This is a genomic window from Caldivirga sp. (genome assembly GCF_023256255.1).
In the GTDB taxonomy this organism is placed as follows: domain Archaea; phylum Thermoproteota; class Thermoprotei; order Thermoproteales; family Thermocladiaceae; genus Caldivirga.
Genome location: NZ_JAGDXD010000039.1, coordinates 1 through 47,043, shown reverse-complemented (window position 1 = coordinate 47,043; position 47,043 = coordinate 1). Strand labels below are relative to the sequence as shown.

Here is a 47,043-nt window from a genome sequence, read left to right as displayed (position 1 = left end):
AGAGGGAAAGCATAAAACACAAAATACAAACAACAGGAATATACATAGAATAGGCGCGTTGAGTTTAAGGTAAGGGTGGCCTAATGCTAAGCAGCATTGGCGCCGTTAAGGGTTTCCTTGGGTAACCCTTGGTCTCCGAGTCCAGCCTACTTAATAATTCCTCAATCCTCATCCCTACTTGACCCACACCCCTAATCCTCACGCTTAATACACCTGTCTTAGCCTCACGTTCACCAAAGACCACGATGTAAGGTACCCAGAGTGTTTCAGCGTCCCTAATCTTCCTGCCCACCGTCTCATCCCTATCATCAACCTCAACCCTGAAGCCAGCCTCCTCAATCCTCCTAGCCAACTCAACCGCAGCCTCATTATAACCACTGGATACTGGTATAACCCTAACTTGAACTGGGGCTATCCAGGTTGGTAGGCTGGGTACCTTGCCGTTAGCCTCATTAATAGCCGCGGTGTCCAGTAGGGCGAAAACATACCTCTCAATGCTCCCTAACACTGCAGTGTGTATTATTACCGGGTACTTGATGTTATTGCCCTCATCCCTGTACTTAATGCCGAACCTCTGGGCGTTACCAATGTCGAATTGGAAGGTGGCTATTTCCCTAGGTCTCTTGAGTTCATCAATTATGTGGTATTCAACGTTAAGCACCCAGTAGTACCTAGCCCCCTCAAGAACCCTAACCAGTATTGGCTTACCCTCCCTCTTAGCTAACTCCACTAAGTAATCCTTATTCTGGTCGAAGAATTCCTTACTAACATTATAGAGGCTAACGTAATCCCTCCCAATCTTCCTAATCTCCTCAAATATCTTGGCGTGGAGCCTTAACCCAACTTCCATAGCCTCCTTAAGGTCCTTAACGAATATGTGTAGGTCAGGCATGTAGAAGCGCCTAAGCCTAAAACACAGCACAGTCTCACCAGGCTGCTCATACCTGTAACTGTCCGCAACCTCAAGCATACCTAAGGGTAAGTTCCTGTAGCTTAACACCCAGTCCTTAATCATTGCGAACTGTTGGAAGCAGGCGGCGTACCTCATGACTAACTCCTCATCGGACTCAGTGATGTACATCCTCTCCCCAAATAACCCAGCGTGTTCACTAATAGCCTTATCTGAAAGCCTAAACATGTTTGTTCCCTTAACCTTAAAGACAGGTATACCCAGTGACTTAGCTACCTGGTATGAGTAATCATCAAGGAGCTCAATCATCACGGTGGCGTATGGCCCATACCTCATGTGGCCAACATCCGATAACGACTCCCACTCGAAACCAAACTTAACGCAGTAGTCAATGTACCTAGGCTGCTCCTTACCCTCAAGCTCCTTCTTAAAAACCTCCTTATCAACAAGAACCTTCAAGTCAGCATCCCTCTCACTGAAGCTGTAGCCGGCTGGGTCATAAGTTGAGCCATCTGGTGAAACAATCACGTAGTAATCCCTAGTGTACGGCTTCCTTTGGGGGGCAGGCTCCTGGGGTGTTATGGTTCTGCTCAACTCTGAGAGTGGATGACCAAGGCAGCTTATTGTGAATGCCTTATACCAGCCGAAGGGTGCCTTATGAACCGGTATATTGGCCTTAACCTTAAGCGTCTCATAGAGGGCGTTAAGAATGGCTATTGCCCTAGGTGGTGGAGCTAGGTTTGGGCTTAAGTGAGCGTAAGGGTAGAGGAAAACTGATGATGCCTTAACCTTACCGGCAACGTCAAGCACATCATTAGCCACCCTCTCCAGGAAGCTTGGCGAATCATTATCATTCTCCTCAACAGTAGTGAAAACAACAAGAGTATTCTCAGCACTCCCCTTCTTCAACTCTTCACTCAATGGTTCAGGGTTCTCAACAGCCTTATCCCTAACCTCAAATGAAAAGGACCCTGCATGTATCAAGAGCAGTCTCATAACAAACCCCCTGTGGATTACTTTTTAAATTAAATGCGCATCACGTAGCAATGAATCATGCGTACTTAACAGTAACTTAAGCATAATAGTAGCTAACAGCTGTTGATTCAATAGGTTAAGGCTTAGCTTAAGGAAAGCGGGCCCTGGTAAGTTAATGGTTAAACTTAATTCAACACCCTCATTAGCCTACTCCCTTAAGAAACCTTACCACTAGTATTACCCAAGCAGGGTAAGTAACTAGGCAGAACCGGTAAGTAAAGCGTGAAGTATACCTAACAGGGCTGGGTTAAGCCACCACACCCTCATGTTACGCTAAGAATACTTGCCGGGGAGTTAAAAGGCATGGATGAGGCACGTAACTTAACTTAGCCTAAAATTCACCTTAATTAAACTAAGTGGCTACATTAGAGGTTAATTATGATTCTAAGTAGCCTAAATAACCATGCATTAAGTAGGGGCTTAGGTATCATGACGCCATTAGGCTTATTAGGTGGTGACGCATCCAGTGCACCACCTATTACCAATGGCTTATTAACATTAACTGGATCATAAATGGGGACTAGGCAACTGGTGTAGTTAACGCCTTCGGATATTACACTGTTAAGTGGGGTAATGGTTAAGGTCGTTGAGTTGTAGAAGTCATAGCTAATCAGGAACCCACCCAGCAGTAATGAGTCATTGATTGTAATTAGGCTTGAGGCGTGTGAAAGCTCATTGAATAGTAAATATGGTGTGAAGCTACCGTAGGCTGGATTCTCGAATTGAAACACCACACTTAATTCGTAATAAATGGGGAGACAACTTGGGTTAGCTAAGGTGCCATTATTAAGCATTATTATGGGGGTGTAGTAGGCTAATGGGCCTAGTGGCGCTAATCTCACTATGTTAAATATGTAGTAGCCGTAGTCAGTCTCATTACCCAATGCATAATTAACGCTGGCTAATGATGAGTTAATAACCGTGGAGTTATAGTACTGCCTCAATGCTACCGTGAAATACCTTAAGTATGATGGGAAGGTGCCTTGATTATTAATGGTGGTGGGTAAGGGCATTAACTTACCTACGTAATTACCAAACCACGTGTAAAACACCACAATACCAGGTAAGGGGACAACATACCACAGCGTCCCATTGTAGAGGTAATGATGCCACAGGCTATACTTATAACCGCTAGGTTCCGTTAGGTAGCCACCAATGGTAGATAAGTTACCTAAAACATCACTCAGCATCTCGTAGCCTGTTTTAAAGGCGAAGACCGTTAAGTTAAGGCCATTGATGGATGCCGTGATTAATATGAACCACCTGGCCCTTAGGCTTAAGGGAGATTGAAGCGTGTTGAATGTTGAGGCCAGGTAAGTTACATTAATAATCCATCTTACGCCACCAGTACTATTACTTAAGGCGGCGTTGCTTAGAGCTATGGGGTATGGTGTAGGTGTGGCGTTGACTATTGTTAAGGTTAAAGTTAAGCCACTGGCCCCAATCCATGGTGCTGTAGCATTCTCTTCACTGGTTAGTTCACTGTAGGTTAATGGATGACCAGCCTTAATGGACTCAATGTAGCCCCATGGTGGCTCTGAATGGGATAGGTTCATGCTTATTACGTAAATCTTAGTGACAGTAACGTAAACTGGAGGGGAAGGAACGTAAGTAGCTAAGCTCACTAGTGAAATCGATAAGAGCATAAGGAGCAGTGCCACCATTCTCATAAACTACCTTATCCTAGAGACTTTAATATAAACTTTATTCAGGGTTGAATTTAAGCGTAATTTAGGGGTTAACCAATACTGCACTCTCAAGTAAGTATTATAACTGGTTAAGTTAATTACGTGAATAATGAGGCTTAGGCCTCTTGGGGTTACTGGTTTAAGGATTTCTGAGGTTGGGTTGGGTGCATGGTTCATTGGCGGCATGTACGGTGACGTTACTTTGGATGAAGCTAAGGCAATAATTAAGAAGGCCCTGGATCTTGGGGTAAACGTCTTTGATACTGCCGACGTGTATGGTAATGGATTAAGTGAGAAGCTTCTGGGTGAAGTGCTGAGGGGTCATGATGACGTCTACGTCTTCACTAAGGTGGGTTACAACATATATGAGGCATCAGGGGGTAAGTTAACTCAATCATTTGACCCGAGTTACATTAAGTATGCTGCACTTAAGTCAATTGAAAGACTGGGTAGGAGAGTGAACTTGCTTCAAATACATAATCCACCCCTTGAGGTTGTGAGAAGCAGGGAACTTTACGACACCCTCATGGGGCTGGTTAAGGATGGTTACATTGAGCATGTTGGTGTTGCCCTTGGTCCAGAAATCAATGTTCTTAATGAGGGTTTAGCAGCCATGGAAACAGGCTATGAGGCATTAATGTTCGTGTTTAACGTCCTTGAACAGGAGCCTGCTAGGACACTGATAAGGCTTGGTAATGGTAAGGTTGGGTTAATAACCAGGGTGCCGCATGCCTCAAACATACTAACCAGTAACTTCACGCTTAACTTTCAACCTGGGGATCATAGAAGGTTGAGGAACCGTGAATGGTTAATTAAGGCTAAGTCAATCGTGGATGAGTACATTAAGCCGATTAGCGATGAATTAGGGTTAACGCTAGGTCAATTAGCCTTAAAGTACGTTTTATCTTACCCAATATCCACAGTAATGGTTACGGTTACGTCTGTTAAGGAGCTTGAGGAGTACATTGATGCGGCAGATGGCGACTACCTAAGCCCAGGGGTTGTAAGTGAACTGGAGAAGCTTTACGATGAGGTAATTAAGGTTGAGTTAAGTTATGTTTAAGGCCTAAGGATTACTCATATCTTACCCTCAACGTAATCCCTACCCTTACCCAGTGCGTTAAGTACCCTAGCAACCATAACCTCATCAGCCCATTCCATTAGGTAGATGCTCCATTTATCTAGGGATAAATTATCATTAGCGCCCAAGTAACTATGCCACCATGATACGCTTTCACTGAGCAGGTTCCTAATGAACTCCTTATTGTACTGGTTGGTTTCAACATCATCACTGACCTTGAATACTATGACTATGTACTTCTTACCAGTGGTACCCCGCCTACTCAACCCCATAGTGGTTAGTTGCCTGGATTACGTTTAAAAAACATACTAAGTTGATTAAAGGGATAGGAGGATAATAGGGTCTAAAAGCCACTATGCATGATTAGGCGTAGGTGCGGCGAATGCATTTTAAGCAATGGCCATCGATTTTATTACTAAACCCAATGCAGCGCACCCATGGATTACATAGCCCTACTTCCAGCCGCTGGATCATTACTAATGGCTTACTACACGTACGCGAACTCAAGGAGGGTTAACGCATGCCTGCCTGGAGTCTTTAATTGCGAATTATTCAGCTTCCTAGTGCCTAGGCGAGTTAGGCTGTTAATGGCCGTGGGGGCTATGGTTACCTTAGCGTTAATGGCAGCCTTAGTTCTACTTAACCTATACCTATACGTAATGGTCCTCTCAGTAATTGGGTTAGTAATCGGTGCCTATGGATTATACCTACAGGTTCGCAAGGGTGCCTACTGCCTCTACTGCTTAACAACGGACGCCATATTAGTAATAATGTTCATCCTCTCCATTCTTAAGTTAACTTAAGTCACTGCCCCTTAACTTGAGTTGCAATTAACCAATTATGCCTCTCAACACTGCATGCGTCCCAATCCCCATGGTTAAGGTACTTCTCAATCCTGTAATCATCCATGGGTGCATTACCCTTAATTATTAATTCAGCCAACCTCCTCGCTAAGGCTGGGCCACTCATTGAACCGTAACCATCTAAGCCACCTATCACGTATAAATTATCCTTAACCATACCGTAGACTGGGCCACCGCTTGGTGAAACCTCACATGTACCTGACCTGGTGAATATTGGTAATGCCCAACCGAACCTAATTGAGATTAACCTAGCTATACGCCGACCGTAACCAGGGGGTACTCCCTCATTGGGTTTACCACACCCATCACCGGCTATGAATAGGCCTGGTATGAATGGCCTACTGTACCAGCCTAACACATCGTCACCAATGCTTAGGTTCATTACCTTAATTGGCCCAGTCATAACTGAGGCATAGCATTGGTAACTCTTCAGGGGTAGTTTAACGCCCACTTGCATGGCTAATTCAGTATTTCCAGGTCCAGCGGCCAGTACTATTGAGTCCCCTATGTATCTCTTACCATTAGCCACCACTGTTAATGATCCATTGATTAGCTTTAGGGATGCCTTAGCCTTAACCGCATTCATCCTTCTCCTTAACTCACTCACTATGTGCCTAATGGGTATCATGTAGTCCGTTGTCACAACAATGAACTCATCCCTACTTAACCTAACCCAATTAGCCTCCTCAATAATCCTGTAATCAACACCAGCGGTCTTAAGGGGATTTAGGTTAATCCATTTGGGCATAATGTCTATTGAGGTGACTGGCTTAGGTTCAGTGAATTGCCTATACACAGTGAGGCTTTCCTTGGCTAATAGAATATCATCAACATAGGGCATTGATTGAGTTAAGACAAGTGAAGCCAAGGGGTACTTAGGCTTCTCACCAATAACCACTACGTCAGCGCCCATGGACTTCAGGAAGTAGGCCGTGAATGAGGCCGCTATGCCGCCGCCTACTACTATTACTTTCATCGCATGGTTCCTGGACTTAACCCTAATAAGCTTTAATTCCAAGGTAGGGAATGCTTATTAATATGGTTGAATCTTAATAACTGTGCCTGATGAGGCTAAGATTGAGAGGGATAGGATTGAGAGGAGGAGGTTTAAGATAAAGGACATTGATCAGCTTAAGCTCGTTGATGATGTTTTTAACGAGTACACCCTGAAGGCCCTCTATGAATTAATGAATAGGAGGATTATTCTTGAGGTTTACGGACCCATTGCCCAGGGTAAGGAGGCTAAGGTAATATGGGGTAAGGATTACGAGGGTAAGGACCTGGCGCTTAAAGTCTACTACACGTTGGCTAATAGGTTCATTAACAGGAACCCCTACATTATGGGTGATAGGAGGTTTAGTGGGAAACCCAGTAATCCGTTTAAGTTAGCAAGCATGTGGTGTAGGAAGGAGTTCAGGAACATGAAGAGGGCCTATGAAGCTAAGGTACTTGTTCCCACGCCAATAGCCTTCTACAATAATATACTCGTAATGGAATTCATAGGTGAGGATGGTGCACCAGCACCATTACTGAAGGATGTACCTCCAAGTGACGTGCAGTCCGCCTACATTGACGTAATCCTAAACGTGGAGAAGGCTCTTATTATTGGTAAGTTAATTCACGCTGACTTAAGTGAGTACAATATTTTGAACTGGAACGGTAAATTATACATAATTGACTGGGGTTCAGCAGTGGATTCATCCCACCCAAACTCCACCGATCTCCTATACAGGGATATTAGGAACATAAACAGGTTCTTCAGTAAACTGGGCGCATCAACGGTGGATGAGGGGAAGCTCACTGAGGCTTTAATTGAGAGGAGTAGGGGAAGCTACATTATAGATAACAATAGGGTTATTATTAATGGTAAGGACCTGTTAAGCTACTTGAACCTGAGTTAAGGCTAATACTCATGGTTCGGTAAGGACTAGCGCTTGGGTTAATGGGGACTTGGTAAGTTTAGCCTAAATCTAAGGTTATCCGTCAATAATCCACTCAGTATTTCACTTTAAGAAATACAATATGTAGTAGGTTTAAGTAAATTCACAGTATTGTAATAAATATACTATAATTACTTATGATAAGTACAAATTTTTAGGATATGTTTCTCTTTAAAGGAGTAATGTTTAAAAGGATTAAGTTAAGTGAGGCGTAATGGCTAGGAAGTACGTATTAACGTTTGAGGAGGCAAACCCTGATGATGTTAAGCTCCTTGGAGGTAAGGCAACAAGCCTCGTATTAATGACTAGACTAGGCCTACCAGTACCACCAGGCTTCACCATAACAACCGTGGCTTGTAAGGAGTACTACAAGAATGGGGAGAAGTTACCTGAGGGATTAATGGATGAGGTTATTGAGGGTGTAAGGTACCTTGAAGCCAAGACCGGTAGGAAATTCGGGGGAGACGGTACACCACTGCTGGTTAGTGTTAGGTCTGGTGCGGCAGTATCCATGCCCGGCATGATGGACACCGTGCTTAACGTAGGCCTCAACGATAAGACCCTTCAAGGCTTCATAAAGTTCATAGGCAGTGAACACGCGGCCTACGACGCCTACAGGAGGTTCCTGGCAATGTTCGGTAGAATAGTCTTAGGCATTCCTGAGGAGGAGTTCAATAAGCCGCTTGATGAGGTGAAGAAGAAGTACGGTGTTAAAGAGGACCCTGAAATACCCCTACAGGGCCTTAAGGAGTTGGTTGAATTATATAAGCAGGTCTACATAAGGAGGGTGGGTAAGGTTATTGATGACCCATGGGAGCAGTTGAGATTATCCATAGATGCAGTGTTTAAGTCCTGGAATTCACCTAGGGCTAAGTTCTACAGGGAGGCTAATAAGATAACCCCCGACATAGCTGACTGCACTGCGGCATCAGTGGTCACAATGGTGTTCGGTAACGCTGACTGGAGGTCAGCAACCGGTGTTGTGTTTTCAAGGAATCCAGCAACCGGTGAGGATGAGCTGTACGGTGAGTACTTACCGTACGCCCAGGGTGAGGACGTTGTTGCCGGTATTAGGACTCCTAAGCCTATTTCTGAGCTTAAGAAGGAGATGCCTGAGGTTTACGATCAATTATACAAGGGCGTTAAGCTAATTGAGAGGACTAAGAAGGCTGTTCAGGACGTTGAGTTCACTATTGAGAAGGGTAAGCTGTGGTTCCTTCAGACTAGGAACGCTAAGATGAATCCACTGGCCATGATTAAGGTTGCGGTCGACATGGTTAAGCAGAATTGGATGACTAAGGAGGAGGCGGTAATGATGATTAAGCCACAGCACATACTGCAGGTTCTCTACCCAAGGATTGATGAAGCCAAGGCACCTAAACCCATTGCTAAGGGTATTGCAGCATCACCTGGGGCGGTCAGCGGCCAGGCGGTTTTCGACCCAGACTCCGCCGTTGAGTGGGCTAAGGCTGGTAAGAGGGTTATACTGGTTAGGGAGGAGACTAAGCCTGATGACGTCCACGGATTCTACGCCTCAGTGGGCATATTAACCAGTAGGGGTGGTGCAACAAGCCATGCTGCGGTTGTGGCTAGGGCAATAGGTAGACCAGCGGTAGTGGGTGCTGAGGGGCTTAAGATCGACTACACCACTAGGACTGCTAAGGCCGGTGACGTAGTGATTAAGGAGGGGGACTGGTTAACCATAGATGGCTTCACGGGTAACGTATACGTTGGTCAAGTCCCAACCATTGAACCAAAGCTACCGCCTGAATTCTACGAGTTACTTAACATGGCTGATTCAGTATCAGTGTTCGGTGTTAAGGCTAACGCAGACACGCCTGAGGACGCTACAATAGCTAGGAGGTTTGGGGCTAAGGGAATAGGCTTACTTAGGACTGAGAGGATGTTTAGAGCCCCCGGTAGGCTTGAATTATTTAGAAGCGTAATACTGTCCACAAACGCCAATGAGAGGAGGGACGCCCTCAACAAGTTGGCTGAGTTAATGAGGAGGGACTTTGAGGAGATATTTGAAATAATGGAGGGTTACCCGGTGACGGTGAGGCTCTTTGATCCACCACTCCATGAGTTCCTACCCAACGTTGAGGAATTGGTTGCCGAGGTAACTAAGGCAAGGACGCTTGGTAGGCCTGACCCAGAGAAGGAAGCGTTGTTAGCTAGGGTTAGGGCTTTAATGGAGGCTAACCCAATGATGGGTCATAGGGGTGTTAGATTAGGCATAACGTTCCCAGACATATACATGGCGCAGGTTAAGGCGATTCTTGAGGCTGCCCTTGAACTCAAGAAGAGGGGTAAGAGTATACAGGTACAGATAATGATCCCACAGGTCTCTGAGTATAAGGAGCTTGAGTACGTGATAAATAATGTTGTTAAGCCAACCGCTGAGGAGGTGTTTAAGAATTACGGTGAACGCATTGACTTTAAGATAGGTACAATGATGGAGACCGTTAGGGCCAGTTTAACAGCCGATAAGATAGCGAAGATTGTTGACTTCATGAGCTTCGGCACTAATGACTTAACCCAAGCAGTGTTCAGCTTCAGTAGGGATGACGTGGAGAACAAGTTCATGAGCCAGTACCTGAACCTAGGCATACTGCCCTATGACCCATTCGTAACCATTGACCGTGATGGCGTGGCTAAGTTAATGAAGATAGCCGTTGACTTAGCTAGAAGCGTTAAGCCAGACATAGAGATAGGCATATGTGGTGAGCATGGTGGTGACGCGGATTCAATAAGGATACTTGCTGAGGTTGTTGGCAGGGGATTAGACTACTTCAGCGCATCACCATACAGGGTTCCAGTGGCTAGGCTTGTGTCTGCCCAGGAGTCACTTAAGATACTTGGTAAGGCACCTAAGGTTGCCGAGTACTAATTTACTTAAGGAATAGTTATTTCTTAAACCTACTTCTTACTACCCTCAATAAGCTTAGTTAAGGGGTCCTGTAGGAAATCAATGATGCTTATGAAGACCTCACCACCCCTTATTAATGCTGCTGTTGTCCTCGCCTCACTCATGTAGTTCATGAATAATCTGTAGGCCTCCTTAAGTGGGTCACTGAAGCCCTCTGCCTTCAATGCGTCAATCACATTAACGTCAACACTCCTTAGACCCCTTGGGTTATCCTTGTCAAGGTTCAAGTAATCTATCATATCATCCCTTATCTGGTAAGCGGCGCCAAGCTTCTCCCCAAGGGATCTAAGTAGGTTAATTGTATTGCTGTCGGCCTCAGCAACGTAGCCGCCTAACACTATTGAGGCTGATATTAGGGAGGCTGTCTTATTCTCAATAATCCTCATGTAAATATTCATATCCACTTTACCACTGAGCTTATACTCAAGCTCATAGGATTGCCCTATGGCCAGTCTCAGGGCAGCGTTAGTTAACTCCATGGTTATCCTCCTAGTCTTAGACTTCAGTGAATACTCAATGGCCTTAGCTATCAGTAGGTCGCTGGCTAATATAGTGTACTCCGTCCCATACTTCTTGAATGGGGTTTCAAAACCCCTCCTCATTAAGTGCCCATCAATTATGTCATCCTGAAGTAAAGTGGCAACGTGAACCAACTCCACTGCTACAGCTGGGTTAATTGCATCCATTAGTTTACCACCAAGTATGCGTGTTGTTATTAGGGTTAAGAGGGGCCTAATCATTTTACCCTTATTGTGGATATAATGCATTGCTGATTCTCTTAAGTTGGGAGGCATGTTAATCCCATTGAGTAGGTTACTAAGCTCATTAATGATGAGGCTCAACGCATCGTTTATCTCCTTAGGCAGCTCAAAAATGAAAGCCATAGTGAACTTCACTAATGCTGTGGGTAACCATTTTTATAGTTTTTCCACGCATCATTTTAACTAATTTAACCACTAATATACCCTGAAGCCTGATTTATAATTCCTAAGCAGGTACCTAACGTCATCCCAAGCGTAGTCCTTCAGTATTGGCCTTATTGACCTGTAGTTATCCACAAGGCTTGGGTCAATCTCAGCAACCACAGTGTCCTCCTCATAGTACTTCGCCTTAGCCACAACCTCCCCCAGTGGATCCACTATGAAACTTCCCCCAAAGAAGCCTAAGCCATCATACTGCCCAATAGTGTTTACGTATACTACGAAGGAAACGTTCTCCATTGCCCTAGCCCTAATGAATGTTTCAAAGTGGGGTCTAGACATATCTGGGGCGGCGCTTATGTATAATTGAACCTTAGCGCCCTTAAGCATTAGTGACCGGGAGACTTCAGGGTAGAAGGCGTCGTAGCATATTGCTAACCCAGCCTTAGTGCCGTTTATTGGGAAGACGGGGGCATCACCCCTACCTATCCCGAAGTACCTTGACTCATCGAAGACTCCGTAACTGGGTAGGTGCCTCTTCCTATAGAACGCTACTAAGCCATTCTCCCCAACGGCTACTGCAGAATTGTAAACAACCCCAGTGTCCTTATCCCTCTCAGCAATCCCAGTCACTATTGTGCATTTACCCTCCCTAGCTATCTCCGTTAATTCACTGATTGAATTCCCATCAAGTGGCTCAGCTATCTGGAGGAGGAGGTCCTTCGACATGTAGCCTGATACGTATAGTTCAGGGGTGATTAACACGTCGTTACCGTCACCTCTACAGTTCCTCTTCGCGTACTCCCTTAGCCTACTTATGTTGTACTCAGGATCACCTAACTTACTGGCGTACTGAATTAGGTGTATCCTCAGCATTGGAAGCCTAATGAGGGGAAGTTAATAAGCATTATTCAGAGTTGATTAACCCTGGCCGCCGCCCTCCCCTCCACCGCCAGCACCAGTGGGTGTTCTCCTACGTTGAACACCAGCCACTGGGCCAAGCCTACCCGTAGTCCTAGTCCTCTGGCCCCTAACCTTTAGGCCTAGGTTATGCCTAATTCCCCTCCAGGACAGTATACGCTTCTCCTTCTCTATGTCATTCCTGGCAGTTAGTATTAAGTCAGCGCCTATTAGGTGAATGTTCCTGCCTGTTTCAGGGTCCTTCGGCCTATTAACAAACCAGGCTGGGGCTGCTTGGTGAAGGTTCCTAACTGTCCAATCTATCTTCCTAATCATTTCCTCATTCAATTCCCCTAACTTAACCAGTGGATTAATGCCGAGGTTCCTACATATCGCCACGGCTGTTGATACACCAATACCCTTAATCCTAGCTAGAGCATACGCAACAGCCTTAGAGCCATCTAGGTCAGTGTCCCCAATACGCACAATCTGCCTACCTTGGCCAGCCTCAGACATCAGGAACCAGGCTAACCTCCCTTTATATGCATTTTCACTTCATTTAACCCTCTTCTCAGCCTCACTTAAGACAAGCCAAAGAACCAGCATAGTCACGATAGCTAACAGTAGCGTGGGCGGCTTCCTCAACACCAGGGTTATTAAACCCACGTACTGCATACTTAAGCACACTACCCCATACACTTGATTAATTGGTGTTTCCCATGGATCCGCCACCTGGTTTGCATCACCCTTAGTGACCACGTAGTAGGTGTTAGCTGACTGGTAAACGTCTATAACCCTATGTATTATGTACTCACCATAATGGTCATAAACAACCACGTGACCAAGGAGCGCAGTGGCGTTACTGGGTACTGGACACAGGACAACTAACGTACCGGACTCCAGCGTCGGCTCCATACTGAAGCCACCCACTGTGGCCCACGGTATCTTAACGATGCCGGCGATGCTTAACACGAGGTAAACCAGTATTACTGCTAATGCAACGTAACCAATTGCGTTCAGCACCTTACTAGTGTCCATACAGGACCCTGAGGTGGTGTATTATTAAGTGTTTTTCAAATAATAACCCCTGGGGTGAAGCTTAGTGAAGGCTATGAACACTATTATTGAGGCCACTGTTAGTGAAGTCTCAAGTATGAGCGATCCAGTTAGGTTAATGACCCTTATTAACTCAGCGAACATTACACTACCCATTAAGGCCGCGATGAATTTACCATTATAAAGTATGCCGAATAGGAACGTTGAATTAACTATACCGTATTCATCACCCACCAGGGACGCGAATAAGGTTATTAATGAACCCCCGAAAACCCCAGTGATTACTGTTGAGGCTATGTACGCGATGGGTGAGTGAATAAGCAGCGTAAGCATTGAGATTGTTAGCACTAGGCCCGTTATGATAATGGTCCTCCTTCTACTTAACTTATCGGAGATTGAACCCATTATTGGCCTACCAATCCCACTAAAGAGGGGTAGTAGCGATGCCGCTGCCGCCACGGTGACGTAGCCATAATCCCCACCAAGCACTGAGAGGCTGGATGAGAATAACTGAAGTGGAATACCCATAAGTGAGAATGAGGTGAAGGCAAGCCAGAAGCCTGGGGGTATTTTAGTAAGTTGCATGCCCTTAACCTGGCTTGTAGGATACTTTGCGGTTGCCATTAGGGGTATGACCACTGCCAGTATTAGGGCGCCTATCAGTATCATGGGGTACTTGTACTCACCCTTAATTATCAATAGTGATATTAGTGGGTTGAAGAACGTTGCCCCAAGTCCAAAGCCCATGTTTATTATACCGGTTGCTAACCCCCTAGTCCTACTAAACCACTTAACCCCCAGGTTTATTGATACCCCGTAGATTAAGCCAACGCCAATGCTCCCCATTGACCAAAGGATGTAGAATTGATTAATTCCATTAACCAGCGGTGACGCCATCATTCCTAAACCAGCCAATACACCCCCAGTCACGCCAACTAGCCTAGGCCCCCTCTTATCGGCAATGTAACCACCAAGCACTTGTGAAACAGTGGAGAATAGTACGAATAGGGAGTAGGCTACTTGAATCGCAGGTAAATCAACATTGAGGCTCCTCATTAATGGCGTTATGAGCAGATTCCAACTGTACTGGTAAGCAGATATGAGCATCATTGGTAGTAGTCCCTGAATCAGTATGAACCAGCTCTTCATCATTAATGCTCCTGCCTAATCCCTATTAAAGCAGTATCACTCAGCGGCTGGTATTAAGTGAACTAGGTTGGGTGGTATGGTTAAGTTCACTAACTCCCCCTTACCTGGCTTCGATTGGGTGATAGCCGTGAAGAGCACTCCATCTGCGTTAATAGTAACCCTGAAACCCATACTAGCCCTCTCAACCTCAACCACTGTACCCCTGATAACGTTACCATCATCCCCATTACCCTCCTTAAACCACTCCGGCCTAATGCAGGCGTAGACCCTACCCTCAACCTTCTCTGTTGAACGTAAGACGTGGCTACCAATGTGTACCATTGAGCCCTCAGGTGTCTTAACGGCTACTGCGGGTATTATATTACTGAAGCCCACGAACTGTGCAGTGAAGATGCTCCTAGGTCTCGTGAATATTACCTCAGGCTCATTCTCCTCAACTAACTGCCCATTATTAAGCACTAGTATTTTATCGGCTAGGGCGTAGGCTTCATTCCTATCATGAGTCACGTGCACCACCACGGTATTGTACTTGGTTGGTATACTCCTTAAGAGGGGTATTAGGCTTTCCCTGGTGCTGACGTCCATCATTGACATTGGTTCATCAAGCAGTAGGACCTTTGGCTTAATGACAAGAGCCCTAGCTAAGGCAACCTTCTGGCTCTCTCCACCGCTTAACCCATTAACCCTCCGGTTAAGTAGGTTAAGTATACCTAAGTCCTCAGCAATCCTACGCACCTCACTAGCCCTAATCCCCCTAGGCACCCCCCTGACCTTGAGACCATACTCAATGTTCTCGTAAACAGTCATGTGGTCGAAGAGGGCGTAACCCTGGGGAACATAGGCTATTCCCCTTAATTCAGGGGGCTTACCTGTAACGTCCTCTCCATTAATGATTACTGAACCTGAGGTGGGCCTATAGGCTCCCGCTATCACTTTAATTAACGTCGACTTACCGCTGCCTGTGGGCCCCATCACAACGTTGTATGTTCCGCCACTTACTGAGGTTGTTATTGGGCCTAGTTTAAAGGAACCAAGCCTTAATTCAACATTAATCAGTTTAAGGGTAGCCTCCACTTAACCACCCCTCCTAAGGCTTAAAACAACCCTATAGACTATGAATATTAGTAGCACAACCACGAGTAATGCAGCTGAGTACTTAACCGCGTCACTTAACCCAATTCCAACGTAACTCTCGTAAATGTAGACTGAGGCCGGGTAAACGTAATTACCGTTGAAGTACACGCTGTACGCTATTATGAATAATGCGCCAGCCTCAGACACTGAACGCGCCCATGATAGTAATGCGCCATTAGCCATAGCCCTCCACACCTTAGGTAACGTTATTGACGTGAAAACCCTACTTGGACTTGCACCAAGAGTCCTGGCAACTATCTCCATTTCGGGATTAACCATTACTATTGCTGCCTCAGTAACCCTAATGTAGTATGTTGATGATAGGAACGCAACAGCCGCAACAGCACCCCAAAGCGTATTTATGAATTTAATACCCACTATTGCTGATAAGGCGTATATTAACGCGTTAACCACTGGTGTGAGGAAGAAGTGTAGGATCCCATAGTGAAGTAGGTTTGAGTTAAAGACCCTTAAATGCAGTATGACTGCGTTGAGTGAATTAAATAGTACATTGTACTTTGATGCGAAGGCCAGAACTATCATTATCCCAACTATCACGTGAGGTATCATTATTGGTATGTCTATTATTGAGTCAAGCAACTGCTTAAAGTGGAACTCATACCTAGCCAGTAGGTAGGCTAGGGGGGTGCCCATTACTATTGCCACTAGGGCTGATAGCGTCGACATAATGACCGTGACCTCAATGGATTCTATGAAGCTGCCCATGGATAAGGCTGAGGTAAGCTGCGTTGACCCTAATGCTATAATTAATAGTAGTGGGTAAATTATCAGTATCACTAGTATGAGTAATGAAACCGCCAAAGCCACTTTAAGGGGAAGCCCACCTACGTAAACCATGTTAAAGACACCTAAAAGAGGGAGTTTAAAAAGGGTTTAAAGTAAATTTTAGGCTTAGGGGAATATTGGGGCATATTGTGGGTATTGACTGACAGGCGCTGTGAATGGCCTTAAGGGAGCTGGTACATTACTGTAATTGCCGTACACTATCCCTGGCACTATTGGTTGAATACCATTCTCCATAAGTATCTTCTGGCCTATTGGGCTGTAGAGTAGGGTTAGGAAGTATAATGCTGCCGTTGGGTTGGGGGCATTATTAGGTATTGTTATTGTGTAGACCACTGGATTACATATGAAAGTTTTAGTGACGCCGACCTCAGTCCAAGTTACGTTAACCTGGTGGTAATAGGGTACGTAGCTTAAGTTACCTAGATTAATCATGAAGGGTAAAGTTATGTAGGCTGTTCCCTTATACTCCTTGGTTTGCGGTATTGCATTACTCTTGTAGGCTGATAGTATGAATTGAATCTGCCCAGCATCCATTAGCGTGAATAAATCAACCTCAGTATTCCTCATGAAGTACTTGCTTGGGTTACCGTAAATTGCGTTGTATAGGTATGAGGCGTTGTTGAAGAATGTTAAACCAGCCAACTTAATCATGCACTGGGCCTGGTAACCAGATGGATCAGTGAATGGGTTTGAGACACCCACTACTGTGCTTGAGTTGAGCGCTATTATGGTGAATATTTCCCTCCAGGTGTTATTCCACTGGGCAGATAAGGGTGGGTAACTTTGCGCCTCCTGCCAAAGCCTATAAACCTCCTGTCCAGCTGTTGTGTTTAAGTCAACTATTATCACCATTTGCGTTACACCGAAGGCTATCTCGTAATCAGTGTAGTTATGCGTGAAGAGCACTGACGGTATGGTTGTTGTGTCTGCTGAAGCCATTATGCTGAGTTGATTGGTGCGAAGCTCATACTGAGCCACATCACCACTACCCTTGAAGTATGGTTGACCTATGTTCAAGTTAGGGTACATGCTCTTCATTATGTTTAGCAAATCAGTGAAGGCGAACTTTAATGTACCTGCGGCGCCAACTATGAATGGTTGAGTAGGCGATGGAGCGTACGTTACCGTAACGGTAACTGGTGAAGTAGTTGTAGTTGTAACTGTTGTTGTTGAGATCAACGTTGTTACACTGGTTACCTTACTTACATGGGTTGAGGCAACTCCGTAACCAGCAACCACACCCACTATTAAAGCAACCACAACAGCCGTGGCTAGTATGGAATTGGATGCCATGCGTTATCCATAAAATAATAACGCTTAAAAACTTTACTCTACGAAATCAGCAGTAGGTACATCCTTTCCCTAATGCCCCTTGGGGCATTACTCCACACGACGTTATATATTGATGACAGCACTTGAGCCTCAAGGTCCCTTAAGTGAACCATGGCTAACGCTGAGGCTGGGGAGAACTCGGTGCCCATGTTGAACACTGATGAGGCGAACCTCCTGTAGGCTGTGAAGTAAGACACGTGAAGGTACCTAACCACGTCGCTTAATTCATTGAACCCACTTGACAATATGCGTGATACTATTGGGTCACCGGCAAGGTACTCAAGTATCCTTGGCGCATCCTCCTGAAGCCTCTTCTCCAATTCAACCCCAATACCACTCGGTATCATTAAGGATCTACTCACTTGTACAGGTAGGTTCCAGAGCTTACTCCTTAAGGCAATGTTAATGTTGAAGAAGTCAACCATGAAGTCGGATACCTGCGGCATTGGCTCAACAGCCTTTAGGAGGGGCTCAAGCCAGGACCTATCCAGCATTGTTTCAAAGATAACCTCATCAAAGCCTGGATTGTTCCTAGCCATGTCTATCGCCTTAAGTAGATACTCATAAGACTGATGCCTCAAGGCGGCTAAACGACTGGCCAACTCATCCACATTACTTGCATTCAGTAAATCCACCACTATGAATCTCCGGCCCATTGCATCCTCGAAATACCACTTAATAATCTTCTCAGCCTTCTCACGGCTGAATTGGCCGGACAGCATTAACCTAACTATGGCCTTAATGTTATCTATCTCATACTTAAGTAAATAAATCCTCAAGGCATCCCTAATGCCGGTGGGCATTGTGGACACCATACTCCATAGTTCATTAACCACCAATCCCTGTATTAACTCGGAGGCTACTTCAGGTGGTGTATCCCTCGTTATCTTATCGGCAACCTCCCTGTAGGATGTTTGGGCAAGGAGGGATAGAAAATCATCAACACTGGTTGAGAACACCATGTTCCTTAATTGATCCATTGAAATCAACCTAGCCTTAACACCCCTCACCCTAGGTCCAATGTAGGGATTCCTTACAACCCACATCACCTACTCCACACCCTATTGATTATTAAGCATTAGTGCCTCAGTAACGATGCCCATTGAAGTAGGGCAATGGACTGGTTCATGATGGCGCCGCCTTCCTTCTAAAGACGAAGCCGCAGACTGGGCAGGTTATCTTACTGGTTGTTGATGAGGGCACTATGACTGCTCTACACTGGGGGCATTTGGTTTCAACAACCCCAAGTAATGGGCCTCTTAGACTTATGTGGTATGGGGGTTTACTTGATAAAACCCTCGCCTTAACTAAGTCCCCTAAACCCACGGCATCGTATATTGTGCCTAACCTCTCCTCCGAGGCGTAGGTTACGTAAAGTATCCCTGTCTCAGCCTGAATCCTCCTGACCCCATCCTGCTGTTGAACAGCGAAGATCCTAACCATGGCGACCTTATCGTTTGGGAAGTAGTAGACCTTACCGTACACTATCTGCCCAGGTCTAATTAGGCTTAGTTTAAGTGGCTTAACGTTAACCACATGGTTAAGCCTATCCCATTCAGCAATTCCAAGAACCATTGACTTAACGTAACCTGAATCAACGTAAGCATTATCACCGGGGAGATACTCCTCCTCAACACCCAACTCCTCACCAGGCGTGACTAAGGCTTTACTTATGGAAGTACCCTGCATCGTTCAGCTAAACTAAGCACTATTAATAACACTAACTCTAATGCCACATGCCATAGGTTTCAATATTGGTTACTTAGTGCATTAACCCTAGACTGCGTGGAAGCCTAGTTAAGGCTTACGGCAGTTAACCTAATGAAGCTCCATGACGCAGGTAACTAAGAACTAGCACTCGGCTTCAAATGCGGCTGAGGATGGTGAGGAATGCTTCAGGGGATCTTCACCTCCTCATTGTCCTCGTGGTTATGGTTACTGCCTCATCGAACTTCCTCGCTATGTAATCCCTCTTCTCCCCCTCGCTTGAGAAGCTTCCCCTAACTACGTGAGCCATGTTGGCTAATACCTCCTTCTTAAGGTCACTTAATGCCGGCTCCCTCCTCTCTATCCATGCCTTAGCCATAGTGTTGGCTAGGGCGTATATTGAAGCCCTTATGCTTGGTGAGACTTCAATTATACCGTCCTGGTTCATTAAGGTTATGAAGTTTGTTAAAACCTCAGTAAGCATGCTTGGTGTCTTAACCCCAATGTGGCTTAAGGTTAAGTTAGCCTTCCACTCCAATATAGCCTTAAGCAGTTCCTTATCAGGGTACTGAATCTCAACAACCTTCATCCTATCCGCCAACGCCTCACTAAGCTCATACACCCCAGAGTACTCAGCTGGGTTTGATGTAGCTATCATTAGGAAGTCACTCCTAATCCTAAAACCCCTAATGAAGACGTAGTGCTCTTGAAGAACCTGAAGCAGTGATGCTTGACTATATGGGTTAAGCCTATTTATCTCATCCATTATGAGAACTTTACCGTGGGAGAGGACCAGGGGGCCTGGTATGTAGGCTAGAGGGTGGTCTAGGCCTGCCTGAAGAGCAACCGCTATGTCAATATCCCCAGTGAGCTCAGTGGCCGTCATGTGGCTGTGGCAAGCCACCTCAATGTAGGGTGGATTATCTAAGGCAAGTATACCAGCTATCTCCTCCGCAAGGGTTGTCTTACCAACACCCACAGGGCCCATTATCATCACGTGCCTACCCACGGATAAACCACTTAACACGTCAAGCGTTGCCTCACCAAGCCCCCTGAGGCTTGATTCAAGTGACTTAAGTATATTATTAACGCCCTTCTCCCTAATAGCCTTAACCACCTTAGTCTCCATGCTTACTGGTTCACGTCTAAGTAAACTGGATAATGTTGGTAATGATCCTAGCAGGTCCTTGGAATCACTTTGCATTAGCATTCTCCTAAAACCACTGAATAAAAACCTCTCTCAGGGCTGTAACTAATTTCATGACCGTTCTCGGGCAAGCGGTAATTAGGTAAGTTTATATTTCAAGGGTAATGAGAGGCACGTGGTGAAGTATCACGGTGGGTTAGCTAAACGTGGTGAATTAGACTTCAGCTCCAACATTAACCCCCTTGCACCCCCAGGCTTCATTACTGGGTTGATTAAGGAGTGCGAGTACTCAACATACCCTGACTACACCTACGCTGACTTAAGGGGGGCCGTGGCTAGGTTTAATGGAGTGAGTGAGGATGAGGTCACTCCGGTTAACGGTGCCTCTGAGGGGCTTTACGCATCACTAATGGTTGCTAGGCTACTTGGTAAGAGAAGGTGCCTAATTATCTCACCAAACTACGGTGACCTTGAGTTTGAGGAGTACTGCAGGTTAATTGGGCTTAAGGTTAACCACCACATAATGCCCCACAGTGACTCATCCTACCTGCTTGGGGATGTTAAGGCGCAGGATGATGACGTCATCCTCCTAAGTAATCCAAGTAACCCAACGGGCACCCTGCACAGTAGGGGGGAGTTAATTAACCTAGTTAATGATGCTGGTTTAGTAATAGTGGATGAGGCCTACATTAACTTATCCGTGGACCCATCAATGAGCCTAATTGGCAGCAGGTACAGTAACCTGATTGTGGTAAGGTCCTTAACTAAGGAGATTGGGCTACCTGGGTTAAGGATAGGCTACGTCTACACTCCTAATACTCAAGTAATGGGGTTAATGAGGGCTGTGTTACCCTCATGGAACGTTAACAGCTGCGCAGATAAGGTTGCTAGGGAGGTTTACGGTAAGTATAGTGGAGAATACTCCTCATTCCTTGAGGAGTCGAGGATGGCGGTGAGTAGGCTGAGGGGGATTCTGGTTAATGGGCTTGTTGAATTAGGGTTCAGGGTTTATGAATCCGCAGTCAACTTCGTACTGGCTGAGGCACCCATTGAGGCTAGTAAGCTTTACGAAGCCCTACTCAATAAAGGGATAGTGGTGAGGATGCCTAAGGGCTTTGTGGGGCTTGGAGGCAAACACGTTAGAATAGCTGTAAGGGGGGTTAATGATGAGGAGAGGCTTATTGAGGAGATTAAGAGAATCCTTAATGGGGCTTAGGGGGTTAGTTTCCTTCCTAACAATAATACCGGCTGGGGGAAGCTTCGAGTATGCACCCAGGTACTTCTACCTTGCCCCCTTAATCGGATTACTCGAGGGACTCTTATCAGCATCACCATTACTGGTTAATAAGCCTATTGGGGCGGCATTAGCAACGGCCTTAACCTACTTAATCAATGGGTTTCAACACATGGATGGTTTCCTAGACTTCGGTGAAGCCCTATTAACCGGCAGAAGGGGTGAGGACGCCGTGAGGATACTTAAGGATCCCCATAGGGGGTCCTTCGCGTTAACACTAGGCTTAATCAACGTTATCCTAGTTTACTCATCACTGCTTTCAATGGGTAAGAACGCCCTGGTTACCTTACCCATTACCGAAGCCTCAGCAGCCTACGTAATGTTCATTACGGCATACTTGGGCAAGCCAAGTGAGGGTGGGTTAGGGAGAGTATTCGTAATTGAGGCTAAGGGGAGGGGTGGGTTAGCATTATCCACCCTAGTGTACGCAGTCATTGTAGTTACCGTACCGTTACTTTACCATTGGTGCATATGGACCATATCCATAACTATTACTGTTAGTGCACTGGTAAGTGTACTAATGGCCCTGCTTACGGTTAGGCTAAGCCACTCCAGGTTGGGGTTCGTTAACGGCGATGTACTGGGCTTCTCCTTCGAGTTAAGTAAGGTAACCTTACTTGTAGCCTACTCCACGCTGGGTTACTTACTGAGCGTTAATCCTCTTAATAAGCTTCTTAAGCCCCCTTGGTGTCATTAATACTACGCAGTCGTTTAACCAAACGTAGTACCTACACGACTTAACCGGTATAGTCAACACTCTCCCAGTCTCCGTGAGGAGGCTAATTGTGCCTTCAGTGTGCCCAATCACTAAACCCCTTAGCTTATTCATGTTACTGTTCCTGCAGTCAACAAGCTCAACCCTGAGGGGCATCTTGCTTAAGTCACTTACCCTTTAATATGCGTTAACTTACCTTGAATAATGTACCCCGCCCGGAGGGGCTGGGATCACGGGTGGGGTTACCCCAACTCACCCTTACCCACACCTACGGGGCACTCCTATTAATAAGCCTTAGCTTATAAACGTTCATGAAGCTCTAGTGTGTTTAATCAAAGATTAAGGATTTAGGTTGGGTAAAGGTTATAAAGGTAAGCCTATATTGGGTTAGTAATGTCTAAGAAGCCTGAAGGCAAGGTTGAGGCTAAGCCAACCGCTAAGGCAACTGAGGCTGCTGCAGCCGCACCTGCAGCGGCCGCTGGTGCTGAGGAGGAGAGTAGTGCTGAAGCTGGTAGGAGAGGCTGGATAATGCCTACTCCAATCCCCCAGGAGGAGTGGAAGAATTTCAGGTATAGGGGGTTTACCTTTGATGATTTAATGAAGATGCCTATGAATGAATTCATTAAGCTTCTTCCAGCTAGGCAGAGGCGAACCCTTAGGAGGGGGTTGAGGCCATGCCATAGGCAGTTGCTTGAGAAGATTAGGAGGGCTAGGGCATTTGCAGCTAAGGGTAAGAACATACCCGTTAGGACTCATTGTAGAGACATGATTATATTACCTGAGATGGTTGGTTTAACGGTATACGTCTACAATGGCATAACCTACATTCCAGTACCCATATCCCCATGGCACATTGGGCACTACTTAGGTGAATTCGCTATAACCGCTAAGATAGTGCAGCATGGTGAACCAGGCTTGAAGGCCTCTAAGTCAACACTACACATAGCGGCTAAGTGAGGTGGGTGCCCATGGCTCAATCCAGTAGACTCGTGGTTGAACTCCAGGAAAGACCCAGGCCGGGGGAGGTTATCATGTTACCTAATGGTGAGAGGGTTAGGGTTAGGCACATTGGGGTTCCGTGGCTCCTTCCACCTAAGGCAGTGTGCAATGATGATAAGTGCCCATGGCACGGCCACGTTAAGGTAAGGGGGACAATACTTGAGGGTAAAGTTGTAAGCGTCTACATGGGGCAGGTGGTTATTCAGCATGAGTGGCTCCATTATTCACCCAAGTATAAGAGGTACATGAGGAAGAGGAAGAACATTCACGCCCACCTACCACCATGCATAAGGGTTAACGTCGGCGACTACGTAGTAATAGGTGAAACGAGACCGCTCGCTAAGTTCATATCCTTCGTAGTGCTTGGCAAGAGACCGGACGATGTAACCTCAGTTAACCCTGAGGTAATGGGGGTTCAGCAGTCTCAACAACAGTAGATATAAATCACTTTGATTAATTTAGTAATTTAATCAGTCTCCTAAACTCCCTTATGCTTTGAGTAGCGACTTCATGCGCTCAGTTTTAAGGTTTCCCTAATTAATAATCAATTCCTTTACTCAGAGAAAATTCATATAGCCCTTCAGCAATTCTTAGTATATCCAGGTGTAATGAATCCTTAATCATCCGCCGCACCAATTCTAGGGACACCGTGGAGTATTGGTTAACCACAATGTTTCTGAAACTTATCATTCGCCGGAATAACTCGGCATCATCATTGCCCAAGGCTCCAATCTCAACGAGGAGTTTAGGAATCTCTGAATAGGTGGAGGGGACTTTATATGCGGATTGGCTTAATATTATTGAGCCTATATCAATCAGTGATTGAATACTAACCTGAAGCATGTGCAGTACGGCATTTAAGAGAACATAATCATTAATAACATAATCAACACCATGGCTCTTAACTAAGTTATCCACAGTTTCAATATTACGCTTAATGAGGGCTACTAAGTCGCTTATCCTGCTCATATAAAATCCTCCTCAATGACTTGAGGTATAGGTCCTTAATGCCTTTGGTCCTAAGAAACACCTGAAAGTCCGCGTACTCGCTAAAGACCTTAACCTTCTCATAAACATACTTCCCCCAATCCCTAACATATATCGGTAAACCCCTTACCACCGCATCGTACATAAGGCCAATGGGTAAATCATCAGCATTGAGCGGAACAACGTCTATCCTATCCTCAGGAAGATTAAGTTCAAGCGCTACATCACTGATGAAGCTTGGCAGGGCATTAAACGCTTCATCATTAGTGAACTCAACGCCAATATCAATATCGCTTAATGGCGTGTACCTACCATAAACCAATGAACCAAATAATAGAACTAATTCGAACATTCCTTGATACTTACGGAGGACAAGGCCTTTAAGCCTATTAGCTATGTTAACGCATGTTTGGCTGCACCCATACATCCCTACATAATTGTTTAATGGCTTAATAATCATTCAACTTAGAAAAGTGCACCAGCATTTAAAATTAAAACTTAAGCACCTAACAGTTAGCTTTAATCATGCTGACTGTTCCGCCCCCTTCAAGAGGAGTCATGATTATTGCATCGCAATATTTCACATTATAATAATAAGTGGATACTTATAGAGGTTTGCTAGAAGTATTCTGCAAGACTCAGCCCTCAGCTAATTTCCTTAATTCCTCCGTAAACTCAAGTAATGGCTTCATGTCTTTACCATTAACCCCCTTTATTATTTCCCTAATCGACTTATTTAAACCAGGGATAACTAGGTCTGGGTTTAATTCAAATAATGGTATGGTTAGGAAGGGCCTGGAGTTTATTTCAGGGTCAGGTATCCTTAATCCACTGCCATTAATGATTAGGTTACCGTAGAGTATTAGATCTAGGTCTATGGTTCTTGGCGCATACTTATCACCTACCCTAGTCCTCCCAAGCTCATCCTCTATACTCCTTAGGGTCTCCTTAATAATGATGGGGCTTAAGGCTGTTTTAACCCACACAACGCAATTGTAGTAGGGTGGTTGATTATCTGGTATTGGTTTAGTCAAGTATACAGTGGATACCTTTAGTGGACCGAATTCATTCCTTAACTTAATAATCGCCTCCTTAACGTTACCACTGGGATTAATGTTGGAGCCCACGGCTATGTACACGTCAACTAATTTACTACGCCTCTCCTCAACAACCTCAACACTGGCTGCCTCGGCGCCTGTTAAGGCACCTGGCTTCTCAACCTTAACCCTAACCATCCTAATCCTATGATCCTGTAGGCAAACCTTAGCCACCTTATCCGCAAGCGTCTCAATGAGCTTGAAATCCACGTTACTCACGTATGATATTAACTCATCTTTAAGAACCTTATAATCCACAGTGCACTCAATGGAATCCTTAGCTGCCCCCTCACTTAAGTCAGCCCAAGCATCAACATCAATAACCACTTGCTGAGGCTTAGCCCTTTCACTGGGTTTAACACCAATTATAGTCTCTACCCTAAGCCCCCTGATGCTTATCTTAAACAAGCCCTCATTCACCGTAAACCACCCTTGGCTTAAGGTGGTCACCACCATCAACGTATATTACCTGGCCGGTTACGTAACTACTCTTAAGGAGGAATATAACCGCGTAACCCACGTCCTCAGGGAGCCCACGTTTCCTTAAGGGGACTTGGTTAATCATAGCCTCTATATTACCCTCATCTCTAGGAGGCAGTATGACCCCTGGGGCAACCGCGTTGATAATTATCCTTGGGGCAAGCCTCAGGGCAAGTGACCTTGTTATGGCTGCCAGCATCACCTTGCTTAGGTAGTAGGCGTACCTCTCGAAATTATACCCATCAATCACTGAATCCAGTACGTTAACAACCTTACCTTCATTAACCATGCTTGCGAACTTCAAGGTGAGCATTAATGGGGCCCAGGCGTTAACCTGCATAATCCAGTTAAGGTCATTAATGTTTAAGTCACTTAACCCTATCTTCGGGAACACTGACGCATTATTAATTAGAAAGTTAACCTCACCAGCCTGCTTAAATGACTCATTAATCAATTCATCAACCCCACTTGGCTTGGATAAATCCGCCTTAATGACCCATGACTCCACACCTAAGCCCTCAACCTCCTCCTTAACCCTTAGCGCCTCCTCCATCGAGGAGTTGTAGTGAATGATGACGTTAACCCCCTCCCTAGCCAAGTAACTGCATATTACCTTACCTATCCTACTTGAACCACCAGTAACTAGGGCTGTCTTACCCTTAATTGAATCCACCATACCTCAAGGTGAACCCGCATACTCATATTTATTCCGCGCTTAACAGTGCAGTATTAAGTTCATTAACCATTCCATGGCCTCGTGAATCACGTCCATCTCCTTAAAGTCAGCTTTAGGGATAAGGGTGAGACCGTTGACTCACCACCCTGAAGAACTGGGGCTTCCTTTCATTGGTGAAACGTAAGGTATGGGGTTAGTAATGGTTTACTTAACTATCGTGAGAAAGGTTTTTAACTGCTTAATATACATGCAGCGTATGGATTGGGAGTTAGTTAAACTTAGGTTGTCTATGGCTGGCGTAGCCATAGTTATAATAGGACTTGGCTTAGCAATAGCATTAGGTGTATTAGCCTTAGTCACCGGATCAGTTGCCGCCACAGCCTATACTATAACTGGCATACTGGTGTTCATAATGTTCATAAATATTATACAGTGGCTCTTCGGCCCATACATAATAAACGCCATGTACCACGCGAGGGAGGTTAGCCCAGATGACCCGAAGTACGGTTGGTTAGTTGACATTGTTAATGAGGCTGCTGAGGCTAATGGGATTAAGACGCCTAAGGTTTACATTGCCGATGCACCCTTCCCAAACGCCTTTGCGTATGGTAGCCCAATAGCCGGTAAGAGGGTTGCAATAACTGCACCATTACTTAAGATACTGAATAAGGATGAGATTAAGGCTGTCCTAGGCCATGAGTTAGGCCACCTTAGGCATAGGGATGTGGAGTTCCTAATGTTCATAGGCCTAATACCAGCATTAATATACTGGCTTGGCTATAGCCTATGGTTTAGTGGAATATGGGGGTCATGGTGGGGTGGTGGTGGACGCAACTCTGATTCACCATTCATAATAATGCTGATTGGCCTAGGCCTGTTAGCTGTAAGCTTCGTGTTTAACCTCTTCCTACTAGCCCTAAACAGAATGAGGGAGGCATATGCTGACGTTAACTCAGCGATAACGATACCCGGCGCAGCCAGGAACCTGCAGAGGGCTTTGGCTAAAATATACTTAAGCGTTGATCCAAGGGTTGGTAAGATTATTAGGCGTAATGCCGGCTCTAACTTAAGCCACATGCTCTTCTTCTCACCGTTACCGAAGGATTGGAAGGAGATACCTGAATCAGACGTTGATGAGTTAATAGAGTACTGGAGGAATTATAAGCCTTCAGTTATTGAGGAATTATTCTCAGATCACCCACACCCAGCTAAGAGGATTAGGTTACTTGATAAGTACGCTGAGGGCTACTAATTAAGTTCATTTTCCTCTTCCCCTTCAAAGCTTTCTAAAATTTCTAAATCCATAACCTTAATATATACTTAAACTCTAGATACTATTACGGCTAATAGGAATAGCAGTAGGATTGGGCTTGTCGCCTTAAACATTGTCCTGAAGGATTCATTACTTGGCTTAATAAGGGCCCTGATCGTCACTATTATTCCCGCTAGTGTGGCTGGTATGACTAGGATGTAGCCTATTGGCTTAGCCATGTATAATTGGTAGAGGGCCAGCATGTAGATTATTGAGGCTAAGTTAAGTATTGATATAATTCTCACGCTTGCCTTTTCACCAATCACGGTGGGAAGCATGGGTACATTAACCCTCCTGTAATCATCCCTTGCGTAGTAGGCCAGTGACCAAATGTGGGCTGGGATCCAAACGTATATTACCATTGATAGTAGGATGGCTTCTAATTCAATTGGCTTAGCCATAAGCCACCCTGAGAGTAAGGCTGCATTCCCTGCGAAACCACCAATCACTATGTTTAACCACGTCCTCCTCTTAAGCATTATGGTGTATAGTACTGCGTAGAAGAACCAGCCTAGGGTAATCATTAGGGTTACCCATGGTCCAAGCCAAATGTAGGATAACGTGAAGCCGCTGAGACTCACGGCGATTGAGAAGGTTAACGCATTGAGTGGGGTTACTTTGCCGCTGGGTATTGGACGCTTCATCGTCCTAGTCATTAAGCTATCAATATCCCTCTCATAATACATGTTGAAGGCTGCTGAACCACCTGTTGATAGGAAACCCACTAGCGTTAATTCAATTAACTTAATTGAGTTCACTGAAGGACCCGCTGCGGCAATGTACCCAACTAACGCTGAGAGGACAAGTAGCCATATTACGTGGGGTTTCATTAACTTTAAGTACTCATTAATCATACGCCTAATACTCAATGCCAGTTATTAAAATACCTTACTCGAGTGAAATGAATCATTTAAACTAGTCATATGAGGAACTTATTAAGCCTGAATGGTTTAATGTACTCCAGGAACTCTAACCTTAACGATGAATCACTGAACTTACCCTTATAGGCTATTGAAACCAGGGGGGATGCGCTCCTAACACCCCTAATCATCATGCAGGTGTGGTAAGCCTCAGTGAGCACCATGACGTCTGTTGAGCCTGTCGCTGATGAAACCTCATTCATTATCTGCCTAGTTAACCTCTCCTGTAGTTGAAGCATCCTAGAGTACTTAACCACAATCCTAGGTATCTTACTCACCCCAATAACCTTATCATTAGGTATGTAGGCTACGTGGGCAACCCCAAGCATTGGAAGTAGGTGATGCTCACAGAGTGTTGAGAACCTTACACCAGCCACAATAACCATGTTACTGGAGCCTTCGAAGAGCGTGTACTGAACGTTATCCTCACGGCCATTAGTCAACTCCTCAAGCATGTTAGCAACCCTATCAGGCGTCCTCCTCAACCCCTCCCTCTCAGGGTCCTCACCTATGGCTACCAGTATCTGCCTAACAGCCTGCTTAATTAGAGACTTATCAATACCCATGGAGTCAAGCGTTTACTGCATTCCTTTAAAAAACTCACCAGCGCATGAATCAGGGGTTACTACTGTTCAGTGAGTTTAAGTAATTCCCTCCTCTTAGACTCAATGTACTCAATAATCCTACCCTTAGCGTCCTGAACCCTAGAGCTCACCTGCCTCTTAGCCTCCTCAAGCCTACTATTAGCCAACTCCTTAACCTTACTTGAAACACTCATGGGAGGTTACTAAACGGAGAGCTTTTATAAATTACCTCAATCAACTCAATGTCAAAGCAGTGAAGGCCCATTCCCCGCTTAATTAATAATTAAATACGCCCTAACTCACTTAGAAGCATGGATCCCTGCGTAGCAAATAGGGGTGTAAGCCTCATTGACCTGGCTAATAGGTATGGCACCCCATTAATAGTGTATGATCTTAACTTAATTGAGGAGAATTACAGGTCCATTAAGGATTCCACAGGAGCCAGGGTCCTCTACTCCATTAAGGCCAACCCAAACCTAGCAATACTAGCATTCCTAAGGAAGCTTGGCTCAGGGGCTGATGCAGCCTCACCAGGTGAAGTATTCCTAGCGCTTAAGGCCGGCTTCAAGCCAAGTGAAGTACTGTACACTGGAGCATACTTGTCAAGCGACGATATTAAGTACGGCATTGACTCTGGGGTGATCTTCAACTTTGATTCAAGGAGAGCCTTTGAGAGGGCGGTGGCTTTAGGTTATAAGCCTAGGTTAGTCTTCTTCAGGGTTGACTTAGGCTATGGGAGGGGGTTCACGCCAGGTGTTACGTTGGCTGGTGAGGAGAGCAAGTTCGGCATGTTCCTTAATGATGCTGTTGAGGCATATGGGCTAGCTAAGTCGCTTGGTGTTGAGGAATTCGGCGTACACGCAATGATGGGTAGTAATGTGCTTGACCCTGACTACTTCCTGAAGATAGCTGAATTACTTAGGGAACACGCTAAGGTAATAGAGGAGAAGGTTGGTATTAAGATTCACTACTTCGACATGGGCGGTGGCTTTGGGATACCCTATAAGCCCAGTGAGAAGCCGCTTGACCTCAGTAGGTTAAGTAAGCTTAAGAACCTCTTCCCCGGTGAACTATGGGTTGAGCCAGGTAGGTTCATTGTCGGTAATGCTGGTTACTTAATAACTAGGGTCACTGAGGTTAAGAGGAAGGGGAGTAGGACATACGTTGGTGTTGATGTTGGCATGAATGTTTTAATTAGGCCAATGCTCTATGGCGCATACCACCACATAGTTGCATGTAATGAAGGTGAGGGTACTGAGGTTGTTGATGTTGTTGGGCCAATATGTGAAAACACTGATAAATTGGCTATTAATAGGGAGTTGCCGAGGGTTAAGGAAGGTGACTTACTGGTAATACTTAATGCTGGGGCATACGTATATTCAATGAGCAGTAATTATAATGGTAGGTTAAGGCCAGCGGAGGTCGTGATCTATAATAATGAACACGCCATAAGTAGGTTCAGGGAGACCTTGGATTCATTAACCAGGCTTCAAGTAATCCCAGGCTTCATTTAAGCACACTTGAAGACCAGGCCAATTTAAGCTCACTAGGCTTGGTTAAAGGCATTTAAATAGTGATGATTAGTTTAACTCAGTGGGGACTAGTGTTTCACTACGTCTTTGGCCCTGTACCATCACGTAGATTAGGGAGGTCAATGGGTGTTAATGTTGTTCCACTTAAGTACTGCAACTTTAACTGCATATATTGCCAACTTGGGAGGACTAGGTACCTCATTAATGATCTAAGAATGTTTAGCCCACCTGAGGATATAATTAAGGAAATGGAGACTGCCGTTAAGTCTAGGGATTACGATTACTTAACGTTCATTGGTGATGGAGAACCAACACTTTACGCAGGCTTAGGGGAATTAATAAAGTGGGCTAGGGAAAACCAGGATAAGCCATTGGCAATACTCACTAATGGGGCTAAGTTGACTGATGAAAGAGTTAGGTATTGGTTAAGTAACCTAGATGTAGTGAAGGTAAGCACTGATGCAGGTAATGAGAGAGTGTTTAGGCTTATTAATAGGCCACATAGGGAAGTAACCTTCGAAAGGTTCATTGAAGGCATTGAGAAGTTTCGTGAAGTTTTCCACGGGCAAATATGGAGCGAAGTCATGCTAGTACGGGGTGTGAATGATAATGAGGATGAGGCTAGGCGTATTGGGGAGGCATTACGTAGGTATAAGCCAGATAGGGTGTACGTGATGATACCAACAAGACCCCCAGCTGAGTCATGGGTTAAGCCACCTGAATCAGGCGCATTAATCACGTTTGCGAAAAACCTATCAAGGTATGTGAATAGTGATAAGGTATTCATCATAGATTACATGGAGAGCGGGGAATTCCACATAGATAAGAGTGACCCATTAAACAGTATACTAAGCATTCTTAGAGTTCAACCAATGACAGTGGAGCAGGTGATGAATGTTCTTGAGAGAAATAAACTAGACCCATTAATCCTAGATTCTGTGAGGAGCTTAACTAAGGAAGTGACCTTCAATGGCATTAAATACTTAGTATACTCCAGTGAGCATGATTAACAATTGCACTTAAACACCCAATTCAACTCATTGAACAGAGGCTTAATAAATCCCTTAACCTTTAACGTAGTTAATAGCCGTTTAATGATTCCAGGTAATTAACAGTATTGCTTATTCAATAATCAGCGTGAGACAAGGCTCCTCACTGTTCAGTTGCTGCCACGCATCATCACAATCACTCATACCTTCAATTATTTATAAATCCTTCCACAACCTTACTCAAATTCCTAATGAGATTATGAGCTTTTAAACTTTCACCTAATTTTTAAACCTAGGTTCATGATCATTAAACCCTCTAAGTAATTGAACCCCTAATCTTTACAACGTACTTTAAGCCTCGCCTTTTGGGTGGGGATGCCATGACGGGTTTTAAATATTTAGCTTCTGGGTTGGGTGCCCTCGGTGGGTGAACCTAGTCTTGAGACCCCAGCATAAAAACCCCACCCCCTTAAGACGGGAGGAGGTTATCTTCAAATTCCCTTACCGGGCCCTCAATAACGCTCTCACCACGTTAAAAACCTGTAAACCCTATACAGCTCATAAAACCATTCTACTCCCTTTAGGGAGCTTCTGAATTTAATACGTGGGTTGGTCGTTTTGTTAATCGTGTTGTCCTTCTACTCCCTAATTAGGGAGCTTCGAAGTTGTTTCATCCATACAGCCATCGGATGATGCAAGCAACATCCTTCTACTCCCTTTAGGGAGTTTCCGGTGCTTGTCTTTTTATCCTCGTTTTTAAGCTTTCCCTATTGGTGGGGTGTGGTTGTTCTTTGGAATTGTTAATTTTTGCCTCATTAATGGTTTGTGGGGTTTCTGGTGGTTTTATGTGTTAGTGTGTTTTTAGTGTATTACTCTTCCTGTGGTTTTAGCTTTGTTTTGAATGGTGGGCTTCCGATGGGCTTCCCTTTGGTTAGGTTTTTAATTGAATTGCCTGTGCTTGGGTGCGGATGAGTTGTTTAAGCTTGTTGAGGCTTTGAATGTGGTGAGGGGTAGGGTTGGTGATTTTATGTCCAGTGAGCCTTTCTGACTCTGGTGTTGGTGTTGAGTGTGGGGAGTTGGAGGTTAGGCTTATTGATGAGGCCCCTGCTGGGCCTGTGAGCCTCTTTGGCCTTGATTCCCAATCCTCCATGCTTAGGTTTGAGAATGCTGACGTATACGTGGTCACTGGTGCATTGGTTGGTGAGGAGAATTTGCTTGTTCCCGGTGGTGTTAAGGCTCGTTGGCTTGGGCTTAGGCTTAGGTTTAAGGTTGATGAGAGTTCAGTAAGTGGTTTAGAAAGTGATGCGGGGGAGTATGTTTTGCTTAAATCCAGTGTATTGGGTAGGGTTTTTGATGGTTCTTATAATGAGGAGGCTGTTAGGGATGAGGTTAGGACTGAGGTTGAGGTTAAGTTAACTGAAGCGTATAGGGGAATGGGGGTTAGGGATTCCTTACTACTTATTGATGGGCCAATATTCCCTACGCCTAGGGTATTAACAATGGTGGGTAATCCTTACGCCGACTTATATGAGGACTTCATTAGGCGTAGGGTGAATGCTGTTGATGGGGTTATGGCAGTTGGAGTTGTTAAGAGGATTAGTCAATCAACCTACTACTCCAGGTGTAAGGGCTTTAGTGTTGATGATGATACTTTAATTAAGAATGAGACTGTTAGGCAGTTTGGTGATAGGAGGTTCTTCACAGCAATGATTGGTCCCCTTGAAATAACCATTAATGAACACACCAAGTACGCCTGGTACGTAGCCTCCAGGGTTGGTAAGGAGGTTAACGTGATTAGGGTTGAGGCAATTAATGAGGGGTTAGCTGAGGAGGGGGCTATGCGTTTAACAGTCTACATGGGTATGGATGGTGTACCAATACCAGTAAGCATAGCTGATAGGTTATCCAGGAGGCTTAACGTAAGCTTAACTAGGCTACTTGCATCATTGTCACCATTGAGGTTAACCTACGAGGGCTTGGAGGAATTGAATAGGGTAATGAGGGAGGGTGAGTAGCATGGAGAACATCGACTGTAAGACGTACGTGGGACTCATAACTAGATTAATGGCTAGCGCAGTTTCCCTAGAGGGCTCGGAGGTCTACATGATTACCGAGTGCGATATGGATTTCCCAGTGGGTGAGTACCTTGTCGTTGAGTCAAGTGGTGAAGTTAATTACTTAGCCAGGATAACTGAGTCTAAGGTTGAGGACATTTACTCAATAGCAAGAACACCCATACTCTCCCTCCAGCAGGAGTTGGCAATGGGGGTAAGGTACATTCCCAGGTTCATTAAGCTTGAGTTAGTGGCGGAGTGCATTAAGGATGATTGTAAACCACCCAGTACACCACCCAGGATCCACTCAATGGTTAGGATACCGAGGGAGGGTGAAGTAGCCACCATGCTTTCATTACCCAGTGGTGGCGTAGAATTAGGTAGCTTAGCCTTACCAAATGGCCATGAGGTTAAGGGTAATTACGTTAAGTTACCTCTAGAGGCCTTGAACCACCACGTGCTGGTTGTTGGAACCACAGGCAGTGGTAAAACTACGTTACTGAAGAACATTGCCCTAAGTCTCCTCACTAATTACGGTGACGTAACTGTTATGGCTTTGGACACTGTTGGCCATTATAATCACCTAGTCTTCAATAATGTACCAGTGAAGGTCCTCATACCCATGATGAGGAATTGGGTTAAGAGAAACCTTAGGGGAGGGGATGCTAGAGCCTTAGCTAAGTCAATGGCGCTTAAGATGACTAGGCAGTACCTTAATGATGTCTTTAAGGCCTTTGGATTAAAGCTAGGTAAATTAAGAATTAGGATTAAGGGCCGTGTATTAAAGAGTGGGGGAACAGTGATTATTAATGAGGTTAACGTAACCCTTGAGGATAAGAAGGTTAACGTAACACTCATTCCCTGGGCTTTAAGCACCAGGAGTATACTTTATAGGGTTCATGAGGTTACGGGAATGTTAACTGATCAAGCTAGAATGTTCTACGGTAGAATCATTAGGGAGGTCATGAGGAGGTTAAGGGGTGAATTAACCTTCAATAGGATTTTCCAGTACTTAACAAGCCCAAGTGATGTTCAAATGAGCGGTAGGCTGTTACTTAACTATGAGGTTGTTGCAAGGGATTTAGGAATACACACGAGTACGCTTGAGAACATATTGAGGACCATACTTGCCGTTGATGAATCCGGTATAGTTGATGTAGCCTATAGTAAAGGTGGGGTTGAGTTTAAGGTTCATGAACCAAGCTACGGTAAAATACTTGAACCAGGCTACGTGGTGCTTCACCTAGTTGGCTTACCCCCAGTGGCCCAAAGGATATTCGTTTACAGGGTGTTGGATAAGGTTTACGGCTTCATGGGTCCTGAACACCTTAGGAATAGGGGTAGGTTAGCCGTCATACTGGTTGATGAGGCTCACTTATTCTTCCCCCAGGCCAGGAGTGAGGATGAGAGGTCAATGCTTGAGAGACATTTAACCAGGTTAACTAGGCTGGGTAGAGGTAGGGGTATTTCAGTAGTTTTCGCAACCCATATTCCCGATGACCTTAATGACGCCGTATTGCAGTTAACTAACACGAAAATAGTGCTTAGGAGCGATGAGAGAGTCCTTGAGAGGCTTAATGTGCCTCAATCAGAGAGGAGATTCCTCACCGTTGCTGATGCTGGTGTAGCCTACGTTAAGTCATTCACCTACAAGTACCCACTTTACATTAAGGTAAACCCAATGGCCTACCACGTGGGTTAACATAAGCCCTTAACCTTAAGTAAAGCATTAATCCACTTAGGTACCATGTAACCATTCCTATTAATGTTAATTAACCCAAGCCTAATTAAGTCCTGCATATCACTAGTATTAATGCTGCCCTTAACGGCTGAACAAAGAACATTAATTACACTATTATTCAAGTCCACTGGAAGCCTAGGCAACACTATTAATGGCCCCCTCTCCATTAGGTAAATAGGCCTAGCGCCAATTAACCAAGCAACCATTGATACTAAGACAGCCTCAATCTTAGTGCCACCGGTGAAGGCTACGTAGGCATCATCACCTCCAGAAACCCTACTGGCCAATTTCCTACCGACAACATTAACCAATGATGCCAAGCCCTCATCCAGATCATTACCACCAAACAATGGAACCTGGGTACTACCAATCACGTTAATCCCTTGAGCAACACCGCATTCACTTAGGCAATTGGATAATGCTAAGGCTGATAACCACGTGGTCTTAGTGTCGGTGTAGAAGAACTCAACTTCAATATGATCCTTAATACTACCGCTAAGGGCTATTAATGTACCTAATTCGGCGCAACACCCCTTAGGGTTGCTTTTAATGAACTCCCTTAAACCATTAAGTAAATCAGCGTTAAACCCAGTAACCCCAAGTTTCCTATCGGAATCAAGATCGCCATCTAAGGCGTTTTTAATTATTACCTCATACTTCTTACTAATGAAACCAGTATTAATTACATTCCTCAGTAATGATACACCAACCATTACGGCAACGTAAGCAACCACGAGGTTAATAGTTAAGGCTAATTAATTAAGCTTTAGATCAACTTAATCATGGTTAATAATGATCCCCTAATGCTTCAACATTACCCCATACCCGCCATTATTCTTAGCTTTCCTGTAAAATTCACCCTATGAGGCCAACTTATACATGGGGTCGATTAGGGAGTAGTAGTCATTGATTTTCCTTACCAGCCTCGCGTTTACCAGCTGCTTCAATGCGTGGGTGAAGCTCCAGTCCTTAACCTCCCTACCCAGTAGGCTCTCGGTTATTGCCTTTAGTTCCCTCCACCTAGCCTCATTAACCATACTAATAGCCCCTAAAACCACCCTCTCAAGCTCACCCAGTTCCTTAACCTCCTCCTTAACCAGCGTCTCCGCTACATTAGCCACCATTTCCTTAGCCTTATCGTGGCCATAGCCCAGGGCCCTGAAGTTACCGTAGTAGGTTAACCACCCTTGAATCCCCTAAAGGCCCTCACAGCATCCTCAACCTCCTCTTCCTTAGCTACCACACCGCAGTTCCTGAACCCGGTGAGGAGGAATTCCTTATCCTTATCCTCATTGAAGGATGAAACCTCAACTCTGATTACTGGCCTTCCCTTAAAAGACCTCCCCAATTCATCACCCTTACCCTGCCTTGTTAATGACTTAGCTAAGCCTATCATTGAACCTGTAAATGCGAACCTCACCTGCGAGTTATTGTAGGCGTTGGCCAGGAGCCTAAGGAACCAGGGTGAGATTAGGCTTTGGACCTCATCAATGAGTATTATTGAGTCCCTAAGCCTATCAAGCAATGCCTGAACACCCCTAGTTGGTTTCTTATTTATCTCCACTTTAATGAACTTGAGGTCTACCTGAAGCTTCACCTCAGCCTTATCAACTAAGGAATAACCCAGGTCCCTAACTGACCTAATTCCTGAGGCGTCTACGTAAATTCCATTAAGCTCCCTGGCCACTATCCTCAGTATGGATGTCTTACCAGTCCTCTTAGGGCCTATGAGCAGAGGCCAGAACTTGCCTTCCACCAGCTTCTCAACCTCATTAATCACCTCATCTAGGTCGAAGAATTCCTCCCCTTGAGGACTTGGGGTAAGGGTCAAAGAGCCTGCAAGCCATATTAGTTACTAATATAGCTCTCTTAACATTAGTTCCACATCACTTCCTCAGCCTTGACTCACTAAACCCGAAACGCTTAAATTGATCTTGAAGAGAAGCTATAAATTCACCTCAAGAAGAGGGAATGAGGCCTAGTTGCCTCTGAAGGTAGGGCACTGTGGTTTTAATAGTCTTTTACCCCGTGGAGTAACTCCTCCTTATTTTTGATTTCTTCTAAATTTTTAATAATTTAGAAAAACCTATGCTTTTCCTCCGAGTTTTAATCGGAGGATGCCATTGTGAAGCCTGTGAGTAGGCCTTGAGGAGGGCACCAGTGAAACTAATGAAAGTCGAACTCTTTAGTAGGTAGGGGTTTTGCTCCTTCTTATGGTAAATACGCCTTATTGGTTATGGGTTTATTGGCCACTTCTCCATCCTGTATGCGCTGTCCCAGAACATGTACTCGTATATTGAGGCTAACCTGAATGCCTTAATCATGTCGTTTAACTGACCCTCAGTTACACTCATGGAGTCAACTATCCCCAACACCTCCCTAACGGATGCCCTATACTCCTCCCCACTGTACGTTGAGACCCATAGCCTGTAATTCTCATTACTTATCTCGTACCTTGATAACTCAACCCCAACCTTCTCGTAAATCCAGTAGCATGGTAGTACTGCCGCTATTGCCTCGTAGTATGGTTTAGAGTAAGCCTCCGTTAGGAGGAAGCTTGTGTAGGCCTTATTCGTTGGTGACATTACGTACTCAGCTGGGTTAAGGTTCCAAATCCTCATGTAGTGTTCATGAAGCCTCCTCTCAACCTCAATCGCACCTATTGAGTGCCTCAGGAATACTTGAGCCTCCTCAACCTTCGGTGCCTTAGCCGCTATTACTGATAATGCCTTAATGTACTCCCCAAGGTACATGTGGTCCTGGGCAATGTAGTACTTGAACCTATCCTCACTTAATGAACCATCAACCAGCCCCCTAATGAATGGGTGCTTAATTATTGCATCGTAAACGTCCCCAATACTTAACCAGAGGACCTCACTTAACTTAGTCATAATTAGGAAGTATTAGGTTACCTATAAAAGTGTTATTACCAGGTAACCCCGGCGTTCAAGGGATGCCATTAGTTAGAGTGCTGCTTATCTTAGGCCGCAATTTTTTAAGTACATTATATATAATTAAAATTATACTAAGTATGGAGCAATACTTAAAAATACCTAAATTGAGTTATTTATGTTATGAATCCCTTAATAGCATACGTGTTATTGACTGGTGATCCAATACCTGCAGTAGTGTGGGCTGTAGTATACTTCATAGTCACTATTATTGTTGGGTACGTAATCGCCATTATTGCCGCCATGATACTTAGGAGGCTACTACCTGGCTTAGCTAAGCAAATTGGGTTAAGCATGGATATGGTTAACACGTCGATAGGTGGGGTTGAGGCAACTATAATGCTGATAGCCATTGCAATAGCGTTAACTTACGTTATACCTTACCTTGGGGTTGCCTCAACCTACGTCACAATGATTGCGGACTACCTACCATACCTAGCAGGCCTAATAATACTCCTAACCCTTGGCCTACTGCTTGTTGATGCATTAACCTTCTACATACAGAAGAGGGTTGGGGCTGGTGAGGAGTACATTAACCTCATAGTTAACATTCTTAGGTTCGGCCTATACGCTGTTTTAATAACCATTGCGGTAACATGGGCCATATTCTACTGGATTACTACGATTAGCCCATATTTATTCTATGACATAATAATAGGCTCGGTGGTATTATACACAGGTATAAGTATTGTTAATAAGACTGTCTCAGACATTTCCAAGGCGCATCCTGAAATGAGCGGGATGCTGGATTACGGGAAGCTGGTTCTCTACGCGGTGATAATACTCATGGCTATGGCCATAATTGTCCAACCCTTCACTAATGTTACCCAAGTCTTCTACGCGTTGGCCTGGGGTTTGGCAATAGCCTTCGCAATAGTGGTTGTGCCATTAGCCTACGCAATGGCTAAGAAGGCTTTAGCCTAAGGAGTCCCCTTACTGCATTTAAATTAAAATCATTCATTTATTGATTCATGAAGACTAAGAAACTGCTTCATTAGTTATAATTAAATACCCATTATTCTAAGGCGTATGCTTTAAATAAGGTTAAGCAGATACTTATACTATGTCTGAGTCGATACCTCTTAAACCCCTGGGTAAGGAGGACATTAGGAAACTTGAAAGCGCCCTACTGGCCATGGTGTTATTCTCCCAGGAGACCCTTGAGGCCCTAAAGAACCCCCATGAGAGATTAACATGGGTTGACAGCCTATACACAGCCGCAGCAGCCTTCGCCAGGGAGAAGGCTGGAATGCCCACATCCCAGATAGCTGATGAGGTTGGCGTCACCGAGGCCACCATTAGGAAGCACCTCAGGGGTGAGACTAAGGCGGGTCAATTAGTCCTGAAGGCCTACGAGAGGCTCTCCAAGGAGGGCTTTAAGGTGGATTTACCGCCTGAAATAGCCGCAACGTCAACGCAGGAGTTGAGTAGGTTAAGGGAGAAGGTGGAGAGGGTTAGGAAGCTTCTTAATGAGGCACTGAGTGAATTAAGCTCATGAACCTAATTAATTACTTTAAATAAATACTAAGATAATTAATCCTCCTCTTCCTCCTCAGTCCCGCGGGTTGGCTTAACCTCCCTACTGGCCTTCTCAGCCTCCTCCACAGCCCTCCTCATCTCCTCAACATCCTCCTTACCTAATGGTTGAACCTCAGCTGAGGTGGCTGTTAACTTAAGGTACTTATCCCAATACACCACAATGCCCTCATCAGTTATGTCCATTGGGTGCCTAACCATCGATATCTTAGTGTCCCTCATTTTCCACACTATTAGTGACCTGTAGAGTTTACCATCAACCTCATCTAGGTCAAGCCTAATTATACCATCCACAGCATGCTCAACACCAGGGCCGCCGAAGCCCCTCTCACCAACCGATACTTGGCTAATGAAGAATGCTGTTGTGCCTAGGCCTGCTATAACCCTCTTAAGCAGCATGACCGTTGACCTAGCTATCGAGGGTTTAGTCAAGTATAGGGTGCTCACTGAGTCAATGGTTATCCTCCTAGCCCCCGTATCCTTTATTGCCTGCCTAAGTAGGTCAATTAACTCGTGGACATTATCAATATCCTTAACCACGTACTTCTCCCTCTGGGATGCTGAACCAATACCCGTAGTGAACGCATCAATAATCGCGAACCTACCCTCCCTCTCGAACTTTGAGACATCCCAGTTAAAGTGCCTGAAACTCCTCCTAACAGCCACAGGATGCTCCTCAAGGGTAACGAAAACCGCCCCCTCACCCCTTGTGAGTCCATTGTACAGGAATTGCTTACCTAGAATTGACTTACCTGTACCAGGGCCACCTGAAACAAGAACCACACTCCTATCTGGAATGCCACCGTAGAGTACTTCATCAAGGCCAGGTACATAGGACCTAACCCTAGGTATTGTCACACTCTAAAACACCCTAAAACCTTTATAAACTTAACAATACCATAGCAGGTAATAGTGATGAACAACCCCGTCACCGAGGATGTGAGGGTGTTTTAGGGGAACTGACGATTAAACCTAACCAACACTAGGATGAACAAATTATTGTAGGGGAAGCCAATGCAGGAAGAGGGTAAGGAGGAGTAAAGGGGTACCGGTAAGGAGTCCCCCCACGTTAACTAAATCATTAAGTGGTGGACCGGCCGGGACTTGAACCCGGGATCTCCCGCATGCCAAGCGGGCATCCTTCCAGGCTAGACTACCGGCCCAGTCACCTAAGCTGAATACCCCTCCCTTTTTAAGCCTATTTATCATCCCAACATGGCTACTGCAGTAACTTTCAAATACTTAAGTGGGGTGGTTTAAGCATTGTGATGAATTGAACCACTGGTGAGTTAATGATCTAATCCCTGCAGGTCTGATTATGCATTAATTACGTAAACGATATTTCACATGCCTGTGTTTAATAAACTTTTCCATTATTAATCCCTACCTTTACTTTACAATAGTTACTTTTCTATACTAGGACCCTATTTCACATTTGACCAGTATGGGAAGTGAAAAGATAAGTATGATTGTCTTCTCGGGTACGGACGATAGGCTAATACCGGTTGGTGTAATAACCCAGGCAGCCGCAGCACTGGGTTATGAGGTTAACATATTCGTAACTGGCTGGGCCCTAATGAAGGTTCTCAGGAAGCCTACCCAGCCAACTTGGCCTAAGGAGTTTGAGCAAATGGTGCCTGCCCTACAGCAGGGTATGGCTAGGATTAAGGCGCCGAGTTGGGTTGATATGGTTAAGCAGGGTAAGCAGTTGGGTAATGTTAAGGTTTACGCATGCTCAATGATGGCTGAGGCCATGGGGCTTAAGAAGGAGGACTTCGACCCAAGTATTGTTGATGATGTGGTTGGGGTAACCACGTTCCTTGAGGTGGCTAAGGGTGGGCAAGTACTATTCATATAGGTGACCGGCATGACTCAGGGCAGTAAGGTGACTGTGGACGCGAGGGGTATTGCATGCCCAGGCCCAATAACCGAGCTAATTAAGGCGTATAGGAACGCTAAGAACGGTGACTTAATAGAGGTCTGGGCCACCGACCCCGGCTTTGAATCAGACTTGAAGGCTTGGATTAATAGGACTGGTAATCAGCTTGTGGAGCTTAGGAGGGACCAGGACAAGATAGTGGCCGTTGTTAAGGTTACGGCCAAGAGGTGATTAGTGTGAGTAACGGTAGGAGGAGGGTTATAATTATCGGTGGGGGGACTGGTGGATTAGTATTGGCTAATAGGCTACCTAAGGATGAGTTTGAGGTAACGGTGGTTGATAAGCAACCGTACAATTACTTCCTACCCTGGCTACTCTACATTGCCTTCAAGGGATCTAGGAGAAGCATTAGGAGGGAGATTAGGGACCTCATTAAGCCCTGGGTAAGCTTCATTCAATCAGGAGCCAGGTTAATTAACCTTAATGATAGGTACGTTGAGTTAGATAACGGTAGGAAGCTAAGCTACGATTACCTAGTGGTGGCCACTGGGGCAACTGTGGATTACTCCAAGATACCTGGGTTAAGCCAGTTAACTGAACTCTACGGTGACTACCATAGTAGTGAGGAGAATGCGTGGAGGGTGTGGAGGACCGTGAACAGTATTAATGAGGGTACGTTAGCTTTCATACTCGCCTATGAACGCTACAGGTGCCCTCCAAGCCCACTGGAGGGTGTTCTTTTAGCCGAGGAGCTTCTTAGGAGGAGGGGTGTTAGGGATAAGGTTAGAGTAGTGTACGCAACCTCATACCCAAGGCCATACCCTGCTGAGCCAATGAACGAGATTGTGGAGCCCATTCTTAAGGAGAGGGGTATTGAGACGGTAACCTTCTTCACCCTAGACCACGTTGATGCTGAGAAGGGCATAGCCTACTCAATTGAGGGTGAGGAGCTTAAGTTCAATGCAGCAATAGTAATACCACCCCACGTTGGCGTAAGCATAAAGTATAGCCCAGATAACGTGCTTGACCAGGATGGCTTCGTGCTTGCCGACAATGGTACAAACAGGATTAAGGGGTTTGACGACGCCTTCGTAATAGGGGACGCGTCAGCACTACCGGTAGCTAAGACTGGTGTGACCGCCCACCTGCAGGCCACAGTTGTGGCTAAGATACTCACCGGTGAGGATGCGCGTAATACTGGTAGGACGCACTGCCCCTTCGACATGGGTTATGGGTTAGGAACCTTCGTGATAAGTGATAGTAAGCATGGTGTAGTGAAGTATCCGCCTAACAGGGTTAACCACTTCCTTAAATTAACCTTCGCCGCATCATACTGGAGTATGTTGAAGTACCCTGAATTATGGGATCCATTAATGGAAGCCTACTTTGATGCCACATCCCCTGAAAGGTTAATTGGGGTATTCAGGTGATTAACGTGAATGATTTAAAAGCCCAGGTTGGGGAATTAGCAATGGTTAATGAAACCAGTGAAGATAAGTTAGCAAGCCTACTCAGCATTGAGAACCTGGACTCAATCACTAAGTTAGTTTCAATAGCCAGGAGGCTTAATGAATTAGGTTTACTTGACCTAGTAAACGACCTGCTTAATGATGAGGAGTTCCTTAAGGAACTATTCAACCAATTACTAACCACAGACAACGTTATACTACTGGCTAATGCGGAGAATCTCATTAGGCTACTGGTTAGGTTAAGTGACAGGAGGACTGTTGAGAACACTGTTAAGTTGATGGAGTTAATCAACGCAATGGGTAATAGTGGACTAGTAGATTCCCTGGGCGCATTCCTAGGTAGTGAAGATAACGTTAAGGCTATTAACGACATTATCCTAAACCCAGCGTTACGGAACCTACTTAAGTCACTGAGCGAATCACTGAACCTAATACAGGGCATTAGGCTTAATGAGGCCATTGAATCCGCAGTGGAGGCTGCCAAGTCCAGTGAATCAGCGTCAACAATTGGCTTGATTAGGAAGCTTATGACTGATGCGAATGTTAAGAGGGGTTTACTCTTCATGGTTGGGTTACTTGAGGGAATTGGGAAGCAGCTTAATCAGCAGGGTTAAGGCTTCAGTTAAGCATTAAACATCCTAGTTATTAATCCCTTTTATGCGGAGGATTGTGCTTTATGATGAATCCTCAAGGGACCTGGGGATTAACGTGGCATCCAGGATTAATGCTGAGGCTAAGGAGATTACTCATAAGGTGTTCCCGGATGGTGAGCAATACGTTAGGGTTGAGGCTAATGTAGAGGGCAGTGATGTACTCTACGTAACTAGGCTCTACCCTAATCAAGACCAGGGGTTAATTAGAGTAATGTTGCTATTGGATGCTGTTAAGGGCTTAGGCGCATCCAGGGTGGGCTTATTCATACCCTACATGCCTTACGCCAGGCAGGATAGAAGGTTCCTTGAGGGTGAGCCCGTGAGCATTAACGTTATGCTCAACGTGTTTAAGAACCTTGGGGTTGAGTACCTATACGTTGTTGATATTCATAAGCCACAGAGCCTCGAGGGTTACCAAGGCTTCATTAACCTTAAACCATTCAAACTATACGCAAGGGAGTTTAAGAACCTAAGTAACCCAGTTGTAGTTAGCCCTGACTCAGGCTCCCTATGGAGGGCTGAGGAATTGGCTAGGGAACTTGGGGTTGAGTACGACTACCTGGAGAAGCATAGGGATAGGTATAGTGGTGAGGTTTCATTCACCCTAAGGAGCATTAACGTTAAGGGTAAGGATGTGGTAATCATCGATGACATAATATCAACTGGAGGCACTATAGTTGGCGCTGCAGGAATGCTGAGAAGCATGGGCGCCACCAGCATTAATGTAGTAGCAACCCACTGCATAATGATCGGTGACGCTGAGACTAAATTAACCAAGGCCGTTGATAAAGTGCGCTGCAGCAACAGTATCCTAGGCAAGTACTCTCAATTCGACGTCTCTCAATTAATAAACCAGTAATTAATGAGAACTGAACTTAAGATTAATAAACCATAAGGTTTATTAACAGCATACGTAAGCTATACTATGGGGTCAAGCGGTGAAACACTAGGCACTGTTCTTAGTGAGGTTGGTAATGTTTTTGGGCAGGTGTATAGGAGTATCTTATCCTCACCTAATGGTGTGTTCGTATTCTTTATTGCATTGCCTAATAGGCCTGGTGCCTTGGCTAGGTTAGCTTCGGCGTTGGCTGAATTAGGCCTTAACCTAACTTTAACCTACCTATACGCTATTAATGAGGAATTAGCAATGGCACTACTAATCTATGAGGCTAAGGAAGGCTACTTCCAGAAGGCAGTAGAAGCATTGAGGAGAGGAGGAGCAGTAGTAAGGGAAGCGTATGAAATAAAGGTTACAGGCAGCATGAAGTGAAGCTGAATCAAAATGAACAATTAAATTAAGGAGCATTACTAGTAAAGGTTAATTTCCTCAATGCTCTTAGGCCGTATGAGAAGATTAATGCTGGTATTATTGTAATAGATATGAAGTACACGAGCGATAGCTTAAGTACATCCCCGTAGCTAGTAATGACACCGAACACTATGGCTAAGTCAAGATACTCCAGGAATGAGTCCATGTAAGCGTGGGCAGTAGTAACCGCAATTAACCCCCTTAATCCATGCCCATTAGCCTGCATACTCCTCAGCATCATTGATGCCCCAGGGTGAAATAGGAAGGAGACCAGGGGCTGCAGTAGTAGGCCTACTAGACTAATAACTCCCATGGTAGTAATGGTGATGTTGAGGTTGTTGGGTATTATTAACGTAGCTAATGACCCCATTACGGCCACTGCAATGTCTATTAAAGCGAAACCGTAGCCTACGTATAATGAAGCCTCCATGGCCCTATCCTTAACCGCGAAGTACCTTGCTGTTTCCTGGAAGATGCCTGCCAATGAACCCATGTATATGGATATGAGGTAAATATTAGGCTTAACGACACTAGATATGATACTACTTAAGTCAGTTATACTCCTTAAGTGGCTTAAAAGTAGTACTATGAAGGGCGCTTGCTGTGCTGGGTATTGAAGTATTAAGGCCAGTATCATGTAACCAACCCCAATAAACACCCAGTCCCGCTCACCACGCCACAGTAACCTATTTAGGAGGAGGTAAGTGATGATTGACGCCACCGTTAGGTAAGCCACTAGGACTACTGCTTCCAACTGCATTCAATTCCCCTTAATCAATTGATTGCGCTCTAGAACTCTCCTCAGGTTGTATAATTACTGCTGTCCCATAGGCTATTATCTCATCCATGTATTCACTTATTTCATTTGAATCAAGCCTAAAACTGATTACTGCATTTGCCCCAAGCTCCTTAGCGTGCTGAATCATCCTCTCAATGGCCTGTCTCCTAGCCTGCTCAGCAAGCTCCGTGAACTCCCTAATCTCACCACCGGCTAGTGACCTTAAGCCTGCGAGAAACCTGCCGCCAAGGCCCCTTGACCTCACTGTAACGCCAATAGCCACGCCAAGAACCTTAACAACCCTGTAGCCTGAAACATATGGTGCAGTCGTGATTATTACATCCCCCTCGCGGATAGCCATGATTACTATAATTAATTGCGTTTATAAGAATTACCATGACAAATCCCCCTTAAGGGTCTTCATTTATTTACCTGGTTAGGTTGATAAGTGTTTGTTTTGTTGGGTTTTTGTGGGTGTTGGGGTTTATTC

Annotated in this window: 51 protein-coding genes and 1 tRNA gene; 21 read left to right on the top strand and 31 right to left on the bottom strand. The window is 45.0% G+C overall.

Translation table 11 applies throughout. The annotated features are described in order from the left end of the window. Positions 1-64: 64 nt before the first annotated feature. Together Q0C29_RS06315 and Q0C29_RS06310 are read right to left on the bottom strand one after the other, a co-directional pair. On the bottom strand, positions 65-1,906 hold the full coding sequence (locus Q0C29_RS06315) for a threonine--tRNA ligase (protein WP_291999812.1): 1,842 nt from the start codon (positions 1,904-1,906) through the stop codon (positions 65-67). A 404-nt stretch (positions 1,907-2,310) separates the two neighbouring features. Then, positions 2,311-3,615: a hypothetical protein gene (locus tag Q0C29_RS06310; protein ID WP_291999811.1), complete on the bottom strand. Its 1,305-nt coding sequence runs from the start codon at positions 3,613-3,615 to the stop codon at positions 2,311-2,313. A 127-nt stretch (positions 3,616-3,742) separates the two neighbouring features. Between Q0C29_RS06310 and Q0C29_RS06305 the strand changes: the two genes are divergently transcribed. Further along, entirely contained in the window at positions 3,743-4,696 is a 954-nt protein-coding gene (locus Q0C29_RS06305) for an aldo/keto reductase (RefSeq protein WP_291999810.1), read from the top strand. 14 nt (positions 4,697-4,710) lie between these two features. On the opposite strand, the gene Q0C29_RS06300 is transcribed toward Q0C29_RS06305, so the two are convergent. Then, positions 4,711-4,986 (bottom strand): hypothetical protein, encoded by a 276-nt coding sequence (locus Q0C29_RS06300; RefSeq protein WP_291999809.1) that lies wholly within the window; start codon positions 4,984-4,986, stop codon positions 4,711-4,713. A 165-nt stretch (positions 4,987-5,151) separates the two neighbouring features. Between Q0C29_RS06300 and Q0C29_RS06295 the strand changes: the two genes are divergently transcribed. Continuing rightward, a complete protein-coding gene (locus tag Q0C29_RS06295; protein WP_291999808.1) occupies positions 5,152-5,517 on the top strand; it encodes a hypothetical protein in 366 nt (121 codons plus the stop codon). Between the two features lies 1 nt (position 5,518). Here Q0C29_RS06295 and Q0C29_RS06290 read toward each other — a convergent pair whose 3' ends face one another. After that, the gene (locus Q0C29_RS06290; RefSeq protein WP_291999807.1) at positions 5,519-6,553 is read right to left on the bottom strand and encodes an FAD-binding oxidoreductase; all 1,035 of its coding nucleotides are present in this window, start codon (positions 6,551-6,553) and stop codon (positions 5,519-5,521) included. Positions 6,554-6,635: 82 nt separating this feature from the next. Here Q0C29_RS06290 and Q0C29_RS06285 point away from each other — a divergent pair, with 82 nt between their 5' ends. Together Q0C29_RS06285 and ppdK are read left to right on the top strand one after the other, a co-directional pair. Continuing rightward, a complete protein-coding gene (locus tag Q0C29_RS06285; RefSeq protein WP_291999806.1) occupies positions 6,636-7,478 on the top strand; it encodes a serine protein kinase RIO in 843 nt (280 codons plus the stop codon). Between the two features lie 253 nt (positions 7,479-7,731). Next, positions 7,732-10,407 (top strand): pyruvate, phosphate dikinase, encoded by a 2,676-nt coding sequence (gene ppdK / locus Q0C29_RS06280; RefSeq protein WP_291999805.1) that lies wholly within the window; start codon positions 7,732-7,734, stop codon positions 10,405-10,407. A gap of 29 nt (positions 10,408-10,436) precedes the next feature. Here ppdK and Q0C29_RS06275 read toward each other — a convergent pair whose 3' ends face one another. The 11 genes from Q0C29_RS06275 to Q0C29_RS06225 all read right to left on the bottom strand — a co-directional run bounded on the left by Q0C29_RS06275 (position 10,437) and on the right by Q0C29_RS06225 (position 20,655). Continuing rightward, positions 10,437-11,330: a polyprenyl synthetase family protein gene (locus Q0C29_RS06275; RefSeq protein WP_291999804.1), complete on the bottom strand. Its 894-nt coding sequence runs from the start codon at positions 11,328-11,330 to the stop codon at positions 10,437-10,439. A gap of 72 nt (positions 11,331-11,402) precedes the next feature. Continuing rightward, the gene (locus Q0C29_RS06270; protein WP_291999803.1) at positions 11,403-12,242 is read right to left on the bottom strand and encodes a carbon-nitrogen hydrolase family protein; all 840 of its coding nucleotides are present in this window, start codon (positions 12,240-12,242) and stop codon (positions 11,403-11,405) included. Between the two features lie 45 nt (positions 12,243-12,287). Next, positions 12,288-12,782: a 30S ribosomal protein S13 gene (locus tag Q0C29_RS06265; protein ID WP_291999802.1), complete on the bottom strand. Its 495-nt coding sequence runs from the start codon at positions 12,780-12,782 to the stop codon at positions 12,288-12,290. Between the two features lie 39 nt (positions 12,783-12,821). Further along, positions 12,822-13,304, bottom strand: a complete 483-nt coding sequence (locus Q0C29_RS06260; RefSeq protein ID WP_291999801.1) for a signal peptidase I — start codon at positions 13,302-13,304, stop codon at positions 12,822-12,824. 24 nt (positions 13,305-13,328) lie between these two features. Next, positions 13,329-14,471: an MFS transporter gene (locus Q0C29_RS06255; RefSeq protein WP_291999800.1), complete on the bottom strand. Its 1,143-nt coding sequence runs from the start codon at positions 14,469-14,471 to the stop codon at positions 13,329-13,331. A 36-nt stretch (positions 14,472-14,507) separates the two neighbouring features. Then, the gene (locus Q0C29_RS06250) at positions 14,508-15,545 is read right to left on the bottom strand and encodes an ABC transporter ATP-binding protein (RefSeq protein WP_291999799.1); all 1,038 of its coding nucleotides are present in this window, start codon (positions 15,543-15,545) and stop codon (positions 14,508-14,510) included. Beyond that, entirely contained in the window at positions 15,546-16,463 is a 918-nt protein-coding gene (locus Q0C29_RS06245; RefSeq protein ID WP_291999798.1) for an ABC transporter permease, read from the bottom strand. Between the two features lie 54 nt (positions 16,464-16,517). Beyond that, positions 16,518-17,705: a substrate-binding domain-containing protein gene (locus Q0C29_RS06240; protein WP_291999797.1), complete on the bottom strand. Its 1,188-nt coding sequence runs from the start codon at positions 17,703-17,705 to the stop codon at positions 16,518-16,520. Between the two features lie 38 nt (positions 17,706-17,743). Beyond that, on the bottom strand, positions 17,744-18,790 hold the full coding sequence (locus Q0C29_RS06235; RefSeq protein ID WP_291999796.1) for a V-type ATPase subunit: 1,047 nt from the start codon (positions 18,788-18,790) through the stop codon (positions 17,744-17,746). A 79-nt stretch (positions 18,791-18,869) separates the two neighbouring features. Continuing rightward, complete coding sequence (locus Q0C29_RS06230) at positions 18,870-19,433, bottom strand: exosome complex RNA-binding protein Csl4 (protein WP_291999795.1); 564 nt, start codon at positions 19,431-19,433, stop codon at positions 18,870-18,872. A gap of 217 nt (positions 19,434-19,650) precedes the next feature. Beyond that, positions 19,651-20,655: a MoxR family ATPase gene (locus Q0C29_RS06225; RefSeq protein ID WP_291999794.1), complete on the bottom strand. Its 1,005-nt coding sequence runs from the start codon at positions 20,653-20,655 to the stop codon at positions 19,651-19,653. Between the two features lie 121 nt (positions 20,656-20,776). On the opposite strand from Q0C29_RS06225, the gene Q0C29_RS06220 reads away from it, so the two are divergent. Further along, the gene (locus tag Q0C29_RS06220) at positions 20,777-21,814 is read left to right on the top strand and encodes an aminotransferase class I/II-fold pyridoxal phosphate-dependent enzyme (protein ID WP_291999793.1); all 1,038 of its coding nucleotides are present in this window, start codon (positions 20,777-20,779) and stop codon (positions 21,812-21,814) included. Next, on the top strand, positions 21,780-22,589 hold the full coding sequence (gene cobS / locus Q0C29_RS06215; protein ID WP_291999792.1) for an adenosylcobinamide-GDP ribazoletransferase: 810 nt from the start codon (positions 21,780-21,782) through the stop codon (positions 22,587-22,589). Before Q0C29_RS06220 ends, cobS begins: the two co-directional genes overlap by 35 nt. Here cobS and Q0C29_RS06210 read toward each other — a convergent pair. Next, on the bottom strand, positions 22,536-22,763 hold the full coding sequence (locus Q0C29_RS06210) for a ribonuclease P protein subunit (protein WP_291999791.1): 228 nt from the start codon (positions 22,761-22,763) through the stop codon (positions 22,536-22,538). The genes cobS and Q0C29_RS06210 overlap by 54 nt on opposite strands. A 372-nt stretch (positions 22,764-23,135) precedes the next feature. Between Q0C29_RS06210 and Q0C29_RS06205 the strand changes: the two genes are divergently transcribed. After that, positions 23,136-23,564: a 30S ribosomal protein S19 gene (locus Q0C29_RS06205; protein WP_291999814.1), complete on the top strand. Its 429-nt coding sequence runs from the start codon at positions 23,136-23,138 to the stop codon at positions 23,562-23,564. Positions 23,565-23,575: 11 nt separating this feature from the next. Next, positions 23,576-24,043 carry a 30S ribosomal protein S17 gene (locus Q0C29_RS06200; protein ID WP_291999790.1) on the top strand — a complete coding sequence of 156 codons (468 nt, stop codon included), beginning with the start codon at positions 23,576-23,578 and terminating at the stop codon, positions 24,041-24,043. A gap of 100 nt (positions 24,044-24,143) precedes the next feature. On the opposite strand, the gene Q0C29_RS06195 is transcribed toward Q0C29_RS06200, so the two are convergent. The 4 genes from Q0C29_RS06195 to Q0C29_RS06180 form a co-directional block, all read right to left on the bottom strand. Next, positions 24,144-24,575: a HepT-like ribonuclease domain-containing protein gene (locus tag Q0C29_RS06195; RefSeq protein ID WP_291999789.1), complete on the bottom strand. Its 432-nt coding sequence runs from the start codon at positions 24,573-24,575 to the stop codon at positions 24,144-24,146. Beyond that, entirely contained in the window at positions 24,541-25,020 is a 480-nt protein-coding gene (locus tag Q0C29_RS06190; RefSeq protein WP_291999788.1) for a nucleotidyltransferase domain-containing protein, read from the bottom strand. The genes Q0C29_RS06195 and Q0C29_RS06190 overlap by 35 nt, the downstream gene beginning before the upstream one ends. 211 nt (positions 25,021-25,231) lie before the next feature. Beyond that, a complete protein-coding gene (gene folK, locus Q0C29_RS06185) occupies positions 25,232-26,110 on the bottom strand; it encodes a 2-amino-4-hydroxy-6-hydroxymethyldihydropteridine diphosphokinase (RefSeq protein ID WP_291999787.1) in 879 nt (292 codons plus the stop codon). Continuing rightward, on the bottom strand, positions 26,103-26,846 hold the full coding sequence (locus tag Q0C29_RS06180; protein WP_291999786.1) for an SDR family oxidoreductase: 744 nt from the start codon (positions 26,844-26,846) through the stop codon (positions 26,103-26,105). The genes folK and Q0C29_RS06180 overlap by 8 nt, the downstream gene beginning before the upstream one ends. A gap of 256 nt (positions 26,847-27,102) precedes the next feature. Here Q0C29_RS06180 and htpX point away from each other — a divergent pair, with 256 nt between their 5' ends. Further along, positions 27,103-28,098 carry a zinc metalloprotease HtpX gene (htpX, locus tag Q0C29_RS06175; protein WP_291999785.1) on the top strand — a complete coding sequence of 332 codons (996 nt, stop codon included), beginning with the start codon at positions 27,103-27,105 and terminating at the stop codon, positions 28,096-28,098. A gap of 68 nt (positions 28,099-28,166) precedes the next feature. Here htpX and cyoE read toward each other — a convergent pair whose 3' ends face one another. The 3 genes from cyoE to Q0C29_RS06160 form a co-directional block, all read right to left on the bottom strand. Beyond that, a complete protein-coding gene (gene cyoE, locus Q0C29_RS06170; protein WP_291999813.1) occupies positions 28,167-29,009 on the bottom strand; it encodes a heme o synthase in 843 nt (280 codons plus the stop codon). A gap of 68 nt (positions 29,010-29,077) precedes the next feature. Continuing rightward, positions 29,078-29,644: a GTP cyclohydrolase I gene (folE, locus tag Q0C29_RS06165; protein ID WP_291999784.1), complete on the bottom strand. Its 567-nt coding sequence runs from the start codon at positions 29,642-29,644 to the stop codon at positions 29,078-29,080. A 59-nt stretch (positions 29,645-29,703) separates the two neighbouring features. Further along, positions 29,704-29,856, bottom strand: coding sequence for a hypothetical protein (locus Q0C29_RS06160; RefSeq protein ID WP_291999783.1), 153 nt, complete (start codon positions 29,854-29,856; stop codon positions 29,704-29,706). A gap of 117 nt (positions 29,857-29,973) precedes the next feature. On the opposite strand from Q0C29_RS06160, the gene lysA reads away from it, so the two are divergent. From lysA to Q0C29_RS06140, 4 genes are all read left to right on the top strand, one after another. After that, entirely contained in the window at positions 29,974-31,176 is a 1,203-nt protein-coding gene (gene lysA, locus Q0C29_RS06155; protein ID WP_291999782.1) for a diaminopimelate decarboxylase, read from the top strand. 62 nt (positions 31,177-31,238) lie between these two features. Beyond that, on the top strand, positions 31,239-32,204 hold the full coding sequence (locus Q0C29_RS06150) for a radical SAM protein (protein WP_291999781.1): 966 nt from the start codon (positions 31,239-31,241) through the stop codon (positions 32,202-32,204). 1,013 nt (positions 32,205-33,217) lie between these two features. Beyond that, positions 33,218-34,198 carry a DNA double-strand break repair nuclease NurA gene (locus Q0C29_RS06145; protein ID WP_291999780.1) on the top strand — a complete coding sequence of 327 codons (981 nt, stop codon included), beginning with the start codon at positions 33,218-33,220 and terminating at the stop codon, positions 34,196-34,198. Between the two features lies 1 nt (position 34,199). Continuing rightward, positions 34,200-35,939, top strand: a complete 1,740-nt coding sequence (locus Q0C29_RS06140; protein ID WP_291999779.1) for an ATP-binding protein — start codon at positions 34,200-34,202, stop codon at positions 35,937-35,939. Here Q0C29_RS06140 and Q0C29_RS06135 read toward each other — a convergent pair. The 4 genes from Q0C29_RS06135 to tenA form a co-directional block, all read right to left on the bottom strand. Continuing rightward, entirely contained in the window at positions 35,936-36,712 is a 777-nt protein-coding gene (locus tag Q0C29_RS06135; protein ID WP_291999778.1) for a putative CRISPR-associated protein, read from the bottom strand. The two genes, Q0C29_RS06140 and Q0C29_RS06135, sit on opposite strands and share 4 nt — an antisense overlap. Before the next feature lie 126 nt (positions 36,713-36,838). After that, the gene (locus Q0C29_RS06130; protein ID WP_291999777.1) at positions 36,839-37,102 is read right to left on the bottom strand and encodes a hypothetical protein; all 264 of its coding nucleotides are present in this window, start codon (positions 37,100-37,102) and stop codon (positions 36,839-36,841) included. A gap of 53 nt (positions 37,103-37,155) precedes the next feature. Continuing rightward, the gene (locus tag Q0C29_RS06125) at positions 37,156-37,809 is read right to left on the bottom strand and encodes an ATP-binding protein (RefSeq protein WP_291999776.1); all 654 of its coding nucleotides are present in this window, start codon (positions 37,807-37,809) and stop codon (positions 37,156-37,158) included. A gap of 403 nt (positions 37,810-38,212) precedes the next feature. Then, positions 38,213-38,869 carry a thiaminase II gene (gene tenA / locus Q0C29_RS06120; RefSeq protein ID WP_291999775.1) on the bottom strand — a complete coding sequence of 219 codons (657 nt, stop codon included), beginning with the start codon at positions 38,867-38,869 and terminating at the stop codon, positions 38,213-38,215. Positions 38,870-39,052: 183 nt separating this feature from the next. Between tenA and Q0C29_RS06115 the strand changes: the two genes are divergently transcribed. Next, positions 39,053-39,853: a hypothetical protein gene (locus Q0C29_RS06115; protein ID WP_291999774.1), complete on the top strand. Its 801-nt coding sequence runs from the start codon at positions 39,053-39,055 to the stop codon at positions 39,851-39,853. A 139-nt stretch (positions 39,854-39,992) separates the two neighbouring features. Next, complete coding sequence (locus Q0C29_RS06110) at positions 39,993-40,427, top strand: regulator (protein ID WP_291999773.1); 435 nt, start codon at positions 39,993-39,995, stop codon at positions 40,425-40,427. Positions 40,428-40,462: 35 nt separating this feature from the next. Here the strand turns inward: Q0C29_RS06110 and Q0C29_RS06105 are convergent, their stop codons facing one another. Together Q0C29_RS06105 and Q0C29_RS06100 are read right to left on the bottom strand one after the other, a co-directional pair. After that, the gene (locus Q0C29_RS06105; RefSeq protein WP_367173639.1) at positions 40,463-41,317 is read right to left on the bottom strand and encodes a KaiC domain-containing protein; all 855 of its coding nucleotides are present in this window, start codon (positions 41,315-41,317) and stop codon (positions 40,463-40,465) included. Between the two features lie 234 nt (positions 41,318-41,551). Then, positions 41,552-41,628: transfer RNA gene (locus tag Q0C29_RS06100), tRNA-Ala, on the bottom strand. 302 nt (positions 41,629-41,930) lie between these two features. On the opposite strand from Q0C29_RS06100, the gene Q0C29_RS06095 reads away from it, so the two are divergent. From Q0C29_RS06095 to Q0C29_RS06070, 6 genes are all read left to right on the top strand, one after another. Next, the gene (locus Q0C29_RS06095; RefSeq protein WP_291999771.1) at positions 41,931-42,323 is read left to right on the top strand and encodes a DsrE/DsrF/DrsH-like family protein; all 393 of its coding nucleotides are present in this window, start codon (positions 41,931-41,933) and stop codon (positions 42,321-42,323) included. Between the two features lie 9 nt (positions 42,324-42,332). Beyond that, on the top strand, positions 42,333-42,575 hold the full coding sequence (locus Q0C29_RS06090) for a sulfurtransferase TusA family protein (RefSeq protein WP_291999770.1): 243 nt from the start codon (positions 42,333-42,335) through the stop codon (positions 42,573-42,575). 5 nt (positions 42,576-42,580) lie between these two features. Beyond that, complete coding sequence (locus Q0C29_RS06085; RefSeq protein ID WP_291999769.1) at positions 42,581-43,774, top strand: FAD-dependent oxidoreductase; 1,194 nt, start codon at positions 42,581-42,583, stop codon at positions 43,772-43,774. 5 nt (positions 43,775-43,779) lie between these two features. Beyond that, complete coding sequence (locus Q0C29_RS06080) at positions 43,780-44,427, top strand: DUF1641 domain-containing protein (protein ID WP_291999768.1); 648 nt, start codon at positions 43,780-43,782, stop codon at positions 44,425-44,427. Positions 44,428-44,470: 43 nt separating this feature from the next. After that, positions 44,471-45,325, top strand: a complete 855-nt coding sequence (prs, locus tag Q0C29_RS06075; RefSeq protein ID WP_291999767.1) for a ribose-phosphate diphosphokinase — start codon at positions 44,471-44,473, stop codon at positions 45,323-45,325. Between the two features lie 66 nt (positions 45,326-45,391). Next, positions 45,392-45,736, top strand: coding sequence for an amino acid-binding protein (locus Q0C29_RS06070; protein WP_291999766.1), 345 nt, complete (start codon positions 45,392-45,394; stop codon positions 45,734-45,736). Between the two features lie 25 nt (positions 45,737-45,761). Here Q0C29_RS06070 and Q0C29_RS06065 read toward each other — a convergent pair whose 3' ends face one another. Next, positions 45,762-46,535, bottom strand: a complete 774-nt coding sequence (locus Q0C29_RS06065; RefSeq protein ID WP_291999765.1) for a hypothetical protein — start codon at positions 46,533-46,535, stop codon at positions 45,762-45,764. A gap of 10 nt (positions 46,536-46,545) precedes the next feature. Continuing rightward, positions 46,546-46,914 (bottom strand): heavy metal-binding domain-containing protein, encoded by a 369-nt coding sequence (locus Q0C29_RS06060; protein ID WP_291999764.1) that lies wholly within the window; start codon positions 46,912-46,914, stop codon positions 46,546-46,548. Positions 46,915-47,043: the final 129 nt, after the last annotated feature.

What these genes read in the sequence shown, in the direction of transcription:
- Q0C29_RS06315 (WP_291999812.1), bottom strand. Translation starts at nt 1,906, where the DNA reads ATGAGACTGCTCTTGATACATGCAGGGTCCTTTTCATTTGAGGTTAGG.
- Q0C29_RS06310 (WP_291999811.1), bottom strand. Translation starts at nt 3,615, where the DNA reads ATGAGAATGGTGGCACTGCTCCTTATGCTCTTATCGATTTCACTAGTG.
- Q0C29_RS06305 (WP_291999810.1), top strand. Translation starts at nt 3,743, where the DNA reads ATGAGGCTTAGGCCTCTTGGGGTTACTGGTTTAAGGATTTCTGAGGTT.
- Q0C29_RS06300 (WP_291999809.1), bottom strand. Translation starts at nt 4,986, where the DNA reads ATGGGGTTGAGTAGGCGGGGTACCACTGGTAAGAAGTACATAGTCATA.
- Q0C29_RS06295 (WP_291999808.1), top strand. Translation starts at nt 5,152, where the DNA reads ATGGATTACATAGCCCTACTTCCAGCCGCTGGATCATTACTAATGGCT.
- Q0C29_RS06290 (WP_291999807.1), bottom strand. Translation starts at nt 6,553, where the DNA reads ATGAAAGTAATAGTAGTAGGCGGCGGCATAGCGGCCTCATTCACGGCC.
- ppdK (WP_291999805.1), top strand. Translation starts at nt 7,732, where the DNA reads ATGGCTAGGAAGTACGTATTAACGTTTGAGGAGGCAAACCCTGATGAT.
- Q0C29_RS06275 (WP_291999804.1), bottom strand. Translation starts at nt 11,330, where the DNA reads ATGGCTTTCATTTTTGAGCTGCCTAAGGAGATAAACGATGCGTTGAGC.
- Q0C29_RS06270 (WP_291999803.1), bottom strand. Translation starts at nt 12,242, where the DNA reads ATGCTGAGGATACACCTAATTCAGTACGCCAGTAAGTTAGGTGATCCT.
- Q0C29_RS06265 (WP_291999802.1), bottom strand. Translation starts at nt 12,782, where the DNA reads ATGTCTGAGGCTGGCCAAGGTAGGCAGATTGTGCGTATTGGGGACACT.
- Q0C29_RS06260 (WP_291999801.1), bottom strand. Translation starts at nt 13,304, where the DNA reads ATGGACACTAGTAAGGTGCTGAACGCAATTGGTTACGTTGCATTAGCA.
- Q0C29_RS06255 (WP_291999800.1), bottom strand. Translation starts at nt 14,471, where the DNA reads ATGAAGAGCTGGTTCATACTGATTCAGGGACTACTACCAATGATGCTC.
- Q0C29_RS06245 (WP_291999798.1), bottom strand. Translation starts at nt 16,463, where the DNA reads ATGGTTTACGTAGGTGGGCTTCCCCTTAAAGTGGCTTTGGCGGTTTCA.
- Q0C29_RS06240 (WP_291999797.1), bottom strand. Translation starts at nt 17,705, where the DNA reads ATGGCATCCAATTCCATACTAGCCACGGCTGTTGTGGTTGCTTTAATA.
- Q0C29_RS06235 (WP_291999796.1), bottom strand. Translation starts at nt 18,790, where the DNA reads ATGTGGGTTGTAAGGAATCCCTACATTGGACCTAGGGTGAGGGGTGTT.
- Q0C29_RS06230 (WP_291999795.1), bottom strand. Translation starts at nt 19,433, where the DNA reads ATGCAGGGTACTTCCATAAGTAAAGCCTTAGTCACGCCTGGTGAGGAG.
- Q0C29_RS06225 (WP_291999794.1), bottom strand. Translation starts at nt 20,655, where the DNA reads ATGCAAAGTGATTCCAAGGACCTGCTAGGATCATTACCAACATTATCC.
- Q0C29_RS06210 (WP_291999791.1), bottom strand. Translation starts at nt 22,763, where the DNA reads ATGCCCCTCAGGGTTGAGCTTGTTGACTGCAGGAACAGTAACATGAAT.
- Q0C29_RS06205 (WP_291999814.1), top strand. Translation starts at nt 23,136, where the DNA reads ATGCCTACTCCAATCCCCCAGGAGGAGTGGAAGAATTTCAGGTATAGG.
- Q0C29_RS06200 (WP_291999790.1), top strand. Translation starts at nt 23,576, where the DNA reads ATGGCTCAATCCAGTAGACTCGTGGTTGAACTCCAGGAAAGACCCAGG.
- Q0C29_RS06195 (WP_291999789.1), bottom strand. Translation starts at nt 24,575, where the DNA reads ATGAGCAGGATAAGCGACTTAGTAGCCCTCATTAAGCGTAATATTGAA.
- Q0C29_RS06190 (WP_291999788.1), bottom strand. Translation starts at nt 25,020, where the DNA reads ATGTATGGGTGCAGCCAAACATGCGTTAACATAGCTAATAGGCTTAAA.
- Q0C29_RS06180 (WP_291999786.1), bottom strand. Translation starts at nt 26,846, where the DNA reads ATGGTGGATTCAATTAAGGGTAAGACAGCCCTAGTTACTGGTGGTTCA.
- htpX (WP_291999785.1), top strand. Translation starts at nt 27,103, where the DNA reads ATGGATTGGGAGTTAGTTAAACTTAGGTTGTCTATGGCTGGCGTAGCC.
- folE (WP_291999784.1), bottom strand. Translation starts at nt 29,644, where the DNA reads ATGGGTATTGATAAGTCTCTAATTAAGCAGGCTGTTAGGCAGATACTG.
- Q0C29_RS06160 (WP_291999783.1), bottom strand. Translation starts at nt 29,856, where the DNA reads ATGAGTGTTTCAAGTAAGGTTAAGGAGTTGGCTAATAGTAGGCTTGAG.
- lysA (WP_291999782.1), top strand. Translation starts at nt 29,974, where the DNA reads ATGGATCCCTGCGTAGCAAATAGGGGTGTAAGCCTCATTGACCTGGCT.
- Q0C29_RS06150 (WP_291999781.1), top strand. Translation starts at nt 31,239, where the DNA reads ATGATTAGTTTAACTCAGTGGGGACTAGTGTTTCACTACGTCTTTGGC.
- Q0C29_RS06140 (WP_291999779.1), top strand. Translation starts at nt 34,200, where the DNA reads ATGGAGAACATCGACTGTAAGACGTACGTGGGACTCATAACTAGATTA.
- Q0C29_RS06130 (WP_291999777.1), bottom strand. Translation starts at nt 37,102, where the DNA reads ATGGTGGCTAATGTAGCGGAGACGCTGGTTAAGGAGGAGGTTAAGGAA.
- tenA (WP_291999775.1), bottom strand. Translation starts at nt 38,869, where the DNA reads ATGACTAAGTTAAGTGAGGTCCTCTGGTTAAGTATTGGGGACGTTTAC.
- Q0C29_RS06115 (WP_291999774.1), top strand. Translation starts at nt 39,053, where the DNA reads ATGAATCCCTTAATAGCATACGTGTTATTGACTGGTGATCCAATACCT.
- Q0C29_RS06110 (WP_291999773.1), top strand. Translation starts at nt 39,993, where the DNA reads ATGTCTGAGTCGATACCTCTTAAACCCCTGGGTAAGGAGGACATTAGG.
- Q0C29_RS06095 (WP_291999771.1), top strand. Translation starts at nt 41,931, where the DNA reads ATGATTGTCTTCTCGGGTACGGACGATAGGCTAATACCGGTTGGTGTA.
- Q0C29_RS06090 (WP_291999770.1), top strand. Translation starts at nt 42,333, where the DNA reads ATGACTCAGGGCAGTAAGGTGACTGTGGACGCGAGGGGTATTGCATGC.
- prs (WP_291999767.1), top strand. Translation starts at nt 44,471, where the DNA reads ATGCGGAGGATTGTGCTTTATGATGAATCCTCAAGGGACCTGGGGATT.
- Q0C29_RS06070 (WP_291999766.1), top strand. Translation starts at nt 45,392, where the DNA reads ATGGGGTCAAGCGGTGAAACACTAGGCACTGTTCTTAGTGAGGTTGGT.
- Q0C29_RS06065 (WP_291999765.1), bottom strand. Translation starts at nt 46,535, where the DNA reads ATGCAGTTGGAAGCAGTAGTCCTAGTGGCTTACCTAACGGTGGCGTCA.
- Q0C29_RS06060 (WP_291999764.1), bottom strand. Translation starts at nt 46,914, where the DNA reads ATGGCTATCCGCGAGGGGGATGTAATAATCACGACTGCACCATATGTT.